General features: G+C 39.7%; 56 protein-coding genes and 1 riboswitch. Of the genes, 23 read left to right on the top strand and 33 right to left on the bottom strand.

Features of this window, described 5'->3' with window-relative positions:
• Positions 1-76: 76 nt before the first annotated feature.
• The 11 genes from acpS to R6U02_RS00755 all read right to left on the bottom strand — a co-directional run bounded on the left by acpS (position 77) and on the right by R6U02_RS00755 (position 12,057).
• Positions 77-430 carry a holo-ACP synthase gene (acpS, locus tag R6U02_RS00805; protein WP_410261747.1) on the bottom strand — a complete coding sequence of 118 codons (354 nt, stop codon included), beginning with the start codon at positions 428-430 and terminating at the stop codon, positions 77-79.
• 157 nt (positions 431-587) lie between these two features.
• Entirely contained in the window at positions 588-2,057 is a 1,470-nt protein-coding gene (locus R6U02_RS00800) for a DEAD/DEAH box helicase (protein ID WP_410261746.1), read from the bottom strand.
• Between the two features lie 326 nt (positions 2,058-2,383).
• Positions 2,384-3,778 (bottom strand): UDP-N-acetylmuramoyl-tripeptide--D-alanyl-D-alanine ligase, encoded by a 1,395-nt coding sequence (murF, locus tag R6U02_RS00795; protein ID WP_410261745.1) that lies wholly within the window; start codon positions 3,776-3,778, stop codon positions 2,384-2,386.
• On the bottom strand, positions 3,759-4,862 hold the full coding sequence (locus R6U02_RS00790; protein WP_410261744.1) for a D-alanine--D-alanine ligase family protein: 1,104 nt from the start codon (positions 4,860-4,862) through the stop codon (positions 3,759-3,761). Before R6U02_RS00790 ends, murF begins: the two co-directional genes overlap by 20 nt.
• Positions 4,863-5,276: 414 nt before the next feature.
• The gene (locus R6U02_RS00785) at positions 5,277-5,525 is read right to left on the bottom strand and encodes a type B 50S ribosomal protein L31 (RefSeq protein WP_410261743.1); all 249 of its coding nucleotides are present in this window, start codon (positions 5,523-5,525) and stop codon (positions 5,277-5,279) included.
• A 204-nt stretch (positions 5,526-5,729) separates the two neighbouring features.
• Entirely contained in the window at positions 5,730-6,986 is a 1,257-nt protein-coding gene (gene rho, locus R6U02_RS00780) for a transcription termination factor Rho (RefSeq protein WP_410261742.1), read from the bottom strand.
• 18 nt (positions 6,987-7,004) lie between these two features.
• Positions 7,005-8,276 (bottom strand): UDP-N-acetylglucosamine 1-carboxyvinyltransferase, encoded by a 1,272-nt coding sequence (locus tag R6U02_RS00775; protein ID WP_410261741.1) that lies wholly within the window; start codon positions 8,274-8,276, stop codon positions 7,005-7,007.
• 32 nt (positions 8,277-8,308) lie between these two features.
• Positions 8,309-8,872, bottom strand: a complete 564-nt coding sequence (locus R6U02_RS00770) for a biotin transporter BioY (RefSeq protein ID WP_410261740.1) — start codon at positions 8,870-8,872, stop codon at positions 8,309-8,311.
• A gap of 258 nt (positions 8,873-9,130) precedes the next feature.
• Positions 9,131-9,298 (bottom strand): hypothetical protein, encoded by a 168-nt coding sequence (locus R6U02_RS00765; RefSeq protein WP_410261739.1) that lies wholly within the window; start codon positions 9,296-9,298, stop codon positions 9,131-9,133.
• Positions 9,299-9,447: 149 nt separating this feature from the next.
• A complete protein-coding gene (gene fba / locus R6U02_RS00760; protein ID WP_410261738.1) occupies positions 9,448-10,305 on the bottom strand; it encodes a class II fructose-1,6-bisphosphate aldolase in 858 nt (285 codons plus the stop codon).
• A gap of 141 nt (positions 10,306-10,446) precedes the next feature.
• A complete protein-coding gene (locus R6U02_RS00755; protein WP_410261737.1) occupies positions 10,447-12,057 on the bottom strand; it encodes a CTP synthase in 1,611 nt (536 codons plus the stop codon).
• A gap of 396 nt (positions 12,058-12,453) precedes the next feature.
• On the opposite strand from R6U02_RS00755, the gene R6U02_RS00750 reads away from it, so the two are divergent.
• The 6 genes from R6U02_RS00750 (at position 12,454) to R6U02_RS00725 (ending at position 17,047) form a co-directional block, all read left to right on the top strand.
• Positions 12,454-13,194: a nucleoside phosphorylase gene (locus tag R6U02_RS00750; protein ID WP_410261736.1), complete on the top strand. Its 741-nt coding sequence runs from the start codon at positions 12,454-12,456 to the stop codon at positions 13,192-13,194.
• A gap of 12 nt (positions 13,195-13,206) precedes the next feature.
• Positions 13,207-13,809 carry an ECF transporter S component gene (locus R6U02_RS00745; protein ID WP_410261735.1) on the top strand — a complete coding sequence of 201 codons (603 nt, stop codon included), beginning with the start codon at positions 13,207-13,209 and terminating at the stop codon, positions 13,807-13,809.
• A 12-nt stretch (positions 13,810-13,821) separates the two neighbouring features.
• The gene (locus tag R6U02_RS00740; protein WP_410261734.1) at positions 13,822-14,589 is read left to right on the top strand and encodes an energy-coupling factor transporter transmembrane component T family protein; all 768 of its coding nucleotides are present in this window, start codon (positions 13,822-13,824) and stop codon (positions 14,587-14,589) included.
• The gene (locus tag R6U02_RS00735; protein WP_410261733.1) at positions 14,586-15,425 is read left to right on the top strand and encodes an energy-coupling factor ABC transporter ATP-binding protein; all 840 of its coding nucleotides are present in this window, start codon (positions 14,586-14,588) and stop codon (positions 15,423-15,425) included. Before R6U02_RS00740 ends, R6U02_RS00735 begins: the two co-directional genes overlap by 4 nt.
• Entirely contained in the window at positions 15,422-16,225 is an 804-nt protein-coding gene (locus tag R6U02_RS00730; protein WP_410261732.1) for an energy-coupling factor ABC transporter ATP-binding protein, read from the top strand. The genes R6U02_RS00735 and R6U02_RS00730 overlap by 4 nt, the downstream gene beginning before the upstream one ends.
• A 123-nt stretch (positions 16,226-16,348) precedes the next feature.
• Positions 16,349-17,047 (top strand): VIT1/CCC1 transporter family protein, encoded by a 699-nt coding sequence (locus R6U02_RS00725; RefSeq protein WP_410261731.1) that lies wholly within the window; start codon positions 16,349-16,351, stop codon positions 17,045-17,047.
• 112 nt (positions 17,048-17,159) lie between these two features.
• Here R6U02_RS00725 and mazE read toward each other — a convergent pair whose 3' ends face one another.
• Entirely contained in the window at positions 17,160-17,360 is a 201-nt protein-coding gene (gene mazE / locus R6U02_RS00720) for a type II toxin-antitoxin system PemI/MazE family antitoxin (RefSeq protein ID WP_410261730.1), read from the bottom strand.
• Between the two features lie 368 nt (positions 17,361-17,728).
• Here mazE and R6U02_RS00715 point away from each other — a divergent pair, with 368 nt between their 5' ends.
• The gene (locus R6U02_RS00715; RefSeq protein ID WP_410261729.1) at positions 17,729-18,613 is read left to right on the top strand and encodes a helix-turn-helix domain-containing protein; all 885 of its coding nucleotides are present in this window, start codon (positions 17,729-17,731) and stop codon (positions 18,611-18,613) included.
• Positions 18,614-18,748: 135 nt separating this feature from the next.
• Here the strand turns inward: R6U02_RS00715 and R6U02_RS00710 are convergent, their stop codons facing one another.
• A complete protein-coding gene (locus tag R6U02_RS00710; RefSeq protein ID WP_410261728.1) occupies positions 18,749-19,030 on the bottom strand; it encodes a hypothetical protein in 282 nt (93 codons plus the stop codon).
• A 119-nt stretch (positions 19,031-19,149) separates the two neighbouring features.
• Here R6U02_RS00710 and R6U02_RS00705 point away from each other — a divergent pair, with 119 nt between their 5' ends.
• Entirely contained in the window at positions 19,150-19,599 is a 450-nt protein-coding gene (locus R6U02_RS00705) for a hypothetical protein (protein ID WP_410261748.1), read from the top strand.
• A 215-nt stretch (positions 19,600-19,814) separates the two neighbouring features.
• On the opposite strand, the gene R6U02_RS00700 is transcribed toward R6U02_RS00705, so the two are convergent.
• On the bottom strand, positions 19,815-20,477 hold the full coding sequence (locus R6U02_RS00700; protein ID WP_410261727.1) for a hypothetical protein: 663 nt from the start codon (positions 20,475-20,477) through the stop codon (positions 19,815-19,817).
• Between the two features lie 101 nt (positions 20,478-20,578).
• Positions 20,579-20,776, bottom strand: coding sequence for a hypothetical protein (locus tag R6U02_RS00695; protein ID WP_410261726.1), 198 nt, complete (start codon positions 20,774-20,776; stop codon positions 20,579-20,581).
• Between the two features lie 712 nt (positions 20,777-21,488).
• Between R6U02_RS00695 and R6U02_RS00690 the strand changes: the two genes are divergently transcribed.
• Positions 21,489-21,683: a helix-turn-helix domain-containing protein gene (locus tag R6U02_RS00690; RefSeq protein ID WP_410261725.1), complete on the top strand. Its 195-nt coding sequence runs from the start codon at positions 21,489-21,491 to the stop codon at positions 21,681-21,683.
• 295 nt (positions 21,684-21,978) lie between these two features.
• Here the strand turns inward: R6U02_RS00690 and R6U02_RS00685 are convergent, their stop codons facing one another.
• The 3 genes from R6U02_RS00685 to R6U02_RS00675 all read right to left on the bottom strand — a co-directional run bounded on the left by R6U02_RS00685 (position 21,979) and on the right by R6U02_RS00675 (position 23,323).
• Positions 21,979-22,149 carry a hypothetical protein gene (locus tag R6U02_RS00685; RefSeq protein WP_410261724.1) on the bottom strand — a complete coding sequence of 57 codons (171 nt, stop codon included), beginning with the start codon at positions 22,147-22,149 and terminating at the stop codon, positions 21,979-21,981.
• Positions 22,150-22,182: 33 nt separating this feature from the next.
• The gene (locus R6U02_RS00680) at positions 22,183-22,959 is read right to left on the bottom strand and encodes a hypothetical protein (RefSeq protein WP_410261723.1); all 777 of its coding nucleotides are present in this window, start codon (positions 22,957-22,959) and stop codon (positions 22,183-22,185) included.
• Between the two features lie 190 nt (positions 22,960-23,149).
• Positions 23,150-23,323 (bottom strand): hypothetical protein, encoded by a 174-nt coding sequence (locus R6U02_RS00675; protein WP_410261722.1) that lies wholly within the window; start codon positions 23,321-23,323, stop codon positions 23,150-23,152.
• 89 nt (positions 23,324-23,412) lie between these two features.
• Between R6U02_RS00675 and R6U02_RS00670 the strand changes: the two genes are divergently transcribed.
• Positions 23,413-24,276: a helix-turn-helix domain-containing protein gene (locus R6U02_RS00670; RefSeq protein ID WP_410261721.1), complete on the top strand. Its 864-nt coding sequence runs from the start codon at positions 23,413-23,415 to the stop codon at positions 24,274-24,276.
• Positions 24,277-25,131: 855 nt separating this feature from the next.
• Here the strand turns inward: R6U02_RS00670 and R6U02_RS00665 are convergent.
• On the bottom strand, positions 25,132-25,785 hold the full coding sequence (locus R6U02_RS00665; RefSeq protein ID WP_410261720.1) for a hypothetical protein: 654 nt from the start codon (positions 25,783-25,785) through the stop codon (positions 25,132-25,134).
• Positions 25,786-26,268: 483 nt separating this feature from the next.
• Between R6U02_RS00665 and R6U02_RS00660 the strand changes: the two genes are divergently transcribed.
• On the top strand, positions 26,269-27,153 hold the full coding sequence (locus R6U02_RS00660) for a helix-turn-helix domain-containing protein (protein WP_410261719.1): 885 nt from the start codon (positions 26,269-26,271) through the stop codon (positions 27,151-27,153).
• 278 nt (positions 27,154-27,431) lie between these two features.
• Here R6U02_RS00660 and R6U02_RS00655 read toward each other — a convergent pair whose 3' ends face one another.
• A complete protein-coding gene (locus tag R6U02_RS00655; RefSeq protein WP_410261718.1) occupies positions 27,432-27,953 on the bottom strand; it encodes a hypothetical protein in 522 nt (173 codons plus the stop codon).
• A 23-nt stretch (positions 27,954-27,976) separates the two neighbouring features.
• On the bottom strand, positions 27,977-28,615 hold the full coding sequence (locus tag R6U02_RS00650; RefSeq protein ID WP_410261717.1) for a hypothetical protein: 639 nt from the start codon (positions 28,613-28,615) through the stop codon (positions 27,977-27,979).
• 335 nt (positions 28,616-28,950) lie between these two features.
• On the opposite strand from R6U02_RS00650, the gene R6U02_RS00645 reads away from it, so the two are divergent.
• Positions 28,951-29,835 (top strand): helix-turn-helix domain-containing protein, encoded by an 885-nt coding sequence (locus R6U02_RS00645; protein ID WP_410261716.1) that lies wholly within the window; start codon positions 28,951-28,953, stop codon positions 29,833-29,835.
• A 65-nt stretch (positions 29,836-29,900) separates the two neighbouring features.
• On the opposite strand, the gene rpoE is transcribed toward R6U02_RS00645, so the two are convergent.
• Positions 29,901-30,524 carry a DNA-directed RNA polymerase subunit delta gene (gene rpoE / locus R6U02_RS00640; protein WP_410261715.1) on the bottom strand — a complete coding sequence of 208 codons (624 nt, stop codon included), beginning with the start codon at positions 30,522-30,524 and terminating at the stop codon, positions 29,901-29,903.
• 76 nt (positions 30,525-30,600) lie between these two features.
• Complete coding sequence (locus R6U02_RS00635; RefSeq protein WP_410261714.1) at positions 30,601-31,041, bottom strand: DUF1934 domain-containing protein; 441 nt, start codon at positions 31,039-31,041, stop codon at positions 30,601-30,603.
• 231 nt (positions 31,042-31,272) lie between these two features.
• On the opposite strand from R6U02_RS00635, the gene R6U02_RS00630 reads away from it, so the two are divergent.
• The 6 genes from R6U02_RS00630 to R6U02_RS00605 all read left to right on the top strand — a co-directional run bounded on the left by R6U02_RS00630 (position 31,273) and on the right by R6U02_RS00605 (position 36,814).
• Positions 31,273-32,118, top strand: coding sequence for a biotin/lipoate A/B protein ligase family protein (locus R6U02_RS00630; protein WP_410261713.1), 846 nt, complete (start codon positions 31,273-31,275; stop codon positions 32,116-32,118).
• 92 nt (positions 32,119-32,210) lie between these two features.
• The gene (locus tag R6U02_RS00625; RefSeq protein ID WP_410261712.1) at positions 32,211-33,569 is read left to right on the top strand and encodes an HD domain-containing protein; all 1,359 of its coding nucleotides are present in this window, start codon (positions 32,211-32,213) and stop codon (positions 33,567-33,569) included.
• Positions 33,566-34,381 carry a sugar-phosphatase gene (yidA, locus tag R6U02_RS00620; RefSeq protein ID WP_410261711.1) on the top strand — a complete coding sequence of 272 codons (816 nt, stop codon included), beginning with the start codon at positions 33,566-33,568 and terminating at the stop codon, positions 34,379-34,381. The genes R6U02_RS00625 and yidA overlap by 4 nt, the downstream gene beginning before the upstream one ends.
• Before the next feature lie 70 nt (positions 34,382-34,451).
• Positions 34,452-34,889, top strand: a complete 438-nt coding sequence (locus R6U02_RS00615) for an organic hydroperoxide resistance protein (RefSeq protein ID WP_410261710.1) — start codon at positions 34,452-34,454, stop codon at positions 34,887-34,889.
• A 167-nt stretch (positions 34,890-35,056) separates the two neighbouring features.
• Positions 35,057-36,355, top strand: coding sequence for a Y-family DNA polymerase (locus R6U02_RS00610; RefSeq protein WP_410261709.1), 1,299 nt, complete (start codon positions 35,057-35,059; stop codon positions 36,353-36,355).
• 39 nt (positions 36,356-36,394) lie between these two features.
• Positions 36,395-36,814 (top strand): hypothetical protein, encoded by a 420-nt coding sequence (locus R6U02_RS00605; RefSeq protein WP_410261708.1) that lies wholly within the window; start codon positions 36,395-36,397, stop codon positions 36,812-36,814.
• A 211-nt stretch (positions 36,815-37,025) separates the two neighbouring features.
• Here R6U02_RS00605 and R6U02_RS00600 read toward each other — a convergent pair whose 3' ends face one another.
• The 6 genes from R6U02_RS00600 to R6U02_RS00575 form a co-directional block, all read right to left on the bottom strand.
• A complete protein-coding gene (locus R6U02_RS00600; protein ID WP_410261707.1) occupies positions 37,026-37,469 on the bottom strand; it encodes a YidH family protein in 444 nt (147 codons plus the stop codon).
• A gap of 232 nt (positions 37,470-37,701) precedes the next feature.
• A complete protein-coding gene (locus tag R6U02_RS00595; protein ID WP_410261706.1) occupies positions 37,702-38,655 on the bottom strand; it encodes a folate family ECF transporter S component in 954 nt (317 codons plus the stop codon).
• Positions 38,656-38,776: 121 nt separating this feature from the next.
• Positions 38,777-38,873, bottom strand: a riboswitch (THF riboswitch).
• 43 nt (positions 38,874-38,916) lie between these two features.
• Positions 38,917-39,489 carry a 5-formyltetrahydrofolate cyclo-ligase gene (locus R6U02_RS00590; protein WP_410261705.1) on the bottom strand — a complete coding sequence of 191 codons (573 nt, stop codon included), beginning with the start codon at positions 39,487-39,489 and terminating at the stop codon, positions 38,917-38,919.
• A gap of 21 nt (positions 39,490-39,510) precedes the next feature.
• Positions 39,511-40,362, bottom strand: a complete 852-nt coding sequence (locus R6U02_RS00585; protein ID WP_410261704.1) for a bifunctional 5,10-methylenetetrahydrofolate dehydrogenase/5,10-methenyltetrahydrofolate cyclohydrolase — start codon at positions 40,360-40,362, stop codon at positions 39,511-39,513.
• A gap of 1 nt (position 40,363) precedes the next feature.
• Positions 40,364-41,026, bottom strand: a complete 663-nt coding sequence (locus R6U02_RS00580; protein ID WP_410261703.1) for a cyclodeaminase/cyclohydrolase family protein — start codon at positions 41,024-41,026, stop codon at positions 40,364-40,366.
• Positions 41,027-41,038: 12 nt separating this feature from the next.
• Positions 41,039-42,709 (bottom strand): formate--tetrahydrofolate ligase, encoded by a 1,671-nt coding sequence (locus R6U02_RS00575; RefSeq protein WP_410261702.1) that lies wholly within the window; start codon positions 42,707-42,709, stop codon positions 41,039-41,041.
• 242 nt (positions 42,710-42,951) lie between these two features.
• On the opposite strand from R6U02_RS00575, the gene R6U02_RS00570 reads away from it, so the two are divergent.
• On the top strand, positions 42,952-43,173 hold the full coding sequence (locus R6U02_RS00570; RefSeq protein WP_410261701.1) for a DUF378 domain-containing protein: 222 nt from the start codon (positions 42,952-42,954) through the stop codon (positions 43,171-43,173).
• A gap of 69 nt (positions 43,174-43,242) precedes the next feature.
• Here the strand turns inward: R6U02_RS00570 and ald are convergent, their stop codons facing one another.
• Genes ald through mgsA form a run of 3 tightly spaced genes read right to left on the bottom strand, consistent with a single transcriptional unit; the run spans position 43,243 to position 45,055 of the window.
• Entirely contained in the window at positions 43,243-44,355 is a 1,113-nt protein-coding gene (gene ald / locus R6U02_RS00565) for an alanine dehydrogenase (RefSeq protein WP_410261700.1), read from the bottom strand.
• Positions 44,356-44,395: 40 nt separating this feature from the next.
• Entirely contained in the window at positions 44,396-44,593 is a 198-nt protein-coding gene (locus R6U02_RS00560; protein WP_410261699.1) for a hypothetical protein, read from the bottom strand.
• Between the two features lie 39 nt (positions 44,594-44,632).
• Positions 44,633-45,055 (bottom strand): methylglyoxal synthase, encoded by a 423-nt coding sequence (mgsA, locus tag R6U02_RS00555; RefSeq protein WP_410261698.1) that lies wholly within the window; start codon positions 45,053-45,055, stop codon positions 44,633-44,635.
• A 179-nt stretch (positions 45,056-45,234) separates the two neighbouring features.
• Here mgsA and R6U02_RS00550 point away from each other — a divergent pair, with 179 nt between their 5' ends.
• From R6U02_RS00550 to R6U02_RS00535, 4 genes are all read left to right on the top strand, one after another.
• The gene (locus R6U02_RS00550; protein ID WP_410261697.1) at positions 45,235-45,750 is read left to right on the top strand and encodes a type 1 glutamine amidotransferase domain-containing protein; all 516 of its coding nucleotides are present in this window, start codon (positions 45,235-45,237) and stop codon (positions 45,748-45,750) included.
• A 730-nt stretch (positions 45,751-46,480) separates the two neighbouring features.
• Positions 46,481-47,218, top strand: a complete 738-nt coding sequence (locus tag R6U02_RS00545) for a methionine ABC transporter ATP-binding protein (protein WP_410261696.1) — start codon at positions 46,481-46,483, stop codon at positions 47,216-47,218.
• Positions 47,211-47,897 carry a methionine ABC transporter permease gene (locus tag R6U02_RS00540; protein WP_410261695.1) on the top strand — a complete coding sequence of 229 codons (687 nt, stop codon included), beginning with the start codon at positions 47,211-47,213 and terminating at the stop codon, positions 47,895-47,897. The genes R6U02_RS00545 and R6U02_RS00540 overlap by 8 nt, the downstream gene beginning before the upstream one ends.
• 36 nt (positions 47,898-47,933) lie before the next feature.
• Positions 47,934-48,788, top strand: coding sequence for a MetQ/NlpA family ABC transporter substrate-binding protein (locus R6U02_RS00535; RefSeq protein ID WP_410261694.1), 855 nt, complete (start codon positions 47,934-47,936; stop codon positions 48,786-48,788).
• A 99-nt stretch (positions 48,789-48,887) separates the two neighbouring features.
• Here R6U02_RS00535 and R6U02_RS00530 read toward each other — a convergent pair whose 3' ends face one another.
• A complete protein-coding gene (locus R6U02_RS00530; protein WP_410261693.1) occupies positions 48,888-49,748 on the bottom strand; it encodes a nuclease-related domain-containing protein in 861 nt (286 codons plus the stop codon).
• Positions 49,749-49,955: the final 207 nt, after the last annotated feature.

Here is a 49,955-nt window from a genome sequence, read left to right as displayed (position 1 = left end):
TCCTTACCTGTAAGTCTATCACGAAAGACAATGATTTTAAATACGTGTTTGTGACAATTCCACGAAAGAACGCATGTTAATTTTTTTCTAAAATAACTTGAGCAACTGCTATTGAACCCGTGTGCGAAATGGAAACCCAAACATTCCCGTTAAACGGACTTCGAGTTACCGTTGGTTTACCTAAACTGTCTGGCAGTATTTCAACATCTAAAAAACCAATCTTTCCTATTCCTGTTCCTAATGCTTTCGAAAATGCTTCCTTTACAGAAAAACGTCCAGCTAAAAATTCAACTTTTCTTTTTCCTTTAAGTTCAGAAAAGATAGCTTTTTCCTTACTCGTCAAGACCCTTTCCGCAAAAGATTCTCGTCTTATGTATGCTTCCTCGATTCTATTTATTTCCACAACATCTAAACCTATACCCACGATCATTACATTCCTCTATCCTTAATACCGCCAATGCTACTATTACTTAATTATGTTAACAGATTCACATCGAAATGTCATTTAAAAACGATTTATTTCAATAATAAAAGCCAGTAAGCGGCCTAGACCACTTACTGACTTTGTACATTAATTATTTTATGCCTTAACCATTTCTTTTAGGGCGACGAGTGGTGCTTCGTTTTCCTTGGTTGTCACCGCTTGAACGGCCTTTACCTTTATAACTACTTTTACCGCCACCGCCACGGTTACTGCTACCCTTACCTTTTCCTCGGCCACGGCCGCCTTTTTCCTTGTTTGGAAGCGGACGTTGTGGAGAGATATTGACAGGGACATCAGTCGGATCTTTGATCATTGCTTTAACCAAAGCAGCAGCTAAGTCTTCAGATGAATATGAAACAAGCAGTTTTTCAGCTGCATTTGTATATTTATCTAAGCCATTCTCATCTATGGTTTTTTGAATATCTTTCATAGCTGATTGCAATTGACTTTCTAACGCTTCATCACTGGTTGGTGGACGAAGTGCCGTCAATGGCTGATTGGTTAGTTTTTCAATCGTATGCAGATAGCTCATTTCCTGAGGAGTAACAAATGTTACAGCTACGCCTTCTTCACCGGCACGGCCTGTACGACCAATACGGTGGACATAACTTTCAGGATCTTGAGGGATATCGTAATTGAAAACGTGTGTCAATCCGGTAACATCTAATCCACGAGCAGCCACATCTGTTGCTACTAAGATATCCATTTTTCCGTTTTTGAAGTCTTTTAAGACACTCATACGTTTACTTTGTGATAAATCGCCATGAATTCCTTCGGCTTGATAGCCACGCATTTCTAAACCTTTAGATAATTCATCGACACGTTTTTTAGTACGTCCGAATATCAAAGCCGATTTAGGATTTTGTACATCAAGTAGACGTGTTAAAACGTCAAATTTTTCATTATCTCTTGCTTTAGTATAATATTGATCGATCGTAGATGCAGCCAATGTCTTCGTTTGGATACGTACAGTTTCAGGATTTTTCATGAAACGTACACCAATGCGTTTAATTGGTTCTGGCATTGTTGCAGAAAACAGTAACGTTTGACGTTCTTTTGGAGTCTCTTTGATGATCGATTCGATATCATCAATGAACCCCATGTTCAACATTTCATCCGCTTCATCTAAAACAAGTGTTTCTACTTGATTCAGTTTCAACGATTTACGACGAATCAAATCAAGCATACGTCCGGGAGTCCCAACGACGATCTGAGCGCCACCTTTGATTTGTTGGATCTGTCTTTTGATGTCTGCTCCGCCGTAAACACACGTTACTTTAACTTTTTTATCTCTGCTCAAACGGAAGATTTCTTCCTGAGTCTGGATAGCTAATTCACGAGTAGGTGCAATAACCAGCCCTTGAACATTATGGTTTTTAACGTCGATTTTCTGTAACATCGGCAAACCAAAAGCAGCCGTTTTACCGGTTCCTGTTTGTGCTTGTCCAATAACGTCTTTACCTTCTAAAGCTAGAGGGATAGTCTGTTCCTGGATTGGTGTGGTTTCTTCAAATCCCATTTCTTTTACGGATTTTAGTAATTCTGGTATTAAATCTAGTTCATTAAATTTCAAAAAATGTTTCCTCCTATTATTTTCCTTAGCAAGCATTCGTTTAAGAGCCAAGGATGATTTTACTCATTAATAGAGAAAGATCATTTCTTGAAAACAGAACGTTCCGTGATTCTGTTCAAACAAAGACCCTAGTGTAAGTATCTCATCATTCGATGTGGTACACCAGGGGCATGACATTTATCTTGACTCAGTATTTATTATTTAATTTTCATACGATAGATATTTCTATCTACTAAACGAACAGTTGTCTGGCTTACAAGTGTTATCTTATCATGTGTTCAATCTGTTTTCAACCTGTTTGTATCGCTCGAAAAAATGAATGCGTTTTATTTATTTTCGAATCGACTTAACTTAGACACAATTTCAAGCATACCTGTGCTGAAACTGGACTTGAACAACACGGTATCTTCCGGTTGTAACGTTTCTTTCAGATGATCTATCAACGGTATTTTTTCTCCCGTAAAATAGTTCAGCTTGGATTTATCCATTATTTTCAGCATTTCTTTGTATAACACGTTCATTTTTTCCCCATATAAAACAAGTTCATCAATCGCTTCGGGATCAATCGCTTTATATAAATCTAGGTGCATAGCTTCTGATTGTTTACCTAATTCCAATATATCTCCTAAAACGACAACTTTCCGATTAGGTACCTCTATCTCTTGAAAGTAACTCAAGACTGCCTTCACAGATGATGGACTCGCATTATACGCATCATTTAACAAGACAGACTGGTTCACGCCTGTTATCCATTCCAAGCGATTTTTAGTTAACTGAAAGTGAGATAATTGATGATAAATATCAGCTACATCAATGCCTAAGGTTTCCCCTACAAGTATCGCTGATAAAGCATTCTGTACGTTATATTCGCCTGGTATGGGCAAGGTGCATGCTGTATCTGTTTGTTGATTGGTTTTGAATTTCGTCTGTTTCATTTCAGATTGAATCTCTGTCGAATATAAATCAACTCCGGGTGCTTTGCCAAAGGTTTTAACTGTTTCCACCTTTTCATCGACCCATCCGTTGTCTATTTTAGTTTTCAATAACGGTTCTTCTCCAGGATATATAAGCGTTCCCTGATTCATGCCTTCAACAATTTCCAGTTTCGCTTCAGCGATAGCTTCACGTGAACCTAAATATTCAATATGTGATTCGCCGATCATGGTAATGACCGCAATATCGGGTTCGGCTATCTCAGACAGCAAATGGATTTCACCTTTTTCGCTCATACCCATTTCCAGTACGATCACTTCCGTGTCAGGAGCCATTTCTAAAATAGTCAAAGGCAAGCCTAAGTGATTATTGAAATTACCTATGGTTTTATGGGTCTTAAACTTTGCCGAAGCAACTGCCGCTACCATGTCTTTTGTCGTCGTTTTTCCATTGCTGCCGGTAATACCAATAACCTTTGGCGATACTTTTTTCAAATAATACCGAGCAAAATCCTGAAAAGCTTTTAGTGTATCTTCGACCTGAATAACTGCAATATCTTTAGGGGCGTCCTCGATGGGATCACTCCAAAAGGTCGCTGATGCTCCTTTTTCGATTGCTGACTGAATAAAATCATGCCCATTTCGATCAGCCGTTAATGGAACGAATAAATTGTTTTTGGCTAAAGTTCGCGTGTCAAAGGAAATCCCTTCTATATACTCTATCACGTCATCATTATATAGTTTCCCATCAACCGCTCGAACAATATCCTTAAGTGTCCATTTCGACATTAGCACTCTCCATTTCTACTCTTTCATCATCTCTTGTAATTTTAGTACTTAGCTTATATTTGTCATTATGCCTGCGTACCCCTAGTTGGATGACTTCTTCAATCAAGTCAGCATATGGGAGACCTGTTTTCGCCCACACTCTCGGATACATACTTTGTGATGTAAAACCCGGAAATGTGTTGACTTCATTGATGTAAACTTCTCCATCTTCGGCTAAAAAGAAATCTGCACGGGAAATACCGGAACCATTTATTGCTTCGAAAGCTTTGGCAGCCATTTTCCTCACTTTTTTTGTCAATTCAGGGGATAAGTCAGCTGGAACTTCCCGGATAACTTTTTGATTCAAATATTTATCTTCATACGCGTAGAAAGCTTTCTGCTTAACCAACTCACCTGGGACTGACGTATGTACGTCTTCATTCCCGAGTATCGCTACTTCTATTTCACGTACTTGCACTCCTTTTTCGACAACCACACGATAGTCATAATTGAAGGCTAAGTCAATCGCTTGAATCAATTCCTCTTTATTGAGTGTTCGCGTGATGCCTACGCTTGATCCCAGATTAACCGGTTTAACGTAGATAGGATAGTCTATCTCCGTCTCGATAGCTTCACACACCGCTTCTTGATCGACTCTCCAGTCTCTTACCTTGACTTCTTTGTAAGGAAGAACAGGCAGTCCCGCTTCTTTAAAGATTACTTTGCTCAACACTTTATCCATGCCAACGGCGCTTGAAAGAACGCCTGCGCCTACGTAAGGAATACCTAACGTTTCAAATAGGCCTTGAATCGTACCGTCTTCTCCGTTCGGTCCATGAAGAACCGGAAAAGCCACAGACTCTCCTTCGGTCAGTTCATTAAATGAGAAAGGGATTTTTTCTTCGATATTTACTAACTCATCTTTGGAAATGATGCTTTCTCTACTTTCGACTTCAGCGCCTCTAAACCAATTCCCTTCGTACGTAATGTAAACAGGTATAACAGTATAATAATCATAGTAAATGTTTTGAAGGATGGAAAAGGCAGATTTAACGGAAACCTCGTGTTCAGCACTCTTTCCACCATATATCACATAAAGCTTCATAGTCTTCCTCCTACTCGCAGGTGAGTCGTAGTTACGCTCAGCTCTTACGGAATTATATCTGTATTTTAGCATATTTTTAGTCTATAACAGCTTAAAAAGTTTCACTTTCTTATCGTGAGACGAACATACTTAAATCGAATGAACTAAACCGGAATAGCATTTTTGTATTCTGCCTTTGTCTGGACTATCTCATTTCTTTATACTACCCGGGATACATTGGTACCCGTTAGATCCCTTCGTTTCCGAGTACACCGGAGTGGCATTCTCAATCACCATAACACTTAAAAAGACTACTTTAAACCATATCCACTTAACACATGCAGATCCTCATACATTTCATTTTGGTTTTTAAATACCTATAATACCTAATTTAAGTTAAAAAAAAGCTCTGGATAGCCAGAGCTTTTAATCTTATTAGTCTTCCAAATTGTATTTCTTGTTGAAACGATCGATACGTCCATCTGCTTGAGCAAATTTTTGACGTCCTGTATAGAATGGATGAGAGTCTGAAGAAATCTCAACACGGATCAATGGATATTCGTTACCATCTTCCCACTCTACTGTTTCTTTTGCTGTTTTAGTAGATCCTGACATGAATTTGAATCCTGTCGTTGTGTCCATAAACACGACATCATGATATTCTGGATGAATTCCTTTTTTCATTTTTTTCACTCCTTAACTGCCATGAAATCTTCGCGATTCCATAGTTATCTTTATTCTTTAGTCAAGATAGATAACAAATATATTGTTTGTGCAATGCTTTGCTTTTCCATCTTGTTTCTTTGGTATGCAACACTATATATATTAGCATGTTTATTTTTTTGATGCAATCTTTTACTTGATTTTTTTCACTGAGACGCTAATTTTTTATTGTTTCAGTGCTTTTTCTACAAATCCATCATTCTTTTCGTACCGTTTCAGTGTCTTTATGAATTGGTCCGTGTATTCTAATGAATCATTTCGCATGCCTCGACGTAATTTGTAAACAGCTTCGTACTCTTCCGTAGACAAGAGCAAGTCTTCTTTTCTGGTACTCGATTTTTTAATGTCGATAGCTGGATAAATACGACGTTCTGCCAGTTCACGGGACAGATGAATTTCCATATTGCCCGTTCCTTTGAACTCTTCATATATGACATCATCCATGCGGCTCCCCGTTTCTATCAAGGCCGTCGCAACAATCGTCATGCTCCCACCTTCTTCAACATTACGTGCTGAACCAAAGAAGCGTTTGGGACGGTAAAGCGCAGCAGGATCGATTCCGCCACTAAGTGTACGTCCACTCGGTTGTTCCACTAAGTTGTATGCGCGAGCAAGACGTGTAATACTGTCCATCAAAATGACCACATCTTGTTTATCTTCTACCAGACGACGTGCGCGTTCCAGTACCAGTTCACTTACTTTAACATGGTTCTGTGGTGGCTGATCGAACGTTGAATGCACAACTTCACCGTCAATACTACGCTCTAAATCTGTCACTTCTTCAGGTCTCTCATCAATAAGTAAGACAATTAATTCAACTTCGGGATGATTTTTTTTGATTCCATTAGCGATCTCTTTAAGTAATGTTGTTTTCCCTACTTTAGGTGGAGCGACAATTAATCCACGTTGTCCGAACCCAATCGGAGCAATTAAATCAATGATACGAGCAGATAATTCATCCGATGAGGATTCTAAATTAATTCGTCTATCTGGATATAATGGCGTTAATGCCGGAAAATGCGGACGTTCTCTAGCTTCTTCCGGGTTTTTTCCGTTCACTAACTGGACGTTCATCAAACCGTAATAGCGTTCGCCCTCTTTAGGCGGGCGAGCGGTACCTGTTATTTTATCGCCGTTTCTTAATCCAAACCGCGTCATTTGTGAAGCCGAAATGTAGACATCTTCATTGCTGTGGGAGTAATTGATCGGACGTAAAAAACCGAAATCCTGATGACTGATTTTATCTAAAACGCCACTTACTCGGAAATAGCCTTGTTTTTCTTCTTGCGCCCGAATAACAGCCATTGATAATTCCTTTTTGTTCATTTGACTGTAAGAAGGTACTTTCAAGTCTTTCGCTAACTCATAAATTTCTTTCAATGTTTTCTCTTGTAGCTCACTATACGTGATAAACTTCCCCACTATAAGCTCTCCTGTCTGTTAATCTTCTCGGTCTTCCATATGCAAATCTGCTCCGAGAACGGTTAATTTTTCAACAATATTATCGTAACCTCTGAGTATATTGTCTACACCGCCGATAACTGTTTCTCCTTCTGCTATCAAACCCGCTACAACTAGACATGCGCCGGCACGTAAATCTGTCGCCATGACTTCTGCGCCTTCAAGCTGATGATTACCTTCTATTAAAATAACATCACTTTCAACGCGAGCATTGGCTCCCATTCTGTTTAATTCAGGAATATGTTTGATTCGTTTAGGATAAATGGTATCAACAATCATTGATTCTCCCTGAGCTGACATAAGCAGAGGCGTGAACGGCTGTTGTAGATCCGTTGCGAAACCTGGATATGGTAATGTTTTTATTGACACACCTTTAAGCGGACGGTCTGATTGTGTCACACGGACATAATCTTCACCGATTTCCAAAGGAACGCCCATTTCTTCCATCTTAGCAATTACGCCTTCTAAATGTTCCACGATGATATTATTGATTTTCACATCTTTACCTTTGGCAGCAGCCATAATCAGATAAGTCCCTGCTTCAATGCGGTCAGGGATAACCGTATGACGACAGCCATGCATCTCTTCGACGCCATCTATACGAATAACATCCGTTCCTGCTCCACGTACTTTAGCGCCCATATTATTCAATAATGTCGCTACGTCAATGATTTCCGGCTCACGCGCGGCATTTTCGATAATGGTACGTCCTTTAGCTTTGACGGCCGCCAGCATCACATTGATCGTCGCACCAATAGACACCACGTCAAGATAAATACGTGCAGCTTGTAGTCCGTCTTCACCGGTTTTCAGATACATCGCGCCTGATTCATTTTCCACTGTCGCTCCCAATGCTCGGAACCCTTTTAAATGTTGATCAATAGGTCGTGGACCTAAGAAACAACCGCCTGGAAGGCCGACAACACCCTGACCAAATTTAGTCAGTAAAGCTCCCATGAAATAGTATGAGGCTCTTAAACTTTTTATTTTACCACTTGGCATCGGTACAGATACCATATCTGTGGGATCGATTATTAATGTTGTTCCTTCAAATGATGTTTTCACGTTCATATCATTTAAGATAGAGATAAGTGAATGAACATCTGAAATATCTGGAACACCTTCTAGAGTCACGGGTGAATCTGCTAAAATAGCTGCAGGAATAAGTGCAACCGTACTGTTTTTAGCACCAGAAATGGTTACTTCTCCCGTTAATGATTTTCCACCGTTTATAATTAACTTCTGTGTCATGTTTAATCCTCTCTTTTTCAAAGATCTTTAGTTTAGTATCGATCGATCCGTTTATAAAATGACAATTTTTTCAATCTGTCGTATAAGATCACTGCGATAAGTATTTTCAGACTATCAATTGGAAAAAAGATAGTCAGATTTGTTTTTATTAGCGTTGATAGTGCAACGGGTGTATTGAGCACACCGTTTAATAACCCATACTGATAAGCGATTCCTATAGTATAAAGAAGAATCAAACTTATCATCATGATTAACCCCGTTTGCACTTTGTTTTTCGTCCATTCTATCGTTTTTCCGATAAACCATCCCATTGGCATCGCTCCAAGAACATAGCCAAACGAAGGGGACAATAGTTGTCCGATTCCACCTACCCCACCTGCAAAAACTGGAAATCCCAATAACCCGGCTAGAGTATAGAGTCCTATGACTAGGATACTCTTTACTGGTCCAAGGATGGCAGGAATCAACAAAAAAAGAACGACTTGCAGGGTAATTGGGACCATTCCGATAGGGATTATGATGAGTGATGCGACAGCGAGGAATGCGGTTGATAAAGCTATTTGAGTTAAATCATTTGTAGTAATTTTTTTTAACACTATGAAACCTCTATCTTTAAAATGTATTGATTTCCAAGCTATCAACAGTATAAACAATTCACCAACTAAATACAACGTGTTATATGAATTGAAAGATGCCTGTCATCTACTTTACATTATGAAGTGACTAACGTTATATATTAAGATTTAATTAGAATATTCAGTTTATATATTTAAAAGCCAAAATCTTCTTCGTTGAGTTCCCATTATACGGCGCTCTAGCATCCACTCGATCCGTTTTTCCTCACCTGACAGGACTTATTTGGATAACATTCTTTCGGCTAGATAACGCTGATTTTTCGTCAAAGAAACACGTTGACGGTATATTTCAGTGAAATGAGCAGGAAGTTGAGTCGGTAATATAATACTATCTTCCGGACTTACATGATAGAGAGCAAAGGTGTTATTGATCGGAATTATTTTCATCCTATAAAGCTGGCTGCCTCTTTTCATTGTTTAGAGCACAAAAAAAGCACTTCCCGGAACGATTTATCATCGTCCCAAAGAAGTGCTTTGGGATAGTCAATCAACTTAACTTAAGCTGAACATTGGCTTTCTCTTATTTAATTTTGTTATTAACCTTTGTTTGAAGAACCGAATTCTTTCATTTTACCTACTGTTGTTGCTTTGATGTTTTCTTTACCAGGTCCGATAACTTTACGAGGATCGTAAACTTTATCGTCATTAGCAAGAACTTCACGTGTACGTTTTGTCCATACTTGTTGTAATTCAGTGTTTACGTTGATTTTACTATGACCAAATTTGATTGCTTTTTCGATTTGGTGTGTTGGAATTCCTGATCCACCGTGTAACACAAGTGGAGCACCTGTCAAGTCAGAAATTTCTTTCATTTCAGCAAATCCAAGTACGGGTTCTCCTTCGTAGTCACCATGAACAGAACCTAAAGCTGCTGCTAAAGCGTCAATGCCCGCTTCGTCTATCATACGTTTGCATTCGTTTTTATCTGCATACATTACGCCACCAGTAACGCCGTCTTCTGTTCCGCCGACAGTTCCGATTTCTGCTTCTACTGAAACACCTTTAGCGTGAGCATATTCTACCACTTTTTTAGTGTTTTTAATGTTCTCATCAATCGGATCATGAGAATTATCGATCATTACAGAAGAGAATCCTGCATCGATTGCTTCTTTACATTTTTCTAAAGATGAACCGTGATCCAAGTGAACGGCTACAGGAACAGTAATATTCATTTCGTCCATCAACGCGTTGACCATAGCAGTGACAACTTTGAATCCACCCATGTATTTAGCTGCTCCTTCAGAGACACCTAAAATAACTGGAGATTTTTCTTCTTGTGCTGCTTCTAAAATGGCTTGTGTCCATTCCAAGTTGTTGATGTTGAATTGTCCGACAGCATATTTACCTTTTAAAGCTTTGTTCAACATTTCTGTCATACTTACTAATTGACTCATGTATATAGCCTCCTAATATTTTTGCGCACTTTTTAACCCGAGATACGCGCTCGGCTTCATCCTTAGTATAAACAATTTTTCACAATAAAACTAGTCAAAATGTCTATAACCCGTTTTTATCTGCTAAATTTTTTCTCATTATTATTTTATTTCTTTAATATTCCCTGCTTTTTCAACAAAAGAAACAAATAAAGCGTGTGGACGATTCGGTCTCGATTTGAATTCCGGGTGAAATTGACAACCGATAAAATAAGGATGCTGTTCAAATTCGATAATTTCCACAAGTCGATCATCTGGAGATACACCTGAAAAAGTGAGCCCAGCTTCTTCCAAGGTCTGTCTATAGTGATTGTTGAATTCATAACGATGTCGATGACGTTCGTCGATGACCTCTTCATTTTTATAAGCTTGAGCTGTGTGAGTGCCTTCTTTAATTTTACATGGATAAGAACCCAGACGAAGTGTCCCACCCATATCGACCACATTCTTTTGGTCAGGCATCAAGTCTATGATATTATGTGCTACCTCCGGATCGACTTCTGCAGAACCCGCGCCTTCAAGCCCCGCTACATTACGCGCAAATTCTATGGCAGCCAGCTGCATACCCAGACATATGCCTAAAAAAGGCACCTTGTTTTCTCGTGCATATTGAATAGCCAGCATCTTCCCTTCCAGTCCGCGTTCACCAAAGCCTCCGGGAACTAGAACGCCATCGACGTCTTGAAGTTCCTGGATCACTTCTTCCGGTGACAACAGCTCGGCATTGACCCACTTGATGTCAATGTCTGAATTTAATGCGTACCCCGCATGCTTAAGTGCTTCAACAACTGATAAATAAGCATCCGGCAATTCAACGTATTTTCCTACGATAGCTATGCGCGTCATGTTTTTCAAATTCCGTACTCTTTCTTCCAAAGCTATCCATTCTGTCATATCGGCTTCTTTTACATCCAGGTTTAAATGGTCAACGACAATCTGATCCAAGCCCTGTTTCTGTAAATTCAACGGAATCGTATAGAGTGTTTCGACATCCAGCGACTCAATGACAGCCTTCGCATCCACGTCTGTAAATAACGCCAGTTTATCTTTTAAGTGCTGGCTCACCGGATATTCCGATCGAACGATCAGCACATTGGGTTGAATACCCAAGCCGCGCAATTCTTTCACACTGTGCTGGGTCGGTTTAGTTTTCATCTCTCCTGCTGCTTTGAGATAAGGAATAAGGGTCGTATGAATGTACATCACATTTTCTGGACCGACGTCTCTCTTCATCTGACGCAAGGCTTCTAAAAACGGAAGTGATTCAATATCTCCAACTGTTCCTCCGACTTCAGTAATGACCACATCTGCATGTGTTGTTTCTGCCGCTCGCATGATTTTACGCTTGATTTCATCGGTGATATGCGGAATGACTTGAACGGTCGCACCCAAGTAATCCCCGCGGCGTTCTTTGTTGATCACTTCTGAATATACTTTACCGGTCGTGACATTCGAGTACTTATTCAAGTTGATGTCAATGAAACGCTCATAATGTCCCAAGTCCAAATCTGTTTCTGCACCGTCTTCTGTTACAAACACTTCCCCATGCTGATAAGGGCTCATAGTACCGGGATCGACATTGATATACGGATCGAATTTTTGGATCGTTACGTTCAAACCTCTATTTTTCAATAAACGTCCTAATGAAGCAGCCGCAATTCCTTTCCCGATCGACGAGACGACGCCACCTGTTACAAAGATATATTTTGTCATAATTATTTCCTCCTAAATTGATTTAGGGATAGGAAAATAGGCTCTAAAATAAGAAAAGCCCCCTATTCAACTAAACGAATAGAGAGCCATATTTATGCCTTGTTTACTGCACCTGAAACAGACGTTATTTACGTTGTCTATCTAAAGCGTGCCCAATAAATATAATAAAGGGTCGGTATAAGATAGTCAAGCAGGAATCGTTTCGTTTTTCAGTATATACTTTTATCGTTTTACGTTTACATCAAATAGTCCTGTCAAATTTTCCGAAAAACATATCCCTACGTTCACGTCGTAAAAAGTGTAAAGATGAATCTTAAATGATAAAATGAAGTAAGTATAATCATCACGTTTATACACTCAAGGAGCATTGAAATTCAAAGTGAAAGAAGGAAAAAAATGAACAAACAACCTCACATCCACCTAACTAAAAAAGACGGAGCCGGTTACGCCTTACTACCGGGCGATCCAGAGCGCGTCTCCAGGGTGAAAGCGTTCCTGGAAGCCCCCGTGGAATTAGCTTATAACCGGGAATATCGAAGTGTAAAAGGCATGTATAAAGGCGTTCCGCTCTTAGTCGTATCCACAGGTATTGGCGGACCCTCTACAGCCATTGCTCTGGAAGAGCTGAAGCAGATCGGTGTCCACACCCTTATTCGTATCGGCAGTAGTGGGGCGCTGCAACCAAATATCAACATCGGGGAATTGATTCTCAGCGAAGGTGCCGTAAGAGATGAGGGTACCTCAAAGGCCTATATTTCTTCAAATTACCCGGCAATAAGCGATCACACTGTCCTGACTCACCTTAAAATGCATGCTGAATCATTAAACATCCCTCATCACGTGGGGCTGGTACGCAGTCACGATTCGTTTTACACGGATAACGAAGAAACGATCGATGCCTTCTGGTCTAAACAAGGCATACTCGGTTCAGACATGGAGACAGCGGCCTTACTTACCCTGGCCCGCTTACGTGGATTACGTGCCGCCTCGATCTTGAATGTCGTCGTTCCATACACAGGTGATCTGCAGTCAGGCATCGATCAGTTACAATCGGGTGAATCCTTGACGAGAAAAGGAGAACAATACGAAATAAAGGTAGCTCTGGAGACAATTGTTTCATTAAATACTAATTCATAGGGAGTGTCTGTCATGAATAAAAAAAGTATGTGGTCATTAAAATTATCAACAGCTGCTATCGTATTGATCCCTGCAGCTATCGGCATCAATTATATAGGGAAACTGTTTGCCAGTTTACTACGTTTGCCCTTATGGCTGGATTCGATTGGAACCGTCCTGGCAAGTATGCTGGCCGGTCCAGTCATCGGGGCGGCGGCCGGTATTATCAATAATATCATTTTCGGTATCACGGCCGACCCTATCTCCACTGTTTACGCCATTACCAGTGCGGCCATCGGTATCACTGTCGGGATCATGGCTTATAAAGGGTGGATCGCCTCCGTTCAGAAAGCTGTCGTCGTCGGTCTAGTCACTGGGTTTGTGGCAGCTACCGTGTCCACGCCCCTTAATATGATTTTCTGGGGTGGCCAAACGGGGAATATCTGGGGCGATGCCTTCTATACATTCCTGATCTCCAACGACATCCCCCAATGGCTTGCCTCTTTCGGTGACAGCATCGTCGTCGATGTCCCAGATAAAGTCGTGACCGTTCTGATCAGTTACTTTATTTTTAAAGGTCTGCCAAATTCCCTAACCAATATTTATCGCCAAGATTCTGAAATCGAAGAACTCTAAAAGGATGATTCTATGAATACCATGACCTTATATGTCAAAAGAAACAGTCCCATCCATCGGCTCGATCCGCTTGTGAAGTTGCTGTATGTCGCCGCAAGCATTACCTTGACTTATATCTTGCCGGAACCTGTGTACATTGGAGGGATTCTCTTCGTCACTTTTCTGCTGCTGATTATCGGAAAAGTTTTCCGCAACAGCTTACCGATCGTGACGCTGAGCATGTTCCTGATTTTTTCACTCGTTATCGTCCAGGGCTTTTTCCATCCTGATAATGTGACCGAACTGTTTGCCATCGGTCCTCTCATTTTTTATGAAGAAGGACTGTATGTCGCGCTCGTTTTAGTGATGCGCGTACTGGTCATGGTGGGTGCCTTCAGTGTGCTCATTCTGACCACAGCAACAGACGAAATGGTGGAACGGCTGATCAAAAAAGGCATGTCTCCCAAAATCGGTCATGTTATTCTCTCGGTTCTCCAGCTCATCCCGCAGATGCGCGCGACCATGGGGAAAATAACCGACGCCCAACGTTCGCGTGGGGTGGAAACAGAAGGCGATCTACTCACGAGAGTGAAAGCCTTTTTCCCTCTGATCGGTCCTGTGGTTTTGAATTCATTGAACGAAACCAAAGAACGCTCCATCGCTTTGGAAATGCGCGGTTTCGATTCATCGATGAAAAAAACATTTTTAAATGAAGCAAAGCAGTACCCACACAATAAACTGATTGCCGGTCTGATAGTGCTCGTCGTTATCTTGGGTATCGTCTGGAGGTTATTTGGATGAGTGTGATAGAAGTAGAAAAGTTGAAATACCGATATCCGGATACCACCAACCTCGTTCTCGATGACCTGTCATTTTCCGTAGAAAAAGGCGAATGCTTAGGTATCGTGGGAGAAAACACTGCCGGAAAGTCGACGCTCTGCTACGCTTTAGCCGGACTTGTCCCGCATTTTTATAAAGGAGCTTATGCCGGCAAAGTCACCGTGAACGGCTTGGTCGTTCGCGAACATGAGATAGCCACAATCGTTGAAAATATCGGACTGGTTTTTGAAAATCCTTTCTCTCAGATGACGGGTGCTAAACAGACGGTCTATGGAGAAGTCGCGTTCGGACTTGAGAATATGGGTCTACCTCGAAAAGAGATGCATACTAGGATCGAAACGTATTTGAAGTTGCTCGATGTCTACAATGTGAAAGACAAAAACCCCTTTGACTTATCAGGCGGTCAGATGCAGCGCGTCGCCATCGCGAGTGTCTTGGCGATGGAACCGGAAGTGCTGATCCTAGATGAACCGACCTCCCAGCTTGATCCTCAAGGTTCCAAAGATGTCTTTAAAGTCATCGAACAGTTGACCGGAAAAGGCATGACGATTATTTTAGTCGAACATAAAATGGAACAGATCGCTCAGTATGCGGACCGCGTTTTGCTGCTACATGAAGGCAAGCAAATCGATCTGGATACCCCGGAAAAAATCTTCTCCCGTTCAGATTTGAAAGACTTCGGCGTCCGTCCGCCAGTGGTGACATCGATTGCGCAAGCTTTAGCTATTCGTTATCCTGATACCGACTTGTATCCCGTTACCATCCAGGAATTCAAACGATTGGAGAAGAAAAAATGAATACATTCGAATTAAAGGATATTGCCTTTTCCTATTCTCCAGACGTTCCTATCTTTAAAGGACTGGACTTGACCTTTGACTCACGGACAACAGCAATCGTGGGACAAAACGGTGCGGGGAAAACAACCTTGGTTAAATTAATGAAAGGATTACTTAAGCCTTCAAAAGGCACACTGCTGATCGACGGGGAATCCATCGCCGATCAGACAGCCGCTCAGTTAGCTAAACGTGTCGGCCTCGTTTTTCAAAATCCAAATGACCAGATTTTCAAGACAAATGTCCTGGAAGAAGTCATGTTCGGTCCACTGAATATCGGTTTTTCTTCTACTGAAGCTGAAAAAGCAGCGCGGGAAGCTTTACAGAAAGTCGATCTGGAGTCGAAGGTGAAAGATAATCCATATGATTTAAGTTTGTCCGAGCGAAAACTGATTGCCCTGGCATCCATTTTAGCGATGGATACAGAAATGCTCATTTTTGATGAACCGACGATGGGCCAGGACTTTGCGGGCAAAGAAAAAATCAAAGCAATTATTGAAGAACTGCACAAAGAAGGAAAACTCGTCTTATGTATCCTGCATGACATGGATTTCGCAGCGGAAGTCTTTGATCGAACGGTCGTTTTGAACCAGGGCGAAATCATTTTGGATGGTCGGACGCGAGCAGTTTTTTCCGAAAAAAACATCCTTGAAAAAGCATATCTGGAACAGCCGTATGTCACTCAAATCGCGCAGGCGTTAGGGTACGATGACAGTTTTATCCATGAATCGGAGCTGGTTGGTTTTTTGAACAGTAGAGAATGATTCACAAATAATGGTCACACGGATACTGCTCAACTTTTTAAAGAACAGTCTATTCTTAAAAAGCACAAATAGTAGCGGATTCAGTTAACCTCACAATTCAATTTTCAGAAGGAGGACCTCAACATGGGAAGCAAGACAAAACGGTTCGAAGGCGGAGAATATATAAAAAGTATGGTTTACGGCGGATTGGACGGCATCATCACCACCTTCGCTGTCGTTTCCGGTGTCGCCGGAGCTTCTCTGGCCGTAAGTGTTGTCATCATCTTAGGATTCTCAAACTTGCTGGCGGACGGCTTTTCGATGGCCGTCGGAGATTATCTTTCCAGCAAATCAGAAAAAGAATACCGTGATGGAGTGGAAAACCAGACCGAACAGGAAGTGATAGAGAATTATTCGGAGGCAGTGGATCGAATGTCACGGTCTTATCAAAACAAGGGACTTTCAGAAGAAGATGCCAATTGCATATCCACGAGACTCGCCAAGTATGACACGCCCTTTATAGACCAGATCGTGAACCAGAAATACGGTAACGATAGCGGCGTTGAAAGTCCCCTGAAAAATGCGACAGTCACCTTTTTTTCCTTCTTTATTTTTGGACTCATTCCTCTCTTGGCTTACGTGTTTTCCACATTCAGTCCATTCATGCTGGAGAATGCCTTTCTGCTGGCTTCCATCCTGACCGGAATCACCCTGTTTATTTTAGGCGCGCTGAAATCCCGTGTCACCCAGTCAAACTGGATCAGATCCGGACTGGAAATGCTTTTGGTCGGTGGACTGGCGGCAATCGTTGCGTATCTCGTCGGTTATTTACTGGGAAGATAAAATTAAACATTAAACCCCAGCCGTATCAGTTAAGTCTGATACGGCTGGGGTTTAGTTTGACTTCTTCTAATATATGTAATTTCTATAAGTATTGAACGATGTACATCAAAATCTAAATCGAGGTCTTTCGTGTCGTGACCTTTGCTAATCCCATCTCTAAAAAGGGATCTTCATTCGCGGGTACAAGTATGATCGTTCCGTCTTGTGTGTAAACGACGATATATTCCTGATCAGGGTCAAGCTTTATCCCATTATGTGAGGGCAGTTCTACAACGACCGACTCCCCCTGTAAACGCGTTATCGTTTTAAGCATATCTTCACCTCTCTTTTATATCTTGAATCAAACGGCACTATGCATCGCAAGTAAATATCTTAACCATGATTCTCTAGTCCATTAAATATTTCCAGTTTTTTAACTATCCATATCCTGTTATTTAGAAAGATGATCGTTTATCCAAGAATTTCCCATCAGAACAAGAATCAACAATCATGCTATCTCTTTTATTACTTATTTGAATAGGTTTGGAGACTACCAGGAATTTTTTAAATAAATTACTCTATATCATAAACCATTTCTTGCACTGCTTCATTTCTTATCTACTTTTATTGTATACCACTCAACCTGAAAAGTGTTAAAATGGTAGTGTAATCCGACCATTTAATTCTTTTGGAGGTGTTATTTTGAGAAGTGGCGAAGGTTTTAAACAGTTGCGTGAGGAACGGGGCGTGAGTCAGAGGAAACTGACGGAAGGGATCTGCGCCAGAAGTACACTGGCTACATTTGAGAACGAGGGCAGTCATCTGTCTGTCGACTTATGTTCGAAGCTTTTAGATCGATTGAACATCCGCATAGACACTTACTTCAGTTTGATCTCGGAAGATTTCAATCAAAAAAGAGAAGAGTTTTCAGAACTGAAAAAAAGTATCGTTACAGAAGATACGGACGCAATAGAGAAACATAAACAAAACTATTTAGCTCGGTATACATCAACCCGTGACTTTTACTGGTTTCATCTTTATTTTCTCTCTGAGGAATTTCTTTGTCAGTCTGAAACCAGATTCACATACGAGCGATTCAGAGAAACGCATAAAAAGGATATTATTTTACTGGAAAAGTACTTAAATAAACTAGAAAACTGGAGTCATTTTGAGTTTGCAGTTTTCAGCAATTCGATCTGGTACTTGGATATTGACTTTATCCTGTTAATCAAAGAACGATTGGAAAAAAGCTATATGACTTCTGTTAAATATAAAAAAGAGTTATATGGAAGTTTTTTACTGAATATGGGTTTCTACTGTCTGGAGTATGGTTATTTTGAACTGATCGAACAACTGAAAGAAGAACTCTTTGAACTGTCTAACTATACGAATATTCACTGGAAAGTATCATCTTCCTATCAACTTTCTCTCTCGGGAGAATTGTCGGACTCTCCTTCTTCTTCAAAAGCAGAGACTCTTTCCCTTATCAAAGTTTACGAGCAGATGGGGGAAGAGGATCATTACCAGAATATGATCAACTATAGACAGCGTCTGATAGAAAAATATAAAAAAGGAGAGCCATTCTAGAGAGGTTTTAACCTCCAGGAATGACTCCTCTTTTTCTTTATTAATTTTTTAGAAATCAAATAAAAAATTACTGTTCGCCTTCGACATCAGCTGAATTTTCAAAATCATCTTAGATTATATAGCTAACCCCTCAATCTACTTTTTATATTTATTAATCAGACGTAATATAGTAAGACTTAGAAAATATACTGAGGATATGCCCAATCCTATAAAACCACTATAAAGTAAGAACCTGCCTAGAGAATAATTAAAAGCTAAATCTTTTTGTGAGATAAGAATCTCTTCGCTAGTCATGAGATGGAAATCTTGAATCGGAATCGGAATCATCCATAAGATATAACCAATAACTATAGATATTAACGAAACAATCAGAAAGAATATAGCTGCTTTTTTTATTTTTTTAAAATACATTTCCATTTTCACTACCTCTTTCGATGTACTTAAACTATGCCCATATTATATTTTTAATAACTTAGATTTTAGTTAATATCGTTCTTTAATAAAATTAATCTCTGAAAGTTTAAATCTAGAGATTAATTAATATTTACATTAATAAACTAGAAAACTGGAGTCATTTTGAGTTTGCAGTTTTCAGCAATTCGATCTGGTACTTTGATCTTGAATTTATCCAGTTAGTCAAAGAACGATTGGGAAAAAACTACTTGACTTCTGTTAAATATAAAAAAGAATTATATGGAAGTTTTTTACTTAATATGGGTTTCTACTGTCTGGAGTATGGTCACTTTGAACTGATTGGACAGCTGAAAGAAGAACTTTTTGAACTGTCCGATTATACAAATATTCACTGGAAAGTATCATCTTCCTATCAGCTTTCTCTTGCGGAGGAATTGTCGAACTCTCCTTCCTCTTCAAAAGAAGTGACTCTTTCACATATAAAAATTTACGAGCAGATGGGGGAAGAGGATCATTACGAGAATATGATCGAGTATAGAAAGCGTTTGATAGAAAAACATAAAAAGACCTGACGTTCATTTATCTGTTCAATACGGCACAAAAAAAGGAGCGCCATTCTAGAAAGTTTAATTCTCTAAAAATGGCGCTCCTTGTAAATCATTTAACCTCACCATAATTAAACCATATTTATATAGAAGTTCTTAATGTAAGAACATATGCTTTGTTTAAAGGAGTTTTTTAGTTTACAAACACTTAATATCTATAAGCTTCCTGTTTTAATTTGTTGTTAATCCTTATGTTCACCAGTAGCAAATATTAGAGCATAAGTTACATTCAAGTATATTTTACTATATAAATTCATTTTATGATTTATACTGCTTGCCATTTGATTCAAATAAATACCGGAAAGTATAACTGCACCAGCTGCAGGTGGTGCTCCTACTAGTAAAACAGAAGTAGCTCCAACCATATTACCAGACGTCGACATTTCATAAGCAAAAGATGAAGCTGCAGCTTTACTTCTGAATATGCGTTTCACACCCCACCAATGACGTCGTATTTCATGTGCCCAATCGGAATAACCATTTGCCATGGTTGAAAATTGATTCAATTCAACAATTTCTTTATCAGCTTGAACAAATAGTTCATTATTATCGATACCTTCGTTAACTGTGTGTAATTGGTCTTTTATTGATACAATAATATCATTTGTAGATTCGAGGGCACTGTCAGGGTTAAAAGCGGCATTAGCAGCTTCAAGGTTATTGTTTATCAACTCCTCCAGGAGGGGTTCATTAGTTATACTTAGCTTACCACTGTCAACGGTTATAAAGCTATCTATCTCTTCTATTATATCTGACTCACTAAACTCTTCTAAAATAGTGCTCGTATTAACCTCAGTAGTGGCAGCTTGAACAGTAACTACGTTTGGTAATAGTGCAGAAATCAAAGTTATCGACGCTAGTGCAGAAGTCAGTAATGTAATGTATTTTTTTAAAATAATTTTCCTTTCGATAGTAGGTTTTTTTGAAGATTTAATAAAAAGCGGCGCTATCTTAATCCCATAAACATGATGAAGATTCCTACATACAGAAAAATAAGTCTATTTTCCATAGAATTTATGTAGTCTAAAAGTTCGCTAGATTCAAGTTCTTTCTCTTCAATTATTTTTTTTAACTGCTTATACTGTTTGTCTTTCCATACAAGTACTACAAAAATAAGTACAACAATAGAAAATAGTTCTGGCAATATCATATCCTCCTTTTCTGCACTAAATACGGATAAAAAAAACGGGTATTCTGAAGCTGATATTGAGAAAATCAAAGCAGAGAACACGTCTCAATACAAACAATGATATCCTAAAAATTTCTTAGCCACTTTCACTCGAAAATAGACAGCGATGAATTCATTTTCGTACTAAACGTTATCAAAGACGACATTAATTTAAAACACACCCTAGTTGTGTTTGAGATCCCACGTTCCAGTTTTTATGAACGTATCAATCGCAAGGAATCGCATAGCGACCGTGAGAAGCGGTGTTATCCTTGAGAAGATTTAACGCATATGGGATGCAAGTGGACGCGTGTGTGGTGCGAAGAGTCACTCTCTTGGTCCCTCAAAAATTGTGAAACTAAATTACTTATAATAACACCAGCTATAAACCATACAATATTCTTCAACTTATACCTAACCACTTCATCTCTCTTATTTTTATATGCGAGAACTTGCTAGAAGAAGTTAAACAAAACTGGTCTAATGACTGGGGCTGTCGAAACTCTCCTACTTTAGCCTTCCTTCTTTCTGAATAAATAGAACTAACCAGTGACAACTTCGAAAAGAACACGTATCCCACTTTTTTCGTACTGATTTATGTCTTATCTACTTTTATTGTATACCTCTTCACCTGAGAAGTGTTAAACTGGTAGTGTAATCCGACCATTTAATTTTTGGAGGTGTTCGCTTGAGAAGTGGCGAAGGTTTTAAACAGTTGCGTAAGGAACGGGGAGTAAGTCAGAGGAAACTGACGGAAGGGATCTGTGCCAGAAGTACACTGGCTACCTTTGAAAATGAGGGCAGTCATCTTTCTGTAGAGTTATGTTCAAAACTCTTGAGTTATGACTATAAGGGTAATTTAAAATTTAAAAAAAGATTTTAAAAAATTTCAATAAACCACGAAAGATACAAATCGACAAAATATGTATCACAAACTTATTTTAAAATTTGTTTCCTTCTTAGTCTGTCATAAAGTTATCATAAAAACGATTAAGATTAACTGGAAACCGACAAAAAAACAATGCCCCGGCAAAAAGCATCGGGAACGTTGCAGTTAGGGGGTTTGTGTGAAGGTAGTGAGTTTGTCATAATTACTCTTAAGACAAACTCGGTTTTCTATTACATAAAAGAGACTTTAGTTTTATACGAAACCACTGTCATCTATCTTATTGAAAAAATTATTTGCGTTTATTTATTGTTTGTTGTTTGTTCATAGTTATCAAACCTACTAAAAATAATATAGCTCCAGTCAGATAAGCAAAATCTCTGTTCCTAAAAGAAAAATAAAGAAACAGAAGAATATTGAATGAAAATAACATATTAAGTACGACTAAAGTTTTCTTTTCCAAGGACTTTCCTCCTATCCAGGAGAATTTTTTTAATTAGTTAGGGGTAACTGTGTAAGTAGGTAGACCCCTATGCATATTTAATTTAACTCCACGGCCAGCTTGCCCTTTATCGATTACATTTTGTAGTGAATTTGCGATCATGCCGTGACGAGCAGCACCAATCGCAGGAATAGTAGCAAGCACACCTGCTGGAGATAAACCGAAAGCTATTGCAAGTGCACTTTGAGCTGTAAAGGAGTTTAGAAATACTGTTTTTAAATCTCTCGTGCCGTTTACATTATAAGTGGTAATTCTATATCCCCACCAATGTGTGGACGCTTGATTACCTTTGCCAATATTAGTACTACCGCCGCCACCTCTACCGTCACTCAATGCCATTACAGTAAATTTTTCAGAAGAAAGATTAAGTGCGGGTGTTTCTATTATAGAACCATCATTTTGTAAAGTAAACCTATCACTTTGTGCTACAGTATTTATACTATCGAAGATATCACTATAAATTTCTTGTGCAGTCCTGTACTCGTCTTTATCAATTTGAAGGTTTATTTCATTGTTTGAGATAAAGTTTAAAATAAGATCTTTATTAGTTACAACAATCTTATTATCAACAGTTTCAATGTTATTATCTACTAAAGACACTAATTGCTCATAAGTGTTTGAATAATTATCTTCGCTATTGATAGATAGTACTTCAGAATCTGTTCTGCTAGATGCTTCAGCAACTATTGGGCTGATTGAGTTTAATGATGGTGCAAGTGATACCGCAATTGCAAGCCCTGTAAACAATTTTCTTTTCATAAATTTTGACATTATTTTCACTTCTTATTATATTTGTAAGCATACATGTACCTAATAAAAAACATCGTCTCTTGAACATTTAAGCACTACATTTGCTCATACATACATCGCTGGGTCTAAATTACTTTCTTTTATAGTGCAGAAGTTATTTTTAATTTCTTGATAACATTTTTAAAAATAAAGTAATAATTCTTGCTTGTTTTCATGTATGCTCATTATCTTCTGTAAACCATAAACCCATAGGAGATATTGTTTCAGTCGTATGTTCTGCTCGATTTCGTTCGACAATCAATTCTTTAGATGCAGAACTAGGTGTTATTGAAAAAGTATTTGCGAATAGTAGAGTAATAAACAATAACATAAAACTATTTTTCACTTAGCATTCCTCCTCTCTACACTTACTTTATCAAACATTTGTAAATAGGTTTTATAATAGTTATATTTGAATAATAAGGGGAGGATTTGATGGAAACTTATGGCTTAACACTAAAAGAAATCAGAGAAAGCTTGAATATGAGTCAAAATAGACTATCAGAGGGTATTATGTCGCAGTCGAATTATTCAAAAGTTGAAAAGGGAGTTATTGATATTCCTTTTACGAAAATGCTTGATCTTTTAGAGCGATTAGGTATGACGATTGATGAATTTCTGTATATTCATCGTGAGTATAAAAAAATCCCAGGTAAGCAATTGATTCGTCTAAATCAATTAAAACCAGGGAACACTGCAAAAATCAGAGAAAATATCCATGAATTAAAAGCTATCTCACATCCTACTGAGCGTGAAATTGAACTACTAGCAATTTTTGAAGCTTTGCACTTTGTTTCAGATGATGATTATAAAACAGCAAGTCAAAAAGCATCTATCGTTTGGGAGCGATTAAAGAACCATGACACGTGGTATTTATATGATATTCGCTTAATTAATAGTATTCTCTATCTTTTCCCAATAGGTACAGCGGGTTCAATTGTACGTTTGGTGTTAAAACGCTTAGAAAATTATAAAAAATTAGGAAGTGTTCATAAGTTATCTGCTAATATTCAAATTAATTATGTTCTTTTATTAATTGAAAATGGAGAATATGTCTCTGCATTAGGTGTGGTTGAGAATCTTATTCGCTTTTCCATTGACCATCATCTCTACATTCATTTGGCAACAGCTTACGTACGGAAAGGGATCCTCTTGAAAAATTTAGATACAGGAAATTCTTCTGATTGGTATGAAAAAGGGTTGACGTTGTTGGAAGCCATTGATAACCCAGCGATTACTCAGGAATTAAAAAAAGAAATCAAACTGCATACTAACATGAAAAAAAGCGATACGACTTAATTTAAATCTTATCGTTTTTATATATGAGTTTGTCATATTTGACCTTAAGACAAACTCACTGTTGTTATTTTATAAGCTCTTCCTTTTTTGTGAGCCTCTTCCATAAAATCCAACCTTAATCCCAATAAGGCCTATGCGTCGAATTCTATAAGTCTGTAACTAAATATCATAAACCCGTAAAATACAAAAAAGAATTGCTAGAATACACAAAGCATAATATTTTTGGTTTTCAGTCATATTTTATTGTTCCACATCTTTTAATTGAACTATAGAAAACCTTTTTAATAAAAATTCACGTATGTCTTAATAGTTTATACAATCATTACGAATTTAATCGAAATATAAAAGTTGAGAACATTATATATAGTGTTATAAGTATTATAATTATGCCCATACTGATACTTACGACACTGGAAATCTTGCTTTTTTTTCTGATTTTATATCCTGCTAATATGAGCGCTATTCCTCCAATAAGAAAAATAGCTTCAAATAATAGCATTGGCCAATTCAACTCAATTGATCTTCGTATAAAGTCCATAAAAGAGTACTCCTTGTTATTTTTTATAGTAAATTATTTAATAGTAAACAGTGAACAATTTGTATTTATAAGTTGTTCTTTAAAGCAATGAAATGATAAATCAAGATAATATAAAAAGCTCGATTTAAATCGAGCTTTTTATATTATATAAGCCAAAGGATTATAGCACATATAAACATTGATACTCCAAACATATAACTATATTTCTTCAATTTGTTTGGCTCGCTCTTATATTTATTGATAACGTATAAATATAAGGTGCCTGCCAACATCATAAATATTGAAATATATCCCATAGATGTCTACCCACCTTCTGATTATCTTGAAACCACATTGTAAACTAATGCATATGTCATTCTAACTTCTACACCATTGCCATTATTATTTACATCCATCCTATGCCCTAATAAACCCATATAGCCACCACTTACTATTGCTCCTGCAGCAAACGGGGGGAACCAACTATTTGCTACTCCTGCACCAATTGTTGTCGTCCATGCTATGGTAGTAAAAGCATTTACGGCACGTATAGTTGCAGCATTAGTGTATATTGAATTACCACCATACCATGTCTGGTGGTGAGTCACACCTTCTCCAGGAGAAGCCATAATGCTAACCATATGATCGTTAGCAGCTTGCTCTCTTATTGTTAAATCATCATTAACAACGATTGTTCCTTTATCAACTTGACTGTTAACTGTAGAAAAATGATGTTCTAATTTATGTAACTCATATTGTTCATAAATATTCAACGGTACACTTTCTTCTAATGCTAAATGACCTTGGTTGTTAACTGTCACATACTGCTGAATCTCTTTGAGCTGATTTTTATTAAATTCTATTTCACTTTGAGGCTCAGTTTCAATCGGAGTAACATCACTAGCAAGAACATTAGTACTTGGAGCAATTCCCATTGTTAGTGTTGATACTATAGCGGCAAACTTAAACAACTTCACTTTTGTACTTTTCATAAAAAACCATCCCTTTCTTTTTGAACTAATATAACCTTACCTGTATAATTCGTACTTTCCTTTTACAGTCTAGAAGCTGACTAATGGCAAGATAAATTAAAAAATATATTTTCACCTGTTAAGTGATGAAAAAAGAACCTTCAATTATTTCTTCTTCCGTACTTACATTAAGAAGTTCATGGCAATTTCTACAATTCTAATATAAACTTGTTCCTTCAACTGAATAACTGAGCACTTTAACAATATATTCAACTATTGATAAACGCCTTTACTGTATTTAAAGATAAAAACGCTATGGATTTGTTATATCTTCAAAGAAACCACCTCCCAAGGGAATAATTAGTGATAAAATCGAAAAGAACATGTGTCTCACATCCTTTCTTGTGAAATTTTTATTTTTTCTACCATTATTATATGCCAATCAATACTAGAAGTGTTAAAATGGTAGTCTAATCCGACCATTTAATTTTTGGAGGTGTTATTTTGAGGAGTGGCGAAGGTTTTAAACAGTTACGTAAGGAACGCGGAGTAAGCCAACGGAAATTGACAGAAGGAATCTGTGCCAGAAGTACATTGGCCACCTTTGAGAACGAAGGTAGTCATCTTTCTGTAGAGTTATGCTCAAAACTCTTCGATCGATTGAATATTCGCATCAATACTTATTTTAGTATGATTTCAGACGATTTCGACAGTAAAAGAGCCGAATTTTCTGCATTTAAGAAAAGCACTATTGTAGAAGATATAGAAGAACTCCAGCAAAAGAAACAGGACTATTTTACTCTGTATACATCGACCCGTGACTTTTACTGGTTCAATCTTTATCTCCATTCAGAACGGATTATTTCTCAGTTGACTGATTCTTTCAGTTATGAAACGTTCAAACAAGCGCATAAACGTGATATTACTACTGTAAAGAAATACTTGAATAAAGTAGAAAACTGGAGTCATTTTGAGTTTGCAGTTTTCAGCAATTCGATCTGGTACTTTGATCTTGACTTTATTCGGTTAATCAAAAAACGGTTAGAAAAGAACGACAAGACTTCTGTTGAAGACAAGAAAGAGCTATACGCCAGTTTCTTACTGAATATGAGTTCCTATTGTCTGGAGTATGGTCATTTCGAATTGATCGAACCACTGAAAGAAGAACTCTTTGAACTGTCCGATTATACAAATATGTACTGGAAAATCATGTCTTCCTACCAGCTTTCTCTTGCAGGAGAATTATTGGACCCTCCCTCCGCTTCAAAAGCAGAGACGCTTTCACATATAAAAGTTTACGAGCAGATGGGTGAAGAGGATCATTACCAGAATATGGTCAAGTATAGAAAGCGTTTGATAGAAAAACATAAAAAAGGAGAGCCATCCTAGAGATTTTAACCTTCCAGGAATGACTCTCCTATTGTCGTTGCCGTGAGCACATCTTCCCCCTCTGTTCTGTATTCATTGAAGCGAGATCCCGATTTGTCGATCACTATTTTTATTTTAACTGTCCCTATAGCATGAGTCAGAAAGATTGCCGTATCATCCCTATAATTTCCATCAGAACAGGATTCAATGATTACGTTACCTCATTATCAATCAACTGCAGATGCCCTTCTGATTTTCTTTCCTTCTTCCTTCTCCATTTAATCAAACGTCGGCAACCATCAATCAAAACTTGTTAAATGCTCCCACAAATTAAATGTTTGTTCTTCGAGATCTTTTTTTGTGATTCCTCTCGCATAATAATATTCTTTCAAAAATAAATCACTATTAGTATCCGCTAAACCTAAATAGGGATCCAGCACTATATATATCACTTTTCTGTTATTAAAAAACAGCATATACGAATCCTCGAAATCACTTAAATAATATTTCCGGCTCTTTTCATTAATGAGAACCTCGTAAATATTCAAATCTATATCTTCTATACCTACTTTTTTTTCAAATTCCAATGATGGATTTAAAAGAAAGTCTTCTCGTTTAATATTTTCAGGTATATTTCTGATAGAGTAGTACATTTGTTCTGTCTTTGGTTTCAGGTAGAACTCTGGCATGATTTCTTTAGAACATTTTTTAATGTCCACCAACTTGAGAACAACATCGATCGGATCTGCTATACTTTCCTTGATGTTAAGCTTCGATCCGTTTTTTTCTAACATCCTTTTTACTTGTTTATTGTTTTCCATTCTTCCCCCTGTGAATTAATTATTTAGTTAATAGGAGCATTTCTTATTCCAAAAACACTTAACCAATCACCAGCCATATCATATAGCTGAAGTCCTGAAAAGTCTAACTTTATCTTTGATACTGATACTGGAACAGAAAAAGTTCCGGCGTGGACCGTTCCTGCTAATGCAGCTGGTTGGGCTGACATAAATCTATAACCCAGAGTATCATAAACAGTAGGAAATAGAAGGCTTGTTGATTTTATTTCCAAACTATTATATCTGTAGTTACTTACCATAATATTACCACTCCAACGCAAACTTATCTGACATACTGTTCCGGTACCTATTCTATATACATAAGCTTGAGTTTCAGTTGTAGTAATAGATTTAACATTAATTGGAGATTCAGTATTATTTTTAGTTTCTCTTGTTATCATATCCGCAGTAATAAGTCGATTAATTTGTTCGTGAGTTGCATTTTTTTCATCGACATCGAGAGTAATTATTTCAACTTCTGTAATTGATTCACCACTGGTACGTATATCAGTATGTTGTTCATCCGTTGAAAGTACAGTACCGTTTTCATTCGTTTCAACTGCTGTAACGTTAATTTCACCAGTTACTACAAAAACAAATGTAATAAACAAAAGATATAGTCCCCACCGTAAATTTTTTTGCATAAAAAACATCCTCTTCCACAGTATTTTCTTCCTATTTTTAATTGCAGTGATGTCATAATTAAGAAGTGCTAATCTAATAATGTACAATAATAGAAAGGTTATCATTCATTATCTTTGATAACACGTTTATGGTCCAAACAACTCATACTAATTTTTCTCTTCCGCAAACACTTCACCCAAGAGAATAACTAGTGATAAAGTCGAAAAACAACTTACATTTCACATCCCTTCTTGTACAGATATAATTTTTCATCTGCCATTAGTGTATACCATGAAGCATTAAAAGTGTGAAAACGTTAGTGTAATCCGACCATTTAATTTTTGGAGGTCTTATTTTGAGAAGTGGCGAAGCTTTCAAACAACTGTGCGAGGAACGGGGCGTGAGTCAGAGGAAACTGACGGAAGGAATCTGTGCCAGAAGTACATTGGCCACCTTTGAGAATGAGGGCAGTCATCTTTCTGTAGAGTTATGCTCAAAACTCTTGGATCGATTGAATATTCGCATCGATACTTATTTCAGTCTGATCTCAGAAGATTCCAACAGTAAGACGGCAGAATTTTCTGCATTCAAGAAAAGCATTATGACAGAAGATATTGAAGAACTACAGAGAAAGAAACAGGACTATTTTACTCTATATACATCGACCCGTGACTTTTACTGGTTCAATCTTTATCTCCATTCAGAACGGATCATTTCTCAGTTGACTGATTCTTTCAGTTATGAAAGGTTCAAGCAAACGCATAAACGTGAGATTGCTTCTGTAAAGAAATATTTAAATAAAGTTGAGAACTGGGGGCATTTTGAGTTTGCGGTTTTCAGTAATTCGATCTGGTACTTTGATCTTTACTTTATCAAGTTAATCAAAGAACGATTGGAAAAGAACTACATGACTTCTGTTGAAGACAAAAAAGAGCTATACGGGAGTTTCTTACTGAATATGAGTTCCTATTGTCTGGAGTATGGTCATTTCGAATTGATCGAACCACTGAAAGAAGAACTCTTTGAACTGTGCAATTATACAAATATGTACTGGAAAATAATGTCCCCCTATCAACTTTCTCTTGCGGGTGAATTGTCGGACCCTTCTTCGCCTTCAAAAGCAGAGACGCTTTCACATATAAAAATTTACGAGCAATTGGGGGAAGAGGATCATTACCAGAATATGGTCAAGTATAGAAAGCGTTTGATGGAAAAGCACAAAAAAGGAGAGCCGTCCTAGAGGTTTTAACCTCCGGGAATGACTCTCCTTTTACTTTATTTCTTTTATTTAGTAGAACAAGAAGATTACTCTTCGTCGTCTTCCTCATCATCGCCGAGGACTTCTTCGTCATCCACGATGGTTAGACCTTTAAGATCTTCGTCATCTTCTTCTTCATCACCGAGATCGTCGAGGTCATCTTTGTATTCGCCTAAATCTTCACTGTCATCGTCATCTACCATGACACCATGTTCATCCACTTCGACAGCCGCACCGTATTTGATTGGCTCTTCTTCGTCGTCGTCGTCCTCTTCATCATCGTCGTCGAGATTTTCTTCATCGATCTCTTCGTCCTGGTAATCATAATCTTCATCATCAAAGCCGCGACGTTTTTTTCTGCGACGAGGTTTTTCGTCCTCTTCATCATTGTCATGGGTAATTTCTTCATCGATCGAATCGATGGGATACCAGCTACGCAGGCCCCAACGACTGTCTCCAAGTGAAATGAACCGGCCCTCTACATTTAGGTCTGTATAAAATTGAACCATTTCTTCATCCAAGACTGAATTAGATAGTTCCAGGTAATCCGCAACTTCAGATAATAAACTGTTGAATTCTTTAACTTGTCCAGTTGTTTGTAGTATCGCGTGCGCAACATCTACCATTGCTAGTTCTTGTTTGGATTGACCTTTAAATTGATTTAATTCCACGACTTACACGTCCTCTCATTCGTTTCATTCATTTTTAAATTTATGTTATTCGTTTCAACCCACTAATACTACACGATTATGTTGTGAAACGCAATCGAATCTGATAGTCTCCTAATTTTTGCTGATTCGTCGATAAAGCGTAATCTACCCATACGCGTCCGGCAAACGGCCGGTCATAGTAGCTCACGCGTAAATCAGTCGTTGTCACACGTAAAGGGATGATTCCAGCATCTGTATGATAATTTGTTTCAGTTTCCTGATCGCTATTAAAAACGAGTCGTGTGGTTTGTTCCCCACGTCGTATTAATTGGACCACACCATCCGGATTGATTTTTATCGTGACCGGAATAGCTTTCAATTCATGAGCTTCTTCAAACCGAATATAATAGCTGTTATTCATATACACCACACGTCCATTTTCTTCAAATGAATGATGATGCGTTTCACCATTTTGTACATATGAGGTTTCCATTTTGATTTCAGCCGGCAAACCGTTTTTCAACTCTTCTGAAGGCATAAGCGTTGCCCCTTCCTTTCTTATCTCAGTTAGTACATACGATTAGTTGTGTAACTACATACTGCCATTTTATTCTCCCTGTTCATTATATCAGAATCTCCCCTATTAGTTTAGCATAAATATATTATGACGTCTCAGCTATAATTCCTCGCTAATCGCCCCACTTACCTCTTCTTTTTGGTATACTTGAATCAGAAACTAACGACCACAACTGACAAGGACGGAATACCAATGACTGACTCGCTCAATTTTTTAAACACTTTACCGAAATTTTCGGTCTACGATAATATCCCTGCTGCCTACACTAGTCACCGATTTTCTCATTTTGCTCTGACGGATGCTTTAATTAAGGAAGCCGGAGAGAAGCAGCAGCCCATCTTGCATTTTTGGACAACCTCGCCCTATGTTATATTAGGAATGATGGATACGAAGCTTCCTTTTTTGAGCGATGCACTTCAGGTCTTTTCATCCTATAACTATCCCTATTTGGTGCGTAATTCCGGCGGACTGGCTGTGGTCAGCGATGAGGGCGTCCTTAACTTTTCACTCATTTTTCCTGAAAAAGAGACACGACTCTCCATCAATGACGGCTATACGCGGATGCATCAGATTATTCAATCAGCATTTTCGCCATTCGACGAACAGATCGATGCGTATGAAATTCCTGATTCTTATTGTCCTGGGGAGTTTGATTTGAGTATCAATGGCAAGAAAATTGCCGGGATCGCTCAAAGACGTTTGAAGGGTGGTATTGCCATTATGATTTACTTGAGTGTTTCTGGGGACCAGCAACAGCGTGCCGAGATGATCCGAACGTTTTATGATGTCGGACTCAAACAGAAAGAAACCAAATGGGACTTTCCAACGATTCGTCCCGAGTCCATGACCACTTTGGAACAGGCCTTAAATCATTCCATTACAGTAGAAGACGTTAAAGAACGCATAAAAGCGGTATTTACAGAAGCCACAGTTGTATTACAGGAAGGCTCTTTTCCTCCTTCTATCCATGCGTCTTATATGGAAGGATTAGAAAAAATGATCAAACGCAATCAGAAAATGTTGCCGCAACCCACCTGAAGTGCTGAAGGTTAAAGAAAGGAGTTCTTTTTATTTCGCTAAGCACCTTCTAAAAGCTACGGTTTAAGAAGGTGGAGTAAAAAGACAGACGCATGTGTGTCCAATCATTTGAAAAAACAGACCGTCTCCCATTCGAGAAAGTTTTTAAAGACCCGGTCCATGACTACATTCACGTTCGTCATCGGTTGATTTTAGACCTGATCGATACCCGAGAATTCCAGCGGTTACGCCGCATCAAGCAACTAGGTACCGCTCAATTCACCTTTCACGGTGCGGAACACTCCCGTTTTTCCCATTCACTTGGCGTTTATGAACTGACACGGCGAATCGTCGATATGTTTGAGCGCAATTACCCTAACGATTGGGATCCCAGTATGCGCTTAGTCACACTTTGTGCGGCTTTGCTTCATGACGTGGGGCACGGTCCTTTTTCTCACACATTCGAGAAAATATTCGAAACGGATCATGAAGCCATCACGACGGACATCATTTTATCTGAGCACACCGAGGTGAACGCCGTCTTGAAACGGGTGTCGTTGGATTTCCCTAATCAAGTAGCCAGTGTCATCACAAAACAGCACAGCAACCCGCAGGTCATCCAGCTTATTTCCAGTCAGATCGACGCGGACCGTATGGATTATCTTCAGCGCGACGCCTTTTTCACTGGTGCGACATACGGTGCCTTTGACCTGTCACGTATCCTGCGTGTCATCCGTCCTTATAAAGATGGCATAGCTTTTCAATACCAGGGACTTCATGCTGTGGAAGATTATATCGTCAGCCGCTTCCAAATGTACATGCAGGTATATTTCCACCCCGCTTCTCGCGGCATGGAAGTCACTTTAGACCGTTTACTCTACCGAGCCAAACAACTCTTTAAAGACGGCACACTTTACCCGGCTTTTCCTCTTTTGGATCCTTTTTTCAAAGAAACGGCTACTTTGGACGATTATTTGAAATTAGATGATGGTGTTTTACAGACCGCCATTATCCTGTGGACCGAAAGCGAAGATGCTTACTTGACTGAGTTATCAAAAATGTTTCTGAACCGAAAACCACTTAAGTCAGTTACTTTTGAAAAAGGTAAAGACGAAGAAATCGTTGAAATATTAAGAGATATTGTTGGTAACCTTCACTACGATAAAAATCTATTCACTTTAACCAACAGCAGTTCAGATTTACCTTATGATTATAAATTGAAGAACAAAACGCCTATTCATCTCATCCAATCAGACGGCACGTTAGTAGAAATCAGCACAGTCAGCGCCATAGTCAAATCACTGAGCGGAATTCTACACGGGGATCACCGTTTGTTTGTACCAAAAGAATTTCTGGAAAGAGATACGGCAAATATCAATATGTTTCAAGAAGAATACGATGCTTTTCAGCACTACATTATCAACGGGGCTATTACGCATCCAGAGAATCATCAAAACGGAGGAAAAAAATGACTGTAAAACTCATTGCCATTGATTTAGACGGCACATTGTTAAATAAAGAAAGAAAAGTTACGAAAGAAGTAAATGAAGCCATACGTGCGGCAAAAGAGGCCGGCATATATGTGGTTCTCTGTACTGGAAGACCCTTTCCCGGTGTTATTACCTTAATTGAAGAACTTGGCCTGGAGGAATCCGACGATTACGTTATCACTTACAATGGTGCGCTTGTTCAAAATACCCACACCCGAGAAAGCATCATTGACTATACAATGACTCACCAAGATTACCTTGTTCTAGAAAAAGCTGCGGCTGAAGCTGGTTCTCACTTCCATGCCATTCATAATGAAGGTATTTTCACTCCCAACAGGGACATCAGTAAGTATTCCGTTCATGAATCGTTTATTATAAATATCCCTTTATTCTACCGTAAGCCTGAAGAAATGGATCCAACGGTCAATTACAATAAAATGATGATGATCGACGAGGCCCCTATTTTAGAAGCGGCTATCGCTCGCCTCCCTGAAAACATATGGGAGAACTATACTATTTTACGCAGCGAACCTTTCTATCTTGAAATCTTGAATAAAGAAGCCAGTAAAGGGAAAGCAGTGGCAGCACTAGCCACTCGTCTCGGTATTGCCAGGGAAGAAGTCATGGCTATCGGAGATAGCGGGAACGATATCGATCTGGTAGACTTTGCGGGCATCGGTATCGCGATGGAGAACGCCACAAAAGAAGTCAAAGCTGTCGCTAATTTTGAAACAACTTCTAACAATGAAAATGGTGTGGCTCAAGCAATCAATACCCATGCTTTAATCCTATAAAGCCTCTGACTTCACTATTCTCTCTTCTTTTGTTACACTCGATATAGACCAAAAAAGGAGAGAGTTAAATATGTCAGAAAAAATTGTGTACACTACCTCCGCCATCAATACGGGCGCACGTGAAGGTGAAAGCCATTCACCCGATCATTCATATGAAGTCAATATCGATGTTCCAAAAGAAATGGGAGGTAAAGGTGACGGAACCAACCCTGAACAACTTTTTGCCATGGGGTACAGTGCCTGTTATCATGCCGCTTTGAATCATTACAAAAAAGAAGAGAAAATCAGCAACCGTTCTCAAGTCACACTCACCGTCCATTTACACAAAGACCCTGAGGATGGCGGATTTAAACTTAGTGTCGAGATCGAAGTTGGCGTAGAAGATATGCCGGAAGAAAAAGCGCAGACACTTGCCGATAAAGCTCACACCTATTGCCCTTATTCAAAAGCAACACGCGGCAATATCGACGTGTCGATCAAAGGTGTTCCATACGTTGAAGGAAAATAACTTTTGATTTCTTAAAATAAAATAATCAACGCAGTCACTTGCTATCACTATGATAGTGAGTGATTTTTTTTGTTTCATTTTATTATTACAGATTGTTCCCCTTGACGATTTGAATATATGTTCTTATACTTAAAACAAACACATATTCCCTTTAAGGAGAACAAATCATGATACAAGTAATGGATTACTCTAACGAGCCTGATAGAGACATTTTATGTATCGACGTGAAATCATTTTTTGCTTCCGTTGAAGCGGTCGAAAGAAAACAGCACCCTCTCAAGGCCAAGATAGCCGTCGTCAGCAAACCGGACAACAATGGCGGTCTGGTTCTTGCTGCCTCCCCTTTAGTGAAGCAGTTGTACGGCGTTAAAACCGGCACGCGTGTCTATGAAATCCCAAAAAATACCGCGATAGAGATCGTCGAACCGCGCATGGCATTATACGTGGAAAAAAATCTGGAAATCGTGAATCTGTTCAAGCGATTCGTCACGGATGCCGATTTACATGTCTATAGTATTGACGAATCATTCCTAGACGTGACCCATTCGCACGGATTATTCGGAACAACAGAAGAAATCGCCAAAAAAATTCAATATCTTGTCTGGAAAAAATTGAAGCTGGTCGTCACTATCGGTATCGGTGACAACCCCCTGCTGGCGAAATTAGCGTTGGATCACGATGCCAAGCACAATGCCAAAAACAACTATATTGCTGCCTGGCATTACGAAGACGTCGCTCGTACCGTTTGGGAAATTGCACCGATGAAAGCGTTCTGGGGCATCGGCTCACAGACCGAAAGGCATCTGCAGCGGCTGGGCATTCATTCTATCTATGATCTGTCACAAGCTGATTTGAAAAAATTAAAAAAACGGTTTGGCGTCATTGGTGAACAACTCTTTTTTCATTCGCACGGGATAGACCGCACCCTTTTATCAGAAAGTTTCATACCAAAGGAAACATCGTTTAGTAAAAATCAAATATTGAACAGGGATTACGTTGAAAAACATGAGGTGGAAATCGTCATCCGGGAAATGGCTGAAGAAAATGCCCTGCGCTTGCGCAAGCACAACCTTACGGTCGGTTTGGTCAAACTCAGTATCGGTTATTCGAAAGACATCGTTGAACGCGGCTTTAGCCATCGACTATTGATTGACCAGACCGATTCATCGAGAAAAATCATTGAAGGCTTACTGATCATTTTTAATCGCCACTATGAACCCGTACCCATTCGGGTCGTGAACGTCACCTTCGGCAAGATCGATGCCAAGTCCGCTTTACAGCTTTCCTTATTTGATGCAGCCGAAACTCTGATCAGTCAGGAAGATTTAGACCAGACTATCGACTCTATTCGGAAAAAACATGGGTACACGTCGCTGCTGCATGCCAGCAGTTTATCTCGCGGAGGTATGGCCGTGCAACGGGCTAAATTACTAGGTGGACACCGGTCCGGAAAAGATGATAAGTAATCATTCAAGCACTTCATCAAACTAAAGGAGGGATAACGGATGACACAAGAAATAGTTAAACTTTCTCCTGATGCATTAGGTTACAAAGACAGAGGGAAAATGAAGTGGACCGGGTTGATGCTGTCCGACCATTCAGAAGCATTAAAAAAGCAAAAACAAACCACACAATCCCTACTCATCGCTCCCAAGCCGAAACAATCGCTGGAAGAAATCAGCGCGTGTCTGTATCGCAGTTATGTAAACAAAAGACCACTCGCCATTCAGCTGGATATTATAAAAGAAGGATGCTATCTTCCGGATACAGAGGGAGTTATTGTGGGTTCCAGAGACGACACTATCTACATCAAACAACGTGATCGTGAGACTAAACGAATCGATTTGGAAGATATACGTCATGTGGACTGGATCGACACAACTCAGTGGTATGAAAAATATGAAAAACAGCATGTGACAATTTAAAGATCCTAAATTGTGAAAGATAAAAAGCCGGGCGTGAACAATCTAACAATCAGCTGTCCACCCCGGCTTTTCTATATAAAATTTTGCACTGTTCGAATTATGAGTGCAGCCATTTTTTACTGCACTACTATTCTCAACTAGTATTTATTTGAAAATCGATCAATGATACAGATAGGCTTTAGCTTGATCCTGCAATTTTTCGAATGGCTTTTTAAAGCAGCAGCAAGGCGTAAGCAAAGATAAAGATGAAGAGCAGTAACCCTGTCAGAATCGATACAACGGCCATGTTAATTGCAAAGGGATATCTCCCGGTTTCACTCTTGGGATAATTTTCATGCAGATAATCATAAATACGTTTATAGCTAAACCATCCGTAGACAAAACAGAAAATACCGATGATAGTCAGTACCCCGCCAATGAACAAGGCACTACCGCTTTCGACTGTTTCCATAAACGTTCTTCCAACTGTCCACCCCACGCTCGCGATGGTAAACCCGGTGCGAACCCAGGCAGCATACGTGCGTTCTGCGGCTTGAAATGTACGGCTTCCAGCCAGGTCTGTACGGTCTTGAGCCAGCTCGGTACGTTTTTCAGCTAGCTCGGTACGTTCTCTCGATAGTTCAATTGCCGTTGACTCTCTCTCTGCTCCACTCATCACTTACCTCCTGTTTCAATGTGTTTCTTTTTTCTCCCCGAAACTATAGATCCATCAGCACGCTGAAGTCGATAATCATTAAGTGTAACAATTTCACCATGCCAGCTGATTTCTTTTAAGTCGTAGACAAATATATGAGAACACACATAATTCAAAATCAGAATAGTCAGGGAGGCTAGAACTTGTATCCCAGCCTCCCTAATTTTTTATTTTGATCGAACTGACTTGCTTTCTAGGATTTCGCAGTCGAGTATTTCATATACACTTTACGTAACTGCTTGTTATTGGCGATAAACCAAATGCTCAGGAAATGAATAACTGACGTGACTGCATTTTGAATCAAACGCGGTGGTAAAAGAACAGCTATCGGATTTTGCGTCAATATGTGCAGCCAAAGCGTATTCAACATCAGGTTAACAAATAATGTGTTAAATGCCACAGCCATCAATACTCGCTTCTTCGTGACTTTCTTTTTGTGTAAAAACACACCGTAGGACAGCCCACTTAGAAAGGCAGACAGCGTAAACCCGGGGAAGAAACCACCGACGCCGCCACCAATAATGAATCCCAAAATATCGCTGAGCGCTGCGGCAACAGCTCCGACCCACGGCCCAAATAACAGACCGATCAGTGCGTTAGGTAGGAAAGAAAAGGTAATGCGTACGATCGGTGTCATTATACCAATTCTTCCAAGGGCAATCGTCATGGCCATTAATATGCCGACGATCGCTATGCCTCTAGTGTCCAGTTCCCATTTAGACAGGCGCAGGACGCGAAAGAGTAACATCCAGCCATAGAATAAGAAGGCTATGCCATAAATCACGCCGTTACCTTCAAAAATGGCATGTATTTCGAGAAGCTCATTCTGTAAAAACAAAAAATAGGCAGCACCCGTCAGCAAGAAACCGATCAAAAGACCAATTAACGTACTCTCGCGTTTCAAGTGTCCATATATATATGTCCCTAGGGAAAATAATATTCCCGTGAAAACAAAGAGGTAGACAGCGTCTATTAAAACCATTTCCCAGTTTTCGTACTGACCAATAAAATAGTGTGCCCCGTTTGTCCCGTTTCGTGATCTTAAAAATGGGATCACCAGGGATAACAATAGTGGCGCAATTACACCAATGAGAGCGTAATCCCATGGCAATTTATGCTCAACAGGTTTGTTCAATGTTTCATTCATATTCGAAGATCTCCTTTAATTTACATACTTCTTCAGCAGAAAAATTTACTGAAAAAGGCAATCGAACTGCGGTATAAAGGCAGTCAAATTAAAGAGTCCTCGCCAAAAAACTATTTAGTTTTAAAGCGGATGCAGAGAAAAATCGCAAAACATTTGTTTTTTCGTCTAGTGGCAACATCCCATCCACCTAGCACTTAACGTTTTTCCCTTACTCTTTTATTAGTATATGTTTGTTGAGCTGAACTTACAAGAAAAACCAGTTCAACTTTTTTCTTCTGTCCTTATCAAGCCTTTTTCCGTAACGAGATACTGGACCGGAATATCATGCGATTCAATAGGGAATGAGTCGACTAGCTGATTCGTATGCAAAAGTGACACTGTTGTGTTTTCATAATCCTCTAAAAAGCGATCATAAAAACCGCCGCCAAAGCCAATACGGTAGCCTGAACGAGTGAAAATCAGCCCGGGTACGATCATCAGATCAATCAATGCTTTATCGATACGTTCAGTCTCGCTGACGACCGGTTCAAGCAGATCGAAATACCCTCTTTCAACTTGGAGAAATGACGTTATTTCATAAAAATGTAAGGCCCGCGTTTGATGAATGGCTTTCGGTATGCATACCTTTTTCCCCTCTATCCAGGCTCGTTCGATGATCGTTTTCGTATCCCACTCTTTTTTAGTAGATAATGTGATACCGATCGAGTGGGCCTGTTTCCATAAAGAGGATTCAAATAAATGTTCATGTATTGCTTTCTCAGCTTTTTTTCTTTCTATTAAACCGATTTGCCCTAAAGAAATAAACATCCCTTTACGCAGTTCGTCTTTCCCCACATGGATCACCTCACTATAAGTTTACTCTACACACTGGTTCCAGGCGGCCTGGGCAACTTGTTCAGCTAATACCGCTGTCGTAATGGATCCCACACCACCAGGTACAGGTGTGATTGCTGAAGCTTTCGCTGCCACTTCTTCGTACTTAACGTCCCCAACGGGTTTGCCGTCCTTATAACCGAAGCCGACGTCTATGACGACCGCCCCGTCTTTGATATACTCCGCCGTGACTAGTTCAACCACACCAGCGGCTGAAATGACAATATCTGCTTCTCTAGTATACCGTTTAACATCTTTAGTCTTAACATGCACGTTGCTCACAGTCGCTTCAGCGTTTAAAAGCATCAATGTCAGCGGTCTTCCAACAACCGGACTACTCCCGATCACGCACACGTCTTTTCCTTCTAATGAAATATCATAATGAGCTAGAAGTGACATGACTGCTTTCGGCGTACTGGGAACGAGTGCATGACGATCATTTACTACTACCCGTCCTAAATTTTCAGGTGTTAGGCCATCGATGTCCTTATCTGGATGAATGCAACGTGCAATGTCATTCCTGGACAATGAAACGGGTAAGGGTTGCATGACTAGAATACCGTGAATCTTTTTGCTTTGATTGAGTCTGCGAATCGCTTTTATTAATTTTTCAGACGTTACAGTCTTTTCGAACACGACTGATTCCACTTCGATTCCGACACGACGCATCGCTTTCATTGCGGCATTTTCATAGGAAACGGATGACTCTTCCTCCCCCACTCTTACAATAGCCAAGGTAGGAAAACAATCGATCTTCTTTAGATCATCCACCGTTTGGGTCGCACGGTTCAACAATCGTCGCGCCACAGGTTTTCCACTTAATTCAACCGTCATGTTATTCCTCCTCTATTAAATCATCTGGCCATTTGTTACGTTCAAGGAAAAACTTGATCGCTTCGGATAACTGCGTCAGTTGCATTTTCCCTTGCTTCAGAATATTTCCAACTTCTTTTTCTAAACGATCTTTCAATTCCATATCTTTCATCAACCTGGTATTGATCGTAACATTCAATCCCGCTGTTTCTAAAACACTTTCCATAAACAGTGTCGCCACCATTAAATCATTGACGATCGTCCCTTTCATGCGCATGGAGGTCAGTTCTTCTAAAACATGAATAAGGTTCAACCCTTCATCCAGCATCGTGCGTGGTGGCTCTACCGCTTTGTTCAAGGCTTGCTCAATCGCTGCGTCTCGTGAATCCTTTTCTTCCGGTGTTTCTTTGGGCAACTTGTACGCATCCAAGACAGGTTCAAAAGCCACAGCATCGGCCTTGGCCAATCGCTCAAACGATTCTCTGATCCGCTGTGATTCTTTTAAAAGATAAAGCAATTTATCCTTTTGATCAGCGTACTTTTTTTTATCTTTTTGAATATCTGCCACCATTCGGGCCAAAGAGGCGCTCATCGCTCCAACATAGGCGCCCGCACTACCGCCTCCGGAAACACCGTCTTTAGATCCTAACTCTGTTAAATAAGCTGAAAATGTCTCATCCTTCATTCGAATCGCTCCTTAAAATAACCCGATAATTTTACCTTCATCATTCACATCCACTTGTTCAGCAGAAGGTACTTTTGGCAGTCCAGGCATACGCATAATGTCACCCGTCAAGACGACGATAAAGCCGGCCCCGGCAGAGACAGATAAACTACGGACATTCACGTCAAAACCAGTGGGTCTACCTAGTGCTTTCGGGTCATCGGATAACGAGTACTGTGTTTTAGCCATACAGACAGGCAAGTTGCCGTAACCGAGTTTCGTTAACCGCCTAGCTGTCCGTTTTGCGGCTACGCTCCACTCCGTCCCTTTTCCTCCGTAAACAGACTGCACAATTTTATCCACTTTTGTTTCGATCGAATCTTCCAGATCGTAAGCGAATGTCATCTGAGATTCCTGTTCACATAATTTAACGACTTCTTCAGCCAGTTCTACGCCACCTGCGCCGCCTTCAGCCCAGACATTTGATTGAACCACATTGCTTCCGGTTTCTTTGATCGTTTCTTTTAAGACAGCTAATTCTTCTTGTGTATCACCAGGGAAAGCGTTGATCGCCACCACAGCCGGCAAGTTGAATGTATCTTGAATATTTTCAATATGCTTCAGTAAGTTAGGTAATCCCTTCTTAAGCGCTTCTATATTTTCTTGAGCCAAGTCTGTCTTTTTAACACCGCCATGCATCTTAAGTGCACGAATCGTGGCGACAATAACTACAGCATCCGGCTTCACGTCTCCGATACGGCATTTAATATCAATAAATTTCTCAGCACCTAAATCAGCTCCGAAACCGGCTTCGGTCACGACGTAATCGGCATGCGCCAGAGCCATTTTCGTTGCCAGCAAACTGTTACACCCGTGGGCGATATTCGCAAACGGCCCCCCGTGAATAAATACCGGTGTATGTTCAAGTGTCTGTACCAAGTTAGGTTTCAATGCGTCTTTAAGTAAGGTTGCCACAGCCCCCTGTGCCTTCAACTGCCCTAATTTGATCGGTTCATTATCAAAGGTGTAGCCGATCAGACACTCACTCAGTTTTTCTTTCATCTCAGCTAGCGAATGTGATAAACAAAGCACAGCCATGATTTCAGAAGCCACGGTAATGTCAAAGCCGTCTTCTCTAGGCATACCGTTAGTTCTGGCGCCAATGCCACTCACAATTGCACGAAGTTGACGATCGTTCATATCTATTGCGCGACGCCAAGTCACACGTCTAGGGTCGATTTTCAACTCATTACCGTGATAAATATGATTATCTATCATGGCAGCGACTAAATTATTAGCTGCGCCAATAGCGTGGATGTCGCCAGTGAAATGTAAATTGATATCTTCCATCGGAATGACCTGCGCATACCCTCCGCCAGCTGCACCACCTTTCATGCCAAATACAGGCCCTAAAGAAGGCTCACGCAAAGCGATAGCCGCTTTTTTCCCGATTTTCTGCAAAGCATCGCCCAGACCAACAGCGGTCGTGGTCTTTCCTTCGCCAGCTGGTGTGGGATTGATGGCCGTCACCAAAATCAATTTCCCGTTTTTATTTTCTTTATTATGTAATGCACTGAAGTCTACCTTAGCCTTATACTTTCCGTAATGATCCAGAGCCTCATCGCTGATAGCTATTTTTTTTGCAATGTCTCCTATTGGAAATATTTCCGTAGATTGTGCTATTTCGATATCACTTTTCATCATATTTACTCCTCCTTAGTGTCATGAAAATAATAAAAACCGTCGATGTATCCTCGCTCCATGTAAGGGTATGCAATGTTTATGTTAAACTTGTTTTCAGTATAACATAGGAATGACACGAGCTAATTAAAATTTCTTAAGATTTTTTTCGACTCCAGTATTTATATTTTTTCGATAAGAAATAATCGACATTTTTCTTTAAATTCCGTATGATAAGATTAGTAGTGAACAAAGGAGGACCTATAGTGAAAATAATAGACCGCGCAGCATTGACCCTACTGATTTTTGGTGGGATACATCTTTTACTTATTGGATTATTTGGATTTAATATCGTTGAAACATTACTAGGCGAAGTCGACCAATGGGGTGTACGTGTCATTTACATTGTAATTGGTTTGAGTGCGTTATGGTGCTTTAAATATTATTCCTTTACCCCAAGAGGTGGCAGTCGCTTAAAAGACAGGTAGTGTCACTTTAAATAAAGCCTAAAAAAGACAGGATGTAGAAATTTCCTACAGCCTGTCTTTTTTATTTTTTTAAAAGAGGGAAGACAATTCAGTGTAAGCGTAATCTAAATCATTTGCCACTGCCTTGTTGGTTATCTTTCCTTTATATACATTCAGGCCCATCGCTAAACCGTCATTTTTTTTCATCGCTTCGACAACGCCCGAGTTAGCTAACTGCAAGGCATACAAGATGGTGTCATTTGTTAGAGCCAGTGTGGCGGTTCTTGGTACCGCTCCTGGAATGTTCCCAACGCCATAGTGAATGACGCCGTGCTTCACAAAAGTCGGTTCATCATGTGTGGTCGCTTCGTTTAATGTCTCGAAGTTCCCGCCTTGGTCAATGGCAATATCAACGATTACTGATCCTTTTTCCATGGATTTGATCATGTCTTCCGTCACTAATTTAGGTGCTTTACGTCCCGGGATCAAAACAGAACCGATAACGAGATCTGATTCTTTAACAGCATTAGCAATATTAAATGGTGTAGACGCCAGCGTTTGAACGTCATTCCCAAACATGCGGATGAGTTCACGCATACGGTCAGGATTCAATTCTAAAATATTGACCTTTGCACTCATACCGATGGCCATACGTGCAGCATTTTCACCGACAACACCGCCGCCAATAATCGTCACTGTTCCTCTTTCCACACCCGGTACGCCCCCGAGCAGGAGACCTTTGCCGCCTTGTTTCTTCTCAAGGTGATGGGCACCTAATTGGACAGCCATGCGTCCGGCCACTTCACTCATAGGGGTCAGAAGGGGCAACGTTCTATTCTTCGTTACTGTCTCATAGCCAATAGCCGTCACTTCATTATCCACCAATGCTTTCGTCAACTCCGGTGCGGCAGACAAGTGCAAGTACGTGAACAGAATAAGACCTCTTCGGAAATGCTTGTACTCTGCTTCAAGTGGTTCTTTAACTTTCATTATCATGTCCACACTGTTCCAAATTTCTTCGGCAGTATCGATTATTTTAGCGCCATTCTCAATGTATTCTTCATCTGAATAGCCACTACCTTCTCCAGCATTTTTTTCAACCAGCACATCATGTCCGCCTTCAACCAGCGGCTTGACGTTGAACGGTGTCAAGGCAACTCGAAACTCATTGTTTTTTATTTCTTTTGGTAATCCAATCAACATAACATCAACTTCCTCTCATATAATTTATTTAATATATTCTTTACATCAATAAATAAGAGACAATCAAGAGTATCCCGGTTATTACAAAGAGGATACCCCCTACTTTGATCAATAAGGGAAACCATTCGGGAAACTTAGTATGTGTTGCGCGTTTCTGACTTTTAGTTGCCCAATTATCAGAGTATTTAAATGAAAAATAACCGTATATAATTAATGCCAACCCGATAATAACTAACATATTGGTCTCCTTTTAGACGTTAACACGTGCTCCTTATAGTTAAAAATGCAGGGAATCACGCTCAGTTCCTCTAGTCATGTCACGCCAATCGTAAAAACCGGCATCCAACCCTCGCAGCAACACTTCAGCCGACCCCATATTTGTAGCTAATGGAATTTCATAGACATCACACAAGCGCAGCAGCGCCGAGATATCTGGCTCATGCGCCTGAGCAGTCAATGGGTCTCGTATGAAGATAACTAAATCTATTTTATTGTCAGAGACATATGCGCCAATCTGCTGGTCGCCGCCGAGCGGGCCCGATTTGAAACGGTGAATATCCAGTCCCGTTTCATCTACTATTCGTTTGCCTGTCGTCCCTGTGGCAAATAAATTATGTTTCCTTAAGATCAATTTATACGCTTCAGCTAATTTTATAATATCGTCTTTCTTTTTATCATGTGCTATCAATGCAATATTCACAATGGACCTCCTCCAAACGTAAACTGATTGCTTTATTCACTTCAATCATAACACAGTTTGATTAGAAACCTTCACTAATTAAATCCGTTCTTGTTATGATTTGAACAATCGTATTACTTGTCCAAAAAACTGATGGAAGGTACACTGAAGCCAGATTGATCAAAGGAGGAATTCTAATAATGAGTAAGAAAGTTGCCGCAGTATTGACACATTTATTTGAAGATGTGGAGTTTACTTCACCTAAAGAAGAACTGGAAAAAGCAGGTCACACAGTCGAAACGATAGGATTTGAAGCAGGTGAAACCGTGGAAGGTAAAAAAGGAACCGCCAATGTTACGATCGACAAGAGCATAGATGACGTTTCTCCGGATGATTATGATGCGCTACTGATCCCTGGTGGCTATTCACCGGATAAATTACGCAAGGATGAACGTTTCTTAGACTTCGTACGTGCTTTTGCAGACAAGAAACCTATCTTTTCAATTTGTCACGCACCCCAGTTATTGATCAATGCAGAAGTTGTGAAAGGTAAAGATATCACCTCGGTTAGTCAGGTGGCCATCGATCTCAAAAATGCCGGAGCAAACTTCCTTGATAAAGAAGTGGTCATAGATAAATCAGGACTTATCTCGAGTCGTACTCCAGATGACATGCCGGCTTTCAATAAAGCCATCCTCGAATCATTAAGTGAGTAAATTGTAATTTTTACACGCATAATCCTTAGGCGATTCTAAGGATTATGCGTGTTATTTTTGATATAGTTACTTTGTGGAAAATAAGTACACGTTTCTTTTCTCCCCAAAATAATAAAACAAAGGAATCCCCCGAGACGTTTGTTTTATTACTGAAAAGAAAAAATATATTTGGAACCATTATTCTTTCTCCCCGGATTGAATAGTTTTTCTGAAATGACATATAATGGACGTTAAGTCTTATTCCAAAACCACCTTTTCTAGAGGAAGAGGTGGTTTTTTATGTTCTATTGATCCTTATCTAAAAATAACTACGCTTATTCATATTACACGCATAAATAATTCAAATTTGTCTTCTATACTTTAGTTATACCCATAGCAACCAACTTTTTCTTGGTAACCACGCTCCTCCAAGCGCTGGTTAACCACTCCTTTTTTCACCACTAACTGCCAAGCAGTTAGTGGTTTTTTATTTTTTCACCGTTGTCTGGATTCGGATAAAAACAATATCGTTTTTATTCCTCGATACGAACACTCCCCCCTTTACTCATATAAACCCTTTAACATCAGCATAAAAACTGAAAAACATCATACTATGCTTCCCGTACCAAGAATGGGAAAATATTAGTAAGCGCTTTTCCTTTGCGCTTTCCTGTAAAGCTTTCTATAATAAAACATGTTACTTTTGCGTCTCACATTTCACCGGTAAAAACTGTGAGAAAGGAGCACACACATGATTGAATTCAATCACGTCAATAAAATGTTCGATGAAAAAGACAAGCCACTTACTGCCTTATCCGATATTACGCTTTCCATTCATAAGGGCGAAGCTTTCGGAGTGATTGGCGAAAGTGGCGCGGGAAAGTCAACGTTACTGAGGTTGATCAATGCTTTAGAAAAACCAACAAGCGGATCAGTCAGCGTAAACAAGATAGACGTTTCCAACCTTTCCAAAAAAGAATTAAGGCAGGCACAAAAACAAATCGGTATGATTTTCCAGCAGTTTAATTTGCTTAACAATAAAACGGTCGCGGAAAATGTGCACCTGCCTCTGGAATTATATGACTATCCTGCTGCTTTAACCACCGATGAAGTCTTGCATTTCGTCGGACTGGAAGATAAGAAGGACAGCTACCCCTCACAGTTGAGCGGTGGACAGAAACAACGCGTAGGTATCGCTCGCGCACTGATAACGCGACCAGACATCTTACTGTGCGACGAACCGACGTCTGCTCTTGATCAGAACACAACAGAAGAAATCGTTGAGGTGCTAAAAAAAGTGCACAGCGAGTTCGAGATGACGATTGTAGTTGTCACACATGAACTGCCCGTCATCAAAGAATTATGCGAACGTGCCGCTATTATGGAAAAGGGAGAAGTCAGAGAGGTTATCAACGTCAAACGCTCAACCGAAAAGGCGAATATTAAACCCTATCATGAACGCGCAATTGAGGTGTTGACCGATGGCTGAAGCACTAGGTTTGTATATTGAACGCGTTATCGAGTTCATGCCTCCCATGCTTGAAAGTTTAGGTGAAACAGGCATCATGCTGTTTTTCGCGATGCTGGCAGCTATTCTTGCAGGCATCCCTGTAGGCACCCTGCTTTATCTGACTAGCGAAGGCCAGCCGACGGAAAATCGTCCGCTTAACCGTGTCATCAACGCTTTCGTCAATATCATCCGCTCATTTCCGTTCTTACTCTTAGTCGTTGCCATGCAGCCCTTTATCCGAGAAGTTTATGGTCGGGCGACCGGCGATCCGGTAGCCGCTTCGTTTCCAATGGTGGTAATCGCTATTGCTTTATATGCCCGGTTCGTAGAACAATCCCTCAATGAGATTCCTAGAGGGATTATCGAGACGGCCCAGTCCATGGGTGCAACGACCTGGCAGATGGTCTGGAAGTTCCTGTACGTTGAAGCCAGGAGCAGTCTGGTCATTGGTTTCGCAACGGCTACGATCAGTTTTGTTTCCTATTCCACGATCATGGGCGTTGTCGGCGGCGGCGGTATCGGTGATTTCGCCATCCGCTATGGTTATCAGCGCTATGAAACAGACATCATGTATACCGCTATCGTCTTGATCATTATATTAGTCGAGATTTTCCAATGGCTGGGACTCAAGTTAGCTAAAAAGTTAGATAAACGATAATAAAAATCATACTTAAAATAGAAGGAGATCATCATTATGTTTAAAAAAGGATTATTACTAGGCAGTACAGCATTACTCTTAGCCGCATGCGGCGCAGCTGACGAATCAACCGAAGAGGCTTCGAATGAAGTCACCGAGGAAACAACGGAAGAAACGGTGACGATCAAAGTCGCGTCCCACCTTCCTCCAATGACAGATGTCGTTGATATTGCCGGAGACGTGATCGAAGACGGTTATGAAATTGAACTCGTCGAAGTTTCTGATAACATCCAGTATAACGAAGCGTTGCTTAATGAAGAAGTGGACGCCAATTTTGCTCAACACGAACCGTTCATGGAAGTGTTCAACCAGGAACGCGACGGTAATCTAGTTGCCCTTCAACCGATTTATAATGCGATCGTCGGTTTCTATTCACCTGTTTACGATTCTGTCGAAGACATTGAAGACGGTGCTGAGGTGGCTGTGCCAAGCGACCCGACCAATGAAGCACGCGCGCTCGTCACGCTTGAAGAACACGACCTGATCACATTAGACCCGGAAGTCAGTAAATCCGAAGCTACCGTTGATGACGTGAGTGAAAACCCATATAACTTCACCTTTACTCACATCGACTTGTTGAACCTGACCGCGGCATACGAAGATGGCGTGGAACTGGTCTTCAATTATCCGACTTATATCGCTTCAGTCGATTTGACACCTGAAGATGCGGTCATTTTACAGGCTGATGAAGAAAACAGATTTGCTATTACGCTTGTCGCACGCGAAGACAACCAGGATTCTGACGAAATACAAGCCTTAATGGATGCCATGACCAGTCAAGAAGTGTACGACTTCCTGGATGGCTTGGCAGAAGACGGACACTTGAGACCTGCTTTTGAGCCAGGCGAATAAAATTTTATAGATAATGAGGAAACAGACCGTTCAGTCTTTTAGGACTGAACGGTCTGTTTTTTTGGCTGTTTTTAGATATATTTAAGGAAAAAACATGAGTTACTCATAATATGTCCCACTAGTTGTACCTGAAACCATAAAATCATTCTGAAGAATTTTCCGTATTTTTCTATAGTTCACTGAATTTCCACACCATTCATCCACCAGAGACGTTGTTACTTTTTGGTCGGGAAATAGAAACTTCAATTCTTTCACACTTTCTGTGACTAAATCTTCAATTGACGTCTGTTTATAGCAGGTCTTGCAGTAACAAGAGCGCTGCGTCACGATCAGATCAAATGACCCGCAATAACAGCATGATATGCCTTTTGTGAAGTCTTCAAGTTGGTAAAAAGGTAACTGTTTCTGATACGGTGAATCAGCTTTATGAATACTGACTAGCTTACTTGCAAGATAGTGATGATCTTTTTCAAGAACTTTACTCCTGCTACTTAATTCTTTGAAATGCTCTTTCAATTGAGTCGGAAAAATAAAAGGATCTTCTATTTGCGCATTATAAAGTGTAAAGGAATCATTGATAAAAACAACATTGGCTTCTATTTTAAGCCGATTCTCCCACTCTTTCAGCAGTTGGCGAAGCAACTCTTTCGTTCGGTTGAGTTGAATCAAGGGGTTAGTTATCTCTTGTCCACTTGTATAATACAGCTGTCCTGAATTCATTTGAAAATTCCCTTTGTAATTCTTGACTTCATATAGGTAGATCGTGTCAGAGGTCACTACTAGCGAATCAATTTGAAACGTCGTTCCCTTACTTTCTAGTAAAAGGTCATTTAGAACAAGAGCTTCTCCATTCAGATACTGTTTGACGACGGAGTCAAACAGTTCCTCTCCCATAAATCCTTTTTCTAAGTTAAGTAGATAGCGTTTATCAGAATCACCCAAGTTTATTCGCTTATCCAAATAGTTTACCAACAATCGTCCTTTTGGAGGTGTTCAGTTACTAATGATTGGCGATTTGCAACAGTTGGCCCCGGTTGTAAAGGATGAAGAATGGTCATTGCTCAGTCCCCATTATCATTCGGCGTTCTTTTTTGGCAGCCGTGCTTTGCAGGAAACCAACTATGTGAGCATTGAGCTGAAGCAGATTTACCGCCAGCAGGATGAAAA

The sequence above is a fragment of the Alkalibacterium sp. genome, from assembly GCF_046484155.1.
GTDB lineage: Bacteria > Bacillota > Bacilli > Lactobacillales > Carnobacteriaceae_A > Alkalibacterium.
This window is presented reverse-complemented; position numbering and strand designations above follow the sequence as displayed.

Coding starts and splice junctions, on each gene's coding strand:
- acpS (WP_410261747.1), bottom strand. CDS start 430: ATGATCGTGGGTATAGGTTTAGATGTTGTGGAAATAAATAGAATCGAG.
- murF (WP_410261745.1), bottom strand. CDS start 3,778: ATGTCGAAATGGACACTTAAGGATATTGTTCGAGCGGTTGATGGGAAA.
- R6U02_RS00790 (WP_410261744.1), bottom strand. CDS start 4,862: ATGAAGCTTTATGTGATATATGGTGGAAAGAGTGCTGAACACGAGGTT.
- R6U02_RS00785 (WP_410261743.1), bottom strand. CDS start 5,525: ATGAAAAAAGGAATTCATCCAGAATATCATGATGTCGTGTTTATGGAC.
- R6U02_RS00775 (WP_410261741.1), bottom strand. CDS start 8,276: ATGACACAGAAGTTAATTATAAACGGTGGAAAATCATTAACGGGAGAA.
- R6U02_RS00765 (WP_410261739.1), bottom strand. CDS start 9,298: ATGAAAATAATTCCGATCAATAACACCTTTGCTCTCTATCATGTAAGT.
- fba (WP_410261738.1), bottom strand. CDS start 10,305: ATGAGTCAATTAGTAAGTATGACAGAAATGTTGAACAAAGCTTTAAAA.
- R6U02_RS00755 (WP_410261737.1), bottom strand. CDS start 12,057: ATGACAAAATATATCTTTGTAACAGGTGGCGTCGTCTCGTCGATCGGG.
- R6U02_RS00750 (WP_410261736.1), top strand. CDS start 12,454: ATGAACAAACAACCTCACATCCACCTAACTAAAAAAGACGGAGCCGGT.
- R6U02_RS00745 (WP_410261735.1), top strand. CDS start 13,207: ATGAATAAAAAAAGTATGTGGTCATTAAAATTATCAACAGCTGCTATC.
- R6U02_RS00740 (WP_410261734.1), top strand. CDS start 13,822: ATGAATACCATGACCTTATATGTCAAAAGAAACAGTCCCATCCATCGG.
- R6U02_RS00735 (WP_410261733.1), top strand. CDS start 14,586: ATGAGTGTGATAGAAGTAGAAAAGTTGAAATACCGATATCCGGATACC.
- R6U02_RS00730 (WP_410261732.1), top strand. CDS start 15,422: ATGAATACATTCGAATTAAAGGATATTGCCTTTTCCTATTCTCCAGAC.
- R6U02_RS00725 (WP_410261731.1), top strand. CDS start 16,349: ATGGGAAGCAAGACAAAACGGTTCGAAGGCGGAGAATATATAAAAAGT.
- mazE (WP_410261730.1), bottom strand. CDS start 17,360: ATGCTTAAAACGATAACGCGTTTACAGGGGGAGTCGGTCGTTGTAGAA.
- R6U02_RS00710 (WP_410261728.1), bottom strand. CDS start 19,030: ATGGAAATGTATTTTAAAAAAATAAAAAAAGCAGCTATATTCTTTCTG.
- R6U02_RS00680 (WP_410261723.1), bottom strand. CDS start 22,959: ATGTCAAAATTTATGAAAAGAAAATTGTTTACAGGGCTTGCAATTGCG.
- R6U02_RS00670 (WP_410261721.1), top strand. CDS start 23,413: ATGGAAACTTATGGCTTAACACTAAAAGAAATCAGAGAAAGCTTGAAT.
- R6U02_RS00665 (WP_410261720.1), bottom strand. CDS start 25,785: ATGAAAAGTACAAAAGTGAAGTTGTTTAAGTTTGCCGCTATAGTATCA.
- R6U02_RS00655 (WP_410261718.1), bottom strand. CDS start 27,953: ATGGAAAACAATAAACAAGTAAAAAGGATGTTAGAAAAAAACGGATCG.
- R6U02_RS00650 (WP_410261717.1), bottom strand. CDS start 28,615: ATGCAAAAAAATTTACGGTGGGGACTATATCTTTTGTTTATTACATTT.
- R6U02_RS00635 (WP_410261714.1), bottom strand. CDS start 31,041: ATGCCTTCAGAAGAGTTGAAAAACGGTTTGCCGGCTGAAATCAAAATG.
- R6U02_RS00630 (WP_410261713.1), top strand. CDS start 31,273: ATGACTGACTCGCTCAATTTTTTAAACACTTTACCGAAATTTTCGGTC.
- R6U02_RS00625 (WP_410261712.1), top strand. CDS start 32,211: ATGTGTGTCCAATCATTTGAAAAAACAGACCGTCTCCCATTCGAGAAA.
- yidA (WP_410261711.1), top strand. CDS start 33,566: ATGACTGTAAAACTCATTGCCATTGATTTAGACGGCACATTGTTAAAT.
- R6U02_RS00615 (WP_410261710.1), top strand. CDS start 34,452: ATGTCAGAAAAAATTGTGTACACTACCTCCGCCATCAATACGGGCGCA.
- R6U02_RS00610 (WP_410261709.1), top strand. CDS start 35,057: ATGATACAAGTAATGGATTACTCTAACGAGCCTGATAGAGACATTTTA.
- R6U02_RS00605 (WP_410261708.1), top strand. CDS start 36,395: ATGACACAAGAAATAGTTAAACTTTCTCCTGATGCATTAGGTTACAAA.
- R6U02_RS00600 (WP_410261707.1), bottom strand. CDS start 37,469: ATGAGTGGAGCAGAGAGAGAGTCAACGGCAATTGAACTATCGAGAGAA.
- R6U02_RS00595 (WP_410261706.1), bottom strand. CDS start 38,655: ATGAATGAAACATTGAACAAACCTGTTGAGCATAAATTGCCATGGGAT.
- R6U02_RS00585 (WP_410261704.1), bottom strand. CDS start 40,362: ATGACGGTTGAATTAAGTGGAAAACCTGTGGCGCGACGATTGTTGAAC.
- R6U02_RS00580 (WP_410261703.1), bottom strand. CDS start 41,026: ATGAAGGATGAGACATTTTCAGCTTATTTAACAGAGTTAGGATCTAAA.
- R6U02_RS00575 (WP_410261702.1), bottom strand. CDS start 42,709: ATGATGAAAAGTGATATCGAAATAGCACAATCTACGGAAATATTTCCA.
- ald (WP_410261700.1), bottom strand. CDS start 44,355: ATGTTGATTGGATTACCAAAAGAAATAAAAAACAATGAGTTTCGAGTT.
- R6U02_RS00560 (WP_410261699.1), bottom strand. CDS start 44,593: ATGTTAGTTATTATCGGGTTGGCATTAATTATATACGGTTATTTTTCA.
- R6U02_RS00550 (WP_410261697.1), top strand. CDS start 45,235: ATGAGTAAGAAAGTTGCCGCAGTATTGACACATTTATTTGAAGATGTG.
- R6U02_RS00545 (WP_410261696.1), top strand. CDS start 46,481: ATGATTGAATTCAATCACGTCAATAAAATGTTCGATGAAAAAGACAAG.
- R6U02_RS00540 (WP_410261695.1), top strand. CDS start 47,211: ATGGCTGAAGCACTAGGTTTGTATATTGAACGCGTTATCGAGTTCATG.
- R6U02_RS00535 (WP_410261694.1), top strand. CDS start 47,934: ATGTTTAAAAAAGGATTATTACTAGGCAGTACAGCATTACTCTTAGCC.